This window comes from Bacillus sp. JJ1566 (assembly GCF_036962685.1).
Lineage (GTDB): Bacteria > Bacillota > Bacilli > Bacillales > Bacillaceae_L > Ferdinandcohnia.
Window position 1 is genome coordinate 1 of sequence record NZ_JBALOP010000063.1, and the last position, 57671, is coordinate 57671.

At 37.9% G+C, this 57671-nt stretch carries 56 protein-coding genes (1 of these 56 running past the window's edge); 42 read left to right on the forward strand and 14 right to left on the reverse strand.

The annotated features are described in order from the left end of the window. Window positions 1-194 precede the first annotated feature (194 nt). Complete coding sequence (locus V7112_RS21390) at window positions 195-386, reverse strand: hypothetical protein (RefSeq protein ID WP_335423573.1); 192 nt, start codon at window positions 384-386, stop codon at window positions 195-197. Between the two features lie 126 nt (window positions 387-512). On the opposite strand from V7112_RS21390, the gene V7112_RS21395 reads away from it, so the two are divergent. Beyond that, a complete protein-coding gene (locus V7112_RS21395; RefSeq protein WP_335423574.1) occupies window positions 513-1232 on the forward strand; it encodes a pseudouridine synthase in 720 nt (239 codons plus the stop codon). A gap of 125 nt (window positions 1233-1357) precedes the next feature. On the opposite strand, the gene V7112_RS21400 is transcribed toward V7112_RS21395, so the two are convergent. After that, window positions 1358-1576 (reverse strand): DeoR family transcriptional regulator, encoded by a 219-nt coding sequence (locus V7112_RS21400; protein WP_335423575.1) that lies wholly within the window; start codon window positions 1574-1576, stop codon window positions 1358-1360. 355 nt (window positions 1577-1931) lie between these two features. Here V7112_RS21400 and V7112_RS21405 point away from each other — a divergent pair, with 355 nt between their 5' ends. From V7112_RS21405 to V7112_RS21445, 9 genes are all read left to right on the forward strand, one after another. Continuing rightward, the gene (locus V7112_RS21405; protein WP_335423576.1) at window positions 1932-2654 is read left to right on the forward strand and encodes an ABC transporter ATP-binding protein; all 723 of its coding nucleotides are present in this window, start codon (window positions 1932-1934) and stop codon (window positions 2652-2654) included. Next, window positions 2647-3795: an ABC transporter permease gene (locus tag V7112_RS21410; RefSeq protein ID WP_335423577.1), complete on the forward strand. Its 1149-nt coding sequence runs from the start codon at window positions 2647-2649 to the stop codon at window positions 3793-3795. The genes V7112_RS21405 and V7112_RS21410 overlap by 8 nt, the downstream gene beginning before the upstream one ends. 11 nt (window positions 3796-3806) lie before the next feature. After that, entirely contained in the window at window positions 3807-5216 is a 1410-nt protein-coding gene (gene pepV, locus V7112_RS21415) for a dipeptidase PepV (protein WP_335423579.1), read from the forward strand. 134 nt (window positions 5217-5350) lie between these two features. Next, entirely contained in the window at window positions 5351-5920 is a 570-nt protein-coding gene (gene thpR / locus V7112_RS21420; protein WP_335423582.1) for an RNA 2',3'-cyclic phosphodiesterase, read from the forward strand. 15 nt (window positions 5921-5935) lie between these two features. Then, a complete protein-coding gene (locus V7112_RS21425; protein ID WP_335423584.1) occupies window positions 5936-6325 on the forward strand; it encodes a CidA/LrgA family holin-like protein in 390 nt (129 codons plus the stop codon). Beyond that, window positions 6322-7008, forward strand: coding sequence for an LrgB family protein (locus tag V7112_RS21430; protein WP_335423586.1), 687 nt, complete (start codon window positions 6322-6324; stop codon window positions 7006-7008). The genes V7112_RS21425 and V7112_RS21430 overlap by 4 nt, the downstream gene beginning before the upstream one ends. Before the next feature lie 143 nt (window positions 7009-7151). Beyond that, the gene (locus V7112_RS21435) at window positions 7152-7901 is read left to right on the forward strand and encodes an NERD domain-containing protein (RefSeq protein WP_335423588.1); all 750 of its coding nucleotides are present in this window, start codon (window positions 7152-7154) and stop codon (window positions 7899-7901) included. A gap of 118 nt (window positions 7902-8019) precedes the next feature. Next, window positions 8020-8955, forward strand: coding sequence for a diacylglycerol/lipid kinase family protein (locus V7112_RS21440; RefSeq protein WP_335423590.1), 936 nt, complete (start codon window positions 8020-8022; stop codon window positions 8953-8955). 298 nt (window positions 8956-9253) lie between these two features. Then, complete coding sequence (locus V7112_RS21445) at window positions 9254-10042, forward strand: phosphotransferase family protein (protein ID WP_335423700.1); 789 nt, start codon at window positions 9254-9256, stop codon at window positions 10040-10042. On the opposite strand, the gene V7112_RS21450 is transcribed toward V7112_RS21445, so the two are convergent. Further along, a complete protein-coding gene (locus V7112_RS21450; RefSeq protein WP_229140937.1) occupies window positions 10037-10315 on the reverse strand; it encodes a YtzH-like family protein in 279 nt (92 codons plus the stop codon). The genes V7112_RS21445 and V7112_RS21450 overlap by 6 nt on opposite strands. Window positions 10316-10507: 192 nt before the next feature. Between V7112_RS21450 and trmB the strand changes: the two genes are divergently transcribed. Beyond that, window positions 10508-11152, forward strand: a complete 645-nt coding sequence (trmB, locus tag V7112_RS21455) for a tRNA (guanosine(46)-N7)-methyltransferase TrmB (protein WP_335423592.1) — start codon at window positions 10508-10510, stop codon at window positions 11150-11152. Between the two features lie 114 nt (window positions 11153-11266). Next, window positions 11267-12112 (forward strand): YtnP family quorum-quenching lactonase, encoded by an 846-nt coding sequence (locus tag V7112_RS21460; protein WP_335423594.1) that lies wholly within the window; start codon window positions 11267-11269, stop codon window positions 12110-12112. Between the two features lie 31 nt (window positions 12113-12143). On the opposite strand, the gene V7112_RS21465 is transcribed toward V7112_RS21460, so the two are convergent. Further along, entirely contained in the window at window positions 12144-12452 is a 309-nt protein-coding gene (locus V7112_RS21465) for a PepSY domain-containing protein (protein WP_335423596.1), read from the reverse strand. A gap of 156 nt (window positions 12453-12608) precedes the next feature. Here V7112_RS21465 and V7112_RS21470 point away from each other — a divergent pair, with 156 nt between their 5' ends. From V7112_RS21470 to murC, 7 genes are all read left to right on the forward strand, one after another. Next, window positions 12609-13688: a M42 family metallopeptidase gene (locus tag V7112_RS21470; RefSeq protein WP_438823933.1), complete on the forward strand. Its 1080-nt coding sequence runs from the start codon at window positions 12609-12611 to the stop codon at window positions 13686-13688. 66 nt (window positions 13689-13754) lie between these two features. After that, window positions 13755-14270, forward strand: coding sequence for a DUF84 family protein (locus V7112_RS21475; protein ID WP_335423599.1), 516 nt, complete (start codon window positions 13755-13757; stop codon window positions 14268-14270). A 137-nt stretch (window positions 14271-14407) separates the two neighbouring features. Beyond that, the gene (locus V7112_RS21480; protein WP_335423601.1) at window positions 14408-14905 is read left to right on the forward strand and encodes a hypothetical protein; all 498 of its coding nucleotides are present in this window, start codon (window positions 14408-14410) and stop codon (window positions 14903-14905) included. Between the two features lie 98 nt (window positions 14906-15003). Then, window positions 15004-15318: a thioredoxin family protein gene (locus V7112_RS21485; protein WP_335423603.1), complete on the forward strand. Its 315-nt coding sequence runs from the start codon at window positions 15004-15006 to the stop codon at window positions 15316-15318. A gap of 53 nt (window positions 15319-15371) precedes the next feature. Then, entirely contained in the window at window positions 15372-16169 is a 798-nt protein-coding gene (locus tag V7112_RS21490; protein ID WP_335423703.1) for a DUF1444 domain-containing protein, read from the forward strand. Between the two features lie 364 nt (window positions 16170-16533). Next, window positions 16534-18945, forward strand: coding sequence for a DNA translocase FtsK (locus tag V7112_RS21495; RefSeq protein ID WP_438823934.1), 2412 nt, complete (start codon window positions 16534-16536; stop codon window positions 18943-18945). Between the two features lie 359 nt (window positions 18946-19304). Further along, complete coding sequence (gene murC, locus V7112_RS21500) at window positions 19305-20603, forward strand: UDP-N-acetylmuramate--L-alanine ligase (RefSeq protein ID WP_335423606.1); 1299 nt, start codon at window positions 19305-19307, stop codon at window positions 20601-20603. A 47-nt stretch (window positions 20604-20650) separates the two neighbouring features. On the opposite strand, the gene V7112_RS21505 is transcribed toward murC, so the two are convergent. Next, on the reverse strand, window positions 20651-21766 hold the full coding sequence (locus V7112_RS21505) for an aminopeptidase (protein WP_335423607.1): 1116 nt from the start codon (window positions 21764-21766) through the stop codon (window positions 20651-20653). A 185-nt stretch (window positions 21767-21951) separates the two neighbouring features. Between V7112_RS21505 and V7112_RS21510 the strand changes: the two genes are divergently transcribed. Genes V7112_RS21510 through ytxJ form a run of 3 tightly spaced genes read left to right on the forward strand, consistent with a single transcriptional unit; the run spans window position 21952 to window position 23138 of the window. Next, window positions 21952-22389, forward strand: a complete 438-nt coding sequence (locus tag V7112_RS21510; protein WP_335423609.1) for a DUF948 domain-containing protein — start codon at window positions 21952-21954, stop codon at window positions 22387-22389. A 19-nt stretch (window positions 22390-22408) separates the two neighbouring features. Then, complete coding sequence (locus tag V7112_RS21515; RefSeq protein ID WP_335423611.1) at window positions 22409-22798, forward strand: YtxH domain-containing protein; 390 nt, start codon at window positions 22409-22411, stop codon at window positions 22796-22798. Window positions 22799-22811: 13 nt separating this feature from the next. Then, entirely contained in the window at window positions 22812-23138 is a 327-nt protein-coding gene (gene ytxJ / locus V7112_RS21520) for a bacillithiol system redox-active protein YtxJ (protein ID WP_335423613.1), read from the forward strand. Window positions 23139-23284: 146 nt separating this feature from the next. On the opposite strand, the gene V7112_RS21525 is transcribed toward ytxJ, so the two are convergent. Next, the gene (locus V7112_RS21525) at window positions 23285-25444 is read right to left on the reverse strand and encodes a cell division FtsA domain-containing protein (protein ID WP_335423614.1); all 2160 of its coding nucleotides are present in this window, start codon (window positions 25442-25444) and stop codon (window positions 23285-23287) included. Window positions 25445-25778: 334 nt separating this feature from the next. Between V7112_RS21525 and V7112_RS21530 the strand changes: the two genes are divergently transcribed. Then, entirely contained in the window at window positions 25779-26858 is a 1080-nt protein-coding gene (locus V7112_RS21530; protein ID WP_335423616.1) for a bifunctional 3-deoxy-7-phosphoheptulonate synthase/chorismate mutase, read from the forward strand. Between the two features lie 204 nt (window positions 26859-27062). After that, window positions 27063-28061: a catabolite control protein A gene (gene ccpA, locus V7112_RS21535; RefSeq protein ID WP_335423619.1), complete on the forward strand. Its 999-nt coding sequence runs from the start codon at window positions 27063-27065 to the stop codon at window positions 28059-28061. Window positions 28062-28228: 167 nt separating this feature from the next. Here the strand turns inward: ccpA and V7112_RS21540 are convergent, their stop codons facing one another. The 3 genes from V7112_RS21540 to V7112_RS21550 form a co-directional block, all read right to left on the reverse strand. After that, window positions 28229-29383: an acetoin utilization protein AcuC gene (locus V7112_RS21540; RefSeq protein WP_335423621.1), complete on the reverse strand. Its 1155-nt coding sequence runs from the start codon at window positions 29381-29383 to the stop codon at window positions 28229-28231. Window positions 29384-29385: 2 nt separating this feature from the next. Further along, entirely contained in the window at window positions 29386-30024 is a 639-nt protein-coding gene (locus V7112_RS21545) for an acetoin utilization AcuB family protein (RefSeq protein WP_335423623.1), read from the reverse strand. Window positions 30025-30196: 172 nt separating this feature from the next. Then, window positions 30197-30829 (reverse strand): GNAT family N-acetyltransferase, encoded by a 633-nt coding sequence (locus V7112_RS21550; protein WP_335423625.1) that lies wholly within the window; start codon window positions 30827-30829, stop codon window positions 30197-30199. Between the two features lie 195 nt (window positions 30830-31024). Between V7112_RS21550 and acsA the strand changes: the two genes are divergently transcribed. Beyond that, the gene (gene acsA, locus V7112_RS21555; protein WP_335423627.1) at window positions 31025-32743 is read left to right on the forward strand and encodes an acetate--CoA ligase; all 1719 of its coding nucleotides are present in this window, start codon (window positions 31025-31027) and stop codon (window positions 32741-32743) included. A 48-nt stretch (window positions 32744-32791) separates the two neighbouring features. Here the strand turns inward: acsA and V7112_RS21560 are convergent, their stop codons facing one another. Beyond that, window positions 32792-35710, reverse strand: a complete 2919-nt coding sequence (locus tag V7112_RS21560; RefSeq protein WP_335423628.1) for a transglycosylase domain-containing protein — start codon at window positions 35708-35710, stop codon at window positions 32792-32794. 150 nt (window positions 35711-35860) lie between these two features. Here V7112_RS21560 and tyrS point away from each other — a divergent pair, with 150 nt between their 5' ends. Further along, window positions 35861-37120, forward strand: coding sequence for a tyrosine--tRNA ligase (gene tyrS, locus V7112_RS21565; RefSeq protein ID WP_335423630.1), 1260 nt, complete (start codon window positions 35861-35863; stop codon window positions 37118-37120). Window positions 37121-37206: 86 nt separating this feature from the next. Here the strand turns inward: tyrS and rpsD are convergent, their stop codons facing one another. After that, window positions 37207-37809, reverse strand: coding sequence for a 30S ribosomal protein S4 (gene rpsD, locus V7112_RS21570; RefSeq protein WP_335423632.1), 603 nt, complete (start codon window positions 37807-37809; stop codon window positions 37207-37209). Window positions 37810-38215: 406 nt separating this feature from the next. On the opposite strand from rpsD, the gene V7112_RS21575 reads away from it, so the two are divergent. Further along, window positions 38216-39637, forward strand: coding sequence for a sensor domain-containing diguanylate cyclase (locus tag V7112_RS21575; RefSeq protein WP_335423634.1), 1422 nt, complete (start codon window positions 38216-38218; stop codon window positions 39635-39637). 162 nt (window positions 39638-39799) lie between these two features. Then, window positions 39800-40978, forward strand: coding sequence for a methionine gamma-lyase (gene megL / locus V7112_RS21580; RefSeq protein WP_335423636.1), 1179 nt, complete (start codon window positions 39800-39802; stop codon window positions 40976-40978). A 37-nt stretch (window positions 40979-41015) separates the two neighbouring features. Here the strand turns inward: megL and V7112_RS21585 are convergent, their stop codons facing one another. Beyond that, window positions 41016-41495: a GAF domain-containing protein gene (locus tag V7112_RS21585; protein ID WP_335423638.1), complete on the reverse strand. Its 480-nt coding sequence runs from the start codon at window positions 41493-41495 to the stop codon at window positions 41016-41018. A 143-nt stretch (window positions 41496-41638) separates the two neighbouring features. Here V7112_RS21585 and refZ point away from each other — a divergent pair, with 143 nt between their 5' ends. Beyond that, window positions 41639-42292, forward strand: coding sequence for a forespore capture DNA-binding protein RefZ (gene refZ, locus V7112_RS21590; protein WP_335423640.1), 654 nt, complete (start codon window positions 41639-41641; stop codon window positions 42290-42292). On the opposite strand, the gene hisJ is transcribed toward refZ, so the two are convergent. Then, entirely contained in the window at window positions 42282-43103 is an 822-nt protein-coding gene (gene hisJ, locus V7112_RS21595) for a histidinol-phosphatase HisJ (protein ID WP_335423643.1), read from the reverse strand. The genes refZ and hisJ overlap by 11 nt on opposite strands. Before the next feature lie 171 nt (window positions 43104-43274). On the opposite strand from hisJ, the gene ezrA reads away from it, so the two are divergent. From ezrA to V7112_RS21625, 6 genes are all read left to right on the forward strand, one after another. Next, the gene (ezrA, locus tag V7112_RS21600) at window positions 43275-44969 is read left to right on the forward strand and encodes a septation ring formation regulator EzrA (RefSeq protein WP_335423645.1); all 1695 of its coding nucleotides are present in this window, start codon (window positions 43275-43277) and stop codon (window positions 44967-44969) included. Window positions 44970-45066: 97 nt separating this feature from the next. Then, window positions 45067-46224, forward strand: a complete 1158-nt coding sequence (locus V7112_RS21605) for a cysteine desulfurase family protein (protein WP_335423647.1) — start codon at window positions 45067-45069, stop codon at window positions 46222-46224. Next, complete coding sequence (thiI, locus tag V7112_RS21610) at window positions 46214-47413, forward strand: tRNA uracil 4-sulfurtransferase ThiI (protein ID WP_335423649.1); 1200 nt, start codon at window positions 46214-46216, stop codon at window positions 47411-47413. Before V7112_RS21605 ends, thiI begins: the two co-directional genes overlap by 11 nt. 99 nt (window positions 47414-47512) lie before the next feature. Beyond that, window positions 47513-47713 (forward strand): alpha/beta-type small acid-soluble spore protein, encoded by a 201-nt coding sequence (locus V7112_RS21615; RefSeq protein WP_335423651.1) that lies wholly within the window; start codon window positions 47513-47515, stop codon window positions 47711-47713. A 170-nt stretch (window positions 47714-47883) separates the two neighbouring features. Then, entirely contained in the window at window positions 47884-49464 is a 1581-nt protein-coding gene (mbcS, locus tag V7112_RS21620) for an acyl-CoA synthetase MbcS (protein ID WP_335423654.1), read from the forward strand. An 86-nt stretch (window positions 49465-49550) separates the two neighbouring features. After that, entirely contained in the window at window positions 49551-51140 is a 1590-nt protein-coding gene (locus tag V7112_RS21625) for an amidohydrolase (protein WP_335423656.1), read from the forward strand. A 37-nt stretch (window positions 51141-51177) separates the two neighbouring features. Here the strand turns inward: V7112_RS21625 and V7112_RS21630 are convergent, their stop codons facing one another. Beyond that, window positions 51178-51975, reverse strand: a complete 798-nt coding sequence (locus V7112_RS21630) for an NAD kinase (protein ID WP_438823935.1) — start codon at window positions 51973-51975, stop codon at window positions 51178-51180. Between the two features lie 170 nt (window positions 51976-52145). Between V7112_RS21630 and sppA the strand changes: the two genes are divergently transcribed. From sppA to V7112_RS21665, 7 genes are all read left to right on the forward strand, one after another. Beyond that, a complete protein-coding gene (gene sppA, locus V7112_RS21635; protein WP_335423658.1) occupies window positions 52146-53159 on the forward strand; it encodes a signal peptide peptidase SppA in 1014 nt (337 codons plus the stop codon). Between the two features lie 11 nt (window positions 53160-53170). Next, the gene (locus tag V7112_RS21640; RefSeq protein ID WP_335423660.1) at window positions 53171-53668 is read left to right on the forward strand and encodes an RDD family protein; all 498 of its coding nucleotides are present in this window, start codon (window positions 53171-53173) and stop codon (window positions 53666-53668) included. Between the two features lie 113 nt (window positions 53669-53781). Next, the gene (locus tag V7112_RS21645) at window positions 53782-54480 is read left to right on the forward strand and encodes a DUF2953 domain-containing protein (protein WP_335423663.1); all 699 of its coding nucleotides are present in this window, start codon (window positions 53782-53784) and stop codon (window positions 54478-54480) included. 21 nt (window positions 54481-54501) lie between these two features. Continuing rightward, window positions 54502-54963, forward strand: coding sequence for a GerW family sporulation protein (gene ytfJ, locus V7112_RS21650; RefSeq protein ID WP_335423665.1), 462 nt, complete (start codon window positions 54502-54504; stop codon window positions 54961-54963). 320 nt (window positions 54964-55283) lie between these two features. Beyond that, window positions 55284-55784 (forward strand): thiol peroxidase, encoded by a 501-nt coding sequence (gene tpx / locus V7112_RS21655; RefSeq protein ID WP_335423667.1) that lies wholly within the window; start codon window positions 55284-55286, stop codon window positions 55782-55784. 296 nt (window positions 55785-56080) lie between these two features. Further along, window positions 56081-57085, forward strand: a complete 1005-nt coding sequence (locus tag V7112_RS21660; protein ID WP_335423669.1) for a class I SAM-dependent methyltransferase — start codon at window positions 56081-56083, stop codon at window positions 57083-57085. Between the two features lie 480 nt (window positions 57086-57565). Then, on the forward strand, window positions 57566-57671 hold the start of the coding sequence (locus V7112_RS21665) for an acetate kinase (RefSeq protein ID WP_335423671.1). It continues 1082 nt past the right edge of the window; only the first 106 of its 1188 coding nucleotides appear in the window; it begins with the start codon at window positions 57566-57568; its stop codon lies off the right edge, out of view.

The window sequence follows — 57671 nt, forward strand, 5'->3', positions numbered from 1 at the left end:
GTGTAGGTGTCGGTGCTGTTACATACCTATATTTAGCATATCGTTCACGCCTATTGGAGGTCCTAATTGGTAATCGATTTGCATTTTTATCAAGGGATAGGAAAAAGGCTGTGCAGTAAGCGACAGCCTTTTTTTCGAATTCTTAATTTGTGTGTGTGGTGCGAGTTATCCCGGGTTAGAAGGTTCTTAAGGTGTTAGTCTTGGTATTCACGAAATCCTAAGCGGCGTTCAATTCGATCAACACGACGATCTAAACGCTCAATTTGGTTATCTAGTCTTTGGATTTGACGTTCTAGTTGATCGAGACGACGGTTAATGTTTGCACCGCCACCTCCAGGGAATCCTGGGAAGAATGGCTGCTGTTGTCGATAATCATAATAATACATAGTAGTATCGCTCCTTATCTTTATGAAATTACAGTAATAGTGTATGTTTATAGGGCGTTTGTGCAATGAATAAAACGCCTATTCTTATAAAGATAGGTATTCGCACAGGTAAAGGAGGAAATTGCATTGCGAATTGATAAATTACTTGCCAATCGAGGTTTTGGAAGTCGAAAAGAGGTTAAAGGTTTATTAAAATCAGGAGCTGTTCAAATAAATGGAGTTTCAATCAAAGATTCTAGTAAGCAAGTAAAGGTGGAATCTGACACGGTTACTGTTCATGGTGAAGTGATTGAATATAAGGAATTCATCTATTTAATGTTGAATAAACCTAAAGGAGTCATTTCCGCAACTGAGGATCATCTACATGATACAGTATTAGACCTGTTAGAAATGGAGGATACGGTCTACAAGCCATTTCCAGTGGGGCGTTTGGACAAGGATACGGAAGGACTGTTACTTTTAACGAATGATGGGCAGCTTGCTCATCAATTGCTTTCTCCAAAAAAGCATGTTCCAAAAACGTATTTAGCCATCATTGAAGGTGAGGTAACTATGGAGGATGTGGTGGCTTTTCGAAACGGAGTTACCCTTGATGATGGATATGAGACTATGCCGGCTACTCTTACAATCATAAGCAGTGGCTTACGTTCTGAGATTGAAATTATCATCGAGGAAGGAAAATTCCATCAAGTAAAACGAATGTTTGAGGCAGTAGGGAAACGTGTCGTCTATTTGAAAAGAATTAAAATGGGGCCATTGCCACTAGATGATACGCTTGAGCTTGGTGAATATCGTGAGCTCATGGATGAAGAGGTTATGCTTTTAAAAGGTTATACAAAAAATTAACAAGGGCTGTCTTAGTTTGACAGCCCTTTTCTCATCAGATTCTATTTTCTCCATATGTATCTGTATGAAAAGGCCTTCTAGTGTTAAGTTATTTGCTACCTTCTTCATGCGCCCCTAGTGTAGTGTTACGATATTTTGACTTTCTTCTTTGTGATGGTCCATTTTCCTCGGCTAGGGCTGCGAACCAAATCATTATATGCTAAAACATTCAAATCACGCTGAATAGTTCTTGATGTAGTTCCAAATTCATCCACAAGCTCCTGTGTTGTTACAGTCCCTTTTTCGTTAATAAACATGTAGACTGATTTGATACGAGTTAACATACGGTTTGTTGAAGGCTTCAAAAAACCACTCCTTATCATTGTTGTACATGATAAACATGCCTCAGTCTTACCTTATTGATATCCAAAAATAGCGTTTTGCAACAGGTATCACATTATCAAGCGAACAAACGTATATATATGTCCTTTTTCACCTCATTTCTTTACAGGTGCGTTTGCTATATATATATAGTTGTATCTGAATAGTATGACTATTTCTACATAAATTGTCAAATATCTTCTTTTCTCTCTCTATTATTATCATAAATTATTTCTACTATTCTGTTTTTTACATTTTTATTACATTTTGGTAAACCTTGGTCAAAATAAGGAAACTTTTTTGCGGGAAATAACGTATGAAGGAGTGGAGGGATTTTTTGTGGAACAGACATTATTGAAAGTCTCGATTCAGAATTCTGGCTATGAAGAAAATAATAAGATTATTGAAGACCTTACTTTTTCAATCTACCCAGGTGAAATCGTTGGGCTAATCGGACCGAATGGTGCTGGGAAAAGCACAACAATAAAAACAATCCTTGGATTATTAGAAAATGCCAATGGAAAAATTGATTTTATCAATAACCATACATATGCGTATATCCCTGAAAGACCGGTATTTTACGACGAATTGACTTTATGGGAGCATCTCGACTTGGCTGCAGGTGTAATGGAGATTGAAGATGTGGACTTTAATGAAAGGGCAATGAAACTAGTTAAGCTTTTCCATATGGAAAAAGTGATTCATAAGCTTCCAAGTACATTTTCTAAAGGAATGCAGCAAAAGGTAATGCTCATTACCGCGTTTCTGATAAAACCTGATATTTATATAATTGATGAACCATTTGTTGGTTTAGATCCGATGGCGATGCAGGACTTTTTAACGCTTATCGAATTGGAGAAACAGCGTGGTGCGGGAATCTTGATGAGTACTCATGTGCTAGATACTGCCGAAAAAGTATGCGATCGATTCCTATTGGTAGCAGGAGGAAGACTAAAAGCTCAAGGGAATCTTGATTGCATCCGCAGAAAAGCTAATCTACATAAAGGCTCGCTCCTCCATTGCTTTAACCAAATCGTGCAAGGTGAGTCAACCCATGAATAAAAAACTTTTTATTACTCGATTTCGTAAGGAAATAGCGTATCAGTGGGGAATATTTAGAAGTGTTGTAGACTGGACGATTTTTCTATATATATTCGTTCCTATCATTGCAGTTGGAGGTTACCATTATTATACATGGTGGTCTGAAATTCCAAATTGGGTCAATCATATCCCACTTCCATTTATATTAAGCTTGCTTTATCTGTTTTGCTGGCAGGGCCGCATTCGGACATTTTTGGAGGAAGCGGATCAATTATTTTTATTACAAAAGCGTTCCCTCATTTTAGCTTTGAAAAAATGGACAAGAAATCTATATGTGACTGGTTATAGTGTTGGGATCCTATTTTTAATTACAATTTTGGTACCCATTTTAATACATCATTACAATCTAACCTTGAATGAAATTCTTGGATTAGCGATTTATTTTATCAGCTTAAAGGCACTCATTCTTGGGTGGAAACAGTCCCTAGATGGTATTGCTTCAATATGGAAAAAAAGCTTTTACACGATTTTGGTTTTTGTAATAATTTGGGCGTTCTCCATAACACTAGTACAATGGGCCTTCAATACGTCTGTTTTATTTCTATGGTTCACCAGTCTTATTCAATGGCTTTTATTTTTGGTGAACTCTTCTAAAAGGATAAGGAGACTTACAACATTTTCGACCGATGTTGATATAGAGAAGCAAGCAAAGCTTACGTATGTAAAAAGTATTTTTGCTTTTTCCGAATACGTGGAAAAAGTACCGAGTCAAAAGAAACGGAGTCCATTTTTTTATCGAAACTCAAAACGGATCTACAAAAATCGCAATCGCAGAAGAAGCTTGCAAGAAATATGTATCAAAGTATTTTTCCGGAACAAGTCCTATTTATTTCAATGCTTGCAAATTACAAGCATTACAACGGCAGCATTGCTTATCATCCCCCCAATCTGGATCAAATGTATAATCTTTATTGGCTTTATTATCGTTCTAAGAATGTGGGTAAAGATTATAGGTAATCGGATTATGTCCAATCATTTTATTGTTAACGTAAGAAAAGATGATATTATTCGAATCCAGGCGGAACACTATATTGTGAATTTCATTTCGCTTCCTGTAATATCGATAATGGGACTATTATTAATCATGATCATCATACTGTAAGGAGAATTCAGATGGAACAAATCAACTGGCTTGAAGAAGTGGAAAAACGTAAAGATCAACTTATAAAAGATACTCAGGATTTCTTGAGAATAAAAAGTGTCCTTGATGAGGAAAATGGAACCCCAACTGCACCATTTGGGGCTGGAATTGATGAGGCACTTCATTATTTATTGGATAAAGGCAGTGAGGATGGCTTTACCTCTAAAAACCTTGATGGGTATGCGGGGCATCTTGAAATGGGTTCAGGAGAAGAATTAATCGGGATTTTATGCCATATTGATGTTGTGCCAGAAGGAGATGGCTGGTCCAGTGATCCATACGGTGCAGAAATTCATGATGGGAAAATCATTGCAAGAGGCTCATTGGACGATAAAGGACCAACAATGGCTGCGTATTATGCGATGAAAATAATCAAGGAATTAAACCTTTCGTTATCAAAGCGTGTTCGAATGATTATTGGAACAGATGAAGAAAGTGATTGGCGCTGTGTTGACCATTATTTCAAACAGGAGGAAATGCCGACAATGGGCTTTGCGCCTGATGCAGACTTTCCAATCATTTACGCAGAAAAAGGAATTGCAGATTTTGACCTTGTTCAAAAATCTGAAGCTTCTTCAGATTCTGGGCTTCATTTAGAGTCATTCAGTTCTGGCCGTCGCTATAACATGGTCCCGGATTTTGCGGAGGCAAAGCTTGAGGGTAAAGGCGCTTTACTTGAAATGGTCAATGAATTTCAGGAGTTTTTAGACAAGAACTTATTAATGGGTCGAGGCATTTGTGATGAGGATACCATTATTTTTCAGTTGGAGGGGGTATCCGCACACGGTATGGAGCCAGACCATGGGAAAAATGCCGGTCTTTATTTAGCATCCTTTTTACAAGGATATTCATTAGATGAAAGAGCAAGGGATTATTTAAGCTTTGTGAATGAGTACTTTGTTGGTGATTCAAGGGGAAGAGGCTTAGGGGTTGCTTATAGTGACGACATCACGGGAGATTTAACCATAAATGTTGGAAAACTTTCATATTCATCAGCAGAAGGTGGACGACTTGGTTTAAACCTACGTTACCCTGTAACAAATGATATGGATGGTACGAAAAAGAAACTTGAAGAAGTATGTGAGAAAATGGGCTTTGAGTTGGTGAATTACAGCAATTCTGCACCGCACCATGTGGATAAGAATCATCCATTAATTCAAACCCTTCAAAAAGTATATGAAGAACAGACGGGTGAAGAAGCGACTTTGGTTTCAATTGGTGGAGGTACATATGCCAGGTCCTTAGAAGCGGGTGTTGCGTTTGGACCTTTGTTCCCAGGACGACCTGATGTTGCTCACCAAAAGGACGAATTTATTTTAGTGAATGACTTGTTAAAAGCCACCGCCATCTACGCTCAGGCGATATATGAATTGGCAAAATAGGAGTAAATGGTTGCCCGCCCGATGGCGGGTTTTTGTTTTGACTTTTGCCATCGCTAGCTCCATGCTGAGTTTCCCTTTCCCACAAAGTTTGCTAAAATAATTGAATACTAAATGACAATAAAAGGGGCTTTCAAATGGAGCAGCAAACCCATTATTTTCTTGCAATGGCACTTCCAGCCGAAACAAAAGAATTATTATACAAATGGCGAGAAATGCTTGAACCGCGACTATCGTTTAAGTCTTGGGTTCATCCAGAGGATTTACATATTACGCTTGCCTTTTTAGGAGGGCAGGCATCATTTAGGCAGCTCACTGCAATCAAAAAGCAAATGCCTGAAATCGCGAAGCAACATAAAAGCTTTACTCTTCAATTAAATGGGTTAGGAACCTTTGGAAAATCAGATTCCCCACGAATCCTGTGGGCGGGAGTAGAGGAAAGCGAGTCATTAGGTGCTTTGCAAAAAGATGTTTATGAAGCGTGCACAGACTTGGGCTTTTCCCTTGATAAGCGACCATTTACTCCGCATATTACTATGGCGAGAAGATGGAATTCGGGAAGTCCATTTTTGCCGACACACCTAAAAGAAATCGTACAGCCAAAGGAAGATAAATCAATCTTTAAAGCGGAGCATTTTGTGTTATACCAAACTCACCTGAATCGCTCACCGAAGTATCAACCACTATCTATTTTTTCATTGAGTTAAAAAGGGGAATTTTCAATGAGATATGTTAAGATTTGTATTCAAATCGCCCTTTTGTATTTGATTTATTGGGTTGGAACCTTGATCCAAGGGCTTTTACACACATCCATACCTGGAAGTATTATTGGGATGATTTTGTTATTTTTATTGTTACAGACAAAAATAATCAAAGAAAAATGGTTAGGGGATGGGGCACAATTTCTACTCAACATTTTAGCACTTCTCTTTGTACCGGCAACCGTTGGGATTATGGATTATTTATCATTTTTTAACGGTAAGGGCATTATTACGGTAGCCATTGTGTTAGTGAGTACATTTCTTGTCATGCTAATTTCAGGTGTAACAGGTGAAAAAATGGCGACCAGAAAAAAGCAAAACAAGAATGTCGAGGAGGGCTTCGGGGCGTGAACATCGTTTTTACTACTGCTTCAATCGTTTGTACGATTATTATTTTCCTTTTGATGACAAGGCTGTATAAACGAATTACTCACCCGTTGCTTGTCCCAATTGCAACAACTACATTTATAATCCTTATTTTCTTACTCATCTTCTCCATACCATATGAAACATATATGTTGGGTGGTAAATGGATTGATGAACTACTTGGCCCGGCTGTTGTAGCATTGGCTTATCCTTTATATCAAAATCGCAAATCTTTAAAAGAGTTTTTCTTGCCAATTATTATAGGTATTTTTGTAGGTTCAACGACTGGAATAGCAACTGGTCTTTATTTTTCAAAAGTATTAGCAATAGATCCTGAAATCATGCTATCAATTGCTCCAAAATCCGTTACAACACCGGTTGCGATGGATATTGCAAGTGTAACAGGTGGAGTTCCTGCGCTTGCGGCTGTGTACGTTATGATTGCTGGAATTTCAGGAGCGATGTTTGGTCCATACCTTTTAAGAATGGTGAAGGTCGATCACTTTGTGGGAGTTGGTTTGGGGTTCGGAACCGCATCACATGGAATTGGTACATCAAGGGCGCTGGAAATAGGAACAAACGAAGGAGCAATAAGCTCGATTGCGATGATCCTGAGCGCTGTTTATACGTCGATTATATTGCCGATATTGGTTTCTCTTTTACTATAGGATTATGTCTAGCTCCAGGAGCCATCGGCTCGAGGTCACAAGCCAATCGCTTCTGAAGGAAAGAAGCGCCTTCTGTCAGCGCTTGTTTTGTGCTTGTCGCCGATATGCAGGCTCCTTGCGCTTTTCTTAAGGGGTGTAATTAATTGGGACAATTAATAAAAATGATGGATTATGTTTCACGGTATGAGGTGGATATGTTTCGGTATCCCGGACAGTTCATCCGCCTGAAAAAGCAACAATGGGGTAAGACGAAAGCAAAAGAAACAGAAGCTGTTGATATTGATAAACTTAAACAACAATTTCTTGATCATATTTTCGATTTTCAGATGAAGTGGGCAAGTTCAACGGTCCGCGAAAAATCGTATGTCGACATGGAATTATACAAGGATCCGAATTTAAAATATTTCCTCCAGCGATTTCCGGATACCTATCTTGTTCTATATAGGCCAATCTTTAAATTGAAAAAAGCACCAGTTGAAGTGGAAATCATTATCATTAGCCCTACAACAACTTGGCTTATCACGATCCTTGAAGGTGATGAAAACAGTGTGTTTTTAGGTTCAAATGAACGTTTTTGGACAGAAAAAAGCGGGCGCAATGATAAAAAAGTGTTATCACCGATGATTGAACTTGATCGGATGGATGGGATTGTCCGCACAATTTATTCTCTATATGGAATCGATCTGCCCATTCGAAAAGTGATTCTGAATCGAACAGGTTACTTTGATTTTCCGCTTGTACCTTATGATGTAGAATTAGTGGAAAAAAGAAATTATGAAGAGTGGTTTACTTCTTTAAGGAAAATGAGTTCTCCATTAAAACATATGCAATTAAAAGCAGGCAATGCTCTACTGCAATACTGTCAGACAGTTTGTGTGCGTAGAATGGATTAGGATGCATAAGCATCCTCGTGTCTAGTTCCAGGAGCATGCCACTTTTCTTTGTATTGCCTTCTTTTCAATTATAAAATACTATTAAAGCATGAATGTCGTATCGTCTAGAGGAAAAACTATGAAACTATTAATTTTTATTGTGAATCAAAAGGCTGGAAATGGAAAGGGATTAAAGGTTTGGAACAAGCTCAAGCGAGAGCTTGAACGGAAAAAAGTCTATTACCGTTCATTCTTTACAAAATACCCAAATCATGCGCAGGAATTGGCACGGCAAATAGGCTCTATGTTTGAAGACAAGGTCGAGGCCGTTATCGCTGTTGGCGGGGATGGAACGATTAATGAGGTAGTGGGTGGCATGGTGTATTACCCCGAGATAAAAGTGGGCTTTATCCCTGCTGGGTCTGGAAATGATTTTTCAAGAGGATTTAATGTTCCCAAGTCACCACTAGCCGCACTTACCTTTATACTTCGTAACAAGGCAAGTAAGGGAAAATGGTTTGATATCGGAAAATGCAAGATTCGAGGAAAATCAACTAGTTCTTATTTTGTGAGTAGCTTAGGTACTGGCTTTGATGCAGCAGTTTCGAAGTTAACAAATGAATCGAAAATGAAAAAGTATTTAAATAAAATTCATTTGGGGTCTTTAGCCTATGTTGGAGCCCTTATTCGCCTTCTTTTTTCCTACCGGCTTACGGATGTTTCGTTACATGTAGATGGAAAAGATTTTAAATATGAGAATGTTTGGTTTGTAACAGTATCAAATCAGCCATTTTATGGTGGGGGTATGAAAATTGCCCCAAAAGCTAAACCAATGGATGGTTTCTTTGATGTTATTGTCGTTCATAATCTTTCAAGAATAAAGCTCTTATTGGTTTTTGTCACTGTGTTCTTTGGGGCTCATACAAGGTTTAAAGAAATAGCTCAACATCGAGGAATAAATATCAAGGTAGAATCGGATGAGAAAATGCTAGTGCATGCAGATGGTGAATTAATTGGACAACTCCCTGTACAGGTGGAAGTCCAACATCGAAAACTTCCTTTTTTAGTCAAATAAGACTAATCGGTATCATTTACCAGTGTTGTTTTTCCTATTTATCCTAGCTAAATTGTTACTTTTTCTTGACTTTAATTGTATTTGAACGCTAAAATTTAGTAAGATAGCTATTGTTATATAGATCATCAATAGCTGTCTTTTTTAATGTCTAGCTTCAGGCGCCATCGGTTCTCTGGTCTAAGTCAATCGCTTCGGAAGGTAAGTGCTCCTTCTGTCAGCGCTCGTCTTATGCTTGTCACCTAAGGCTGCGCGCCTTGCGCTTTTCTATTTATAATTATTAGGAAATGTTGTGTTGAAATTGGAGATAAACTGGCTTACATACGTATTAGGCAACGAGTGGGAATTCTCCCCAGCGGGTGGTGCAACGGGAGACGCGTATTTTGCCCAATTAAAAGATAAAAAAATATTTCTAAAAAGAAATTCATCCCCTTTCCTGGCCGTTCTATCTGCAGAGGGTATTGTCCCAAAGTTAATATGGACAAAACGCTTGGAAAATGGTGATGTTGTGACTGCACAACAGTGGCTAAGTGGTAGAGAACTAAAGCCAGTTGACATGATTGGTGGAAATGTAGCAGGCTTACTAAAAAAAATTCACAAGTCGGATGAACTTTTAGAAATGCTAAGACGTATAGGAAAGAAGCCTATCGAAGCTAAGGATGTGCTACAAGATGTTGTAAGCAAATTACATCCTGATTTACTTGAAATTGATATTGTGAACAAAGCTATCCATTTCTTAGAGCAAGAACAAGATAATGTTAAAACGAACCAAAACGTCGTTTGCCATTCAGATGTCAATCATAATAATTGGTTATTATCAGATGATAATGAACTCTACTTAATTGATTGGGATGGAGCGATGATTGCGGATCCTGCCGTAGATATTGGTATGCTTTTACATTGGTATATAAAAAAAGAAGACTGGCCAAATTGGATCAGTCTTTACGGAATGGAATTAACGGATCATTTACTTCTCCGTATGAAATGGTATGTGGTTGCCCAATCACTAAATCTCTTAGGATGGTATCAGCTTAAAAAGAAGGATAAAGAAGTTCTTCATTGGCTGCAATATTTAGAAAAGTTACTATGAGTATTGGTCAATATCGGATATCCACTGACTGATTTGATTTTGATGAGATTCAATATGGTTATCAAGATGCTGGGTATATTGACCTTGCTGACTATACGAATAGACGTCAGTTAAAACTTGTTTTACACTCTGGTCAATATTCGGATTTGCAATTAGTGATTGAATTAATCTTCCTAATTGTTCACATTCAGAAACTGTACCACAGCAATCCATTTGATGATTGGATAATATATCTTTTAAAATATCCATTTGGTGTGTATGATCTAGAGGCATTACAAACACTTCCTTTTTGATGTTGTCTATATACTACATTTCCATGAAACGCTTCTTTTTATACGGTGTAAAACTGGAAACTCACCCATCGGTGGGTTTCTTTTTTGGAGGCAAAAATTATAAAAGAGCCTTGCACGAATGGTAGGGACATGTTATTCTTTTGTGCGATATAACTTAAATGAGGTGGCAATCATGCGTTTACGCAATAAACCGTGGGCAAAGGAAAAATTAGCGTCATACCCACATTACGTAATCGAAAATCCAGTTGAACATAAAGGGAACTGGAATCAAATTTTTGGAAATGATAATCCGATTCATATAGAAGTAGGTACTGGAAAAGGCAGATTTGTTACGGAAATGGCAAAAGCACATCCTGATATCAACTATATCGGGATAGAAGTATATGAAAGTGTGATTGTCTCGGCTTTAGACCTTGTCATTGAGGCAGACATTCCGAATATCAAATTATTAAATCAAAATGCAGTTAACCTTAGGGACTTTTTTGAAAAAGATGAAATAGACCGCGTTTATCTTAATTTTAGTGATCCTTGGCCAAAGTCACGTCATGATAAACGTCGCTTAACCTACAAAACATTTCTAAAAATGTATGAGGATATTCTAGTTGATGAGGGGGAAATCCATTTTAAAACAGATAATCGAGGGTTATTTGAATTTTCGCTTAAAAGTTTTTCGGAATATGGTCTCCTTTTAACTTTTGTAAGTCTTGATTTGCATAAATCTGATTTTGAAGGAAATATCATGACAGAGTACGAAGAAAAGTTTTCAGAGATGGGACATCCCATTTATCGCTCTGAAGTTCGATATCAAAATAAATAGCCTTCACTTATCCCATGAACCATTCGGTTTATGGGTTTTTTTATTAAAAGGCGAGCCGAAATTCGCAGAATAATGATAAAATGAAGGCATCATGCCTAGAGGGGTGGGGAAAGAATGGAGCAGCTGGTAATTGGTGATATTACACTTACTTGGCTTAATGGCGGAGTCACAAATTTAGATGGAGGGGCTATGTTTGGCGTTGTCCCTAAACCATTATGGTCAAGAAAGTATCCACATAATGAAAAAAATCAAATTGAGCTTCGAACAGATCCAATTCTTGTTAAAGCAGGTACAAAGAATATTTTAATCGAATCTGGAATTGGCAATGGAAAACTAACAGATAAACTGAAACGAAATTTTGGCGTTTTTGAGGAATCTTCAATTGATCGATCATTAGCAGAACTAGGACTTACAACGCGCGATATTGATATCGTCTTAATGACCCATCTTCATTTTGATCATGCTTGTGGTCTTACAAAATGGGAACACGATAAATTGGTTCCTACATTTGAGAACGCTGTCATTTATGCTTCTAGCGTAGAATGGGAAGAAATGCGAAATCCAAATATCCGTTCAAAAGCGACATATTGGAAGGAGAATTGGGAAGCAATTGAACATCAAGTGAAAATATTTACTGAGAAGCTTGAAGTTATCGAAGGAATTACAATGGTACATACAGGTGGTCATAGTGATGGTCATTCCATCATCTTATTTGAAAGCCAAAAGAAAAAAGCGATTCATATGGCTGATATTATGCCAACTCATGCACATCAAAATGTGTTATGGGTAATGGCATATGATGATTATCCAATGAAATCAATTGAGCAAAAACAAAAATGGATGGGTGAGGGGCTCGAACAAGAAGCATGGTATGTTTTTTATCATGATGCTTATTATCGGGCAATAAAATGGAATCAAGCAGGAGAAGTGATTGATTCCTTGAAAAAAGTTCGGAAATAAAAAAAGGCTTATAGGATTGTCGTCCTATAAGCTACAAAGGATTCACCTCTAAAATGGAACCTGTTTTGGCATCCATAACGAATTCATATTGGTGGCTTTCTTGATCAATTTTACGGGAAATGCCACCTTTGTACACTTGATACCGAATGCCTGACTTCGAGTAATCTTCGGGATTCATTTGAATCCAGGACCCTTCAATGGGGCCATTTTGTTTGAAGGCTTCTTTTGCTAATTTTAAGGCCCTATCACCGGGGATCGTGGAGTCACTTAGTGCTTCCTTCAAAAGGAGAGCACTTGCAAAACCGACGCCAAAGCCAAGTAAAAATTTATTCCAGCTCATCATGTCCCTCCTAACCGACTTAATCCATACTACAAGTATACCTGATTTTTTAAAATTCGCTATGTTAGCTATGGTAACAAAAAAACAATTTCGATATACTAAATAATGTACATATATAGTATTAAAAAAACGGCACGTTTATAACTTGGAAGGAGAATGAAATTGAAACAAGATACACTAGAGCTTTTTAAAACGTTAACCGAGCTTCCTGGAGCTTCAGGAAACGAACACCAGGTAAGAAAGTTTATGCGCTCCCAGCTAGAAAAATACTCAGATGAGGTTGTACAAGATCGATTAGGTAGTATTTTTGGAGTACGTCGCGGTGAAGCGAATGGTCCAACAGTCATGGTCGCAGGCCATATGGACGAAGTTGGATTCATGATCACTTCAATCACAGAAAATGGCATGCTTCGTTTCCAAACACTAGGCGGCTGGTGGAGCCAGGTGCTATTAGCACAACGAGTTCAAATTATTACAGATAATGGCCCTGTTATCGGGGTAATTGGATCAATTCCGCCACATCTCTTGGAAGAGAGTCAACGAAATAAACCAATGGATATTAAGAATATGTTAATTGATATTGGTGCTGATGATCGTGAAGATGCGATTCGGATTGGCATTAAGCCTGGTCAACAAGTTGTTCCGATTTGTCCATTTACACCAATGGCCAATGAAAAGAAAATTTTAGCAAAAGCATGGGATAACCGGTATGGCTGTGGTTTATCCATTGAATTGTTAAAGGAACTTCAAGGAGTCGAGCTACCGAATACCCTTTATTCTGGAGCAACTGTACAAGAAGAGGTTGGTTTAAGAGGAGCAAGAACTTCTGCAGCCATGATAAAACCGGATATTTTCTATGCGCTTGATGCAAGTCCGGCAAATGATATGTCAGGAGATAAAAATGCATTTGGTAAACTTGGAAACGGCGCTTTACTTCGTATTTTTGACCGTTCGATGATTACGCATCGTGGCATGCGTGAATTTATTTTGGATACAGCAGAATCAAATAACATTAAGTATCAATACTTTATTTCTCAAGGTGGAACAGATGCGGGTCAAGTTCATCTTTCAAATGAAGGTGTGCCATCAGCAGTTATTGGTATTTGTTCACGTTATATCCATACACATGCTTCAATTATTCATGTGGACGACTATGCAGCTGCAAAAGAATTACTTGTTACTCTAGTTAAGTCATCTGACCGTACAACTGTGGATACCATTCGTCAAAATGGATAAAATTAAGTAAACAATTAATGTGCTCGGCATCTGCCGAGCATTCATTTTGGTAATGAGGTGGTTTACATGTTACAAGTTGCAATTGGAACGAAAAATCCTGCGAAAGTAGATGCAATTAAGAATGGATTTGATGGTATTGAAGCAAACTTTTTGTCTTCATCCGTATCTTCAGGCGTAGCTGCCCAGCCATTTTCAGATGAGGAGACCATTCAAGGTGCAATTAATCGCGCTAAATCAGCTCTCGAGCATGTTGGTGCTGACCTTGGAATTGGACTAGAGGGTGGCGTTGTTGAAACTGAATTTGGGATGTTTCTATGTAATTGGGGCGCTATTATTGACAAAAATAATGAACCGATCATTGCAGGTGGAGCGAGAATCCTCCTCCCAGATGAGATAGCCAGGGAATTAAGAAAGGGTATCGAGCTCGGGGATGTTATGGAGGATTTCACAAAACAAAAAGACATTCGAAAGGCTGAAGGTGCAATTGGCATCTTCACGAATCATTATGTTAATCGAAATGACATGTTTACCCATGTTGTAAAACTCCTAGTGGGTCAATATACATACAAGAAAAATGCGTAAGTATTCCTAGAATTAAAATGGTACTTATTTCTTATTGATAAAAATTTAAAAATTAGTCTTGCAACCTAGAATTTAATAGGTTTATTATAGAAAATAGAGAAATAAGGTAAGTCTACCTATTTAAGGGGTGAGAGAAAATGAAACTGGGGAAGGTCCTTTTTCTAACCTTACTAATGATAGTAGGACTTTTGTCAGGTTGTTCATCAGTAGAAGATGAATCTAAGGAAACGGTTACATCTGTCGAAACTGCTTTTAACGCCCAACCTGAAAAAGCAAATAGTGAAAATGGAGAAGTATCCTTTTATCTACCATCAACTATGAAGATAGAAAAGAAGGATAAAAATAACGTAATCCTTCAAAAAGATAATCAAACCTTTATTTTATTTATCAATCCAATTGAAGAACGGACCAGTGATGTCCTATATAAGGAAATCGTTGCCAAGGAATTTGCAGTCGACAAAACTTATACAGGCAATGAGCGATATGGATATGTTAAAGCATTTGAAACTAAGGACAAGCTTTACCTTGTAACTGTAGGAATTGGCGGTATAAAAATGACAACAGAGGTGAAGCTTGGCGATATGTCGGAGAATGCTTCGGAAATGATGAAAATCGTTTCATCCGTTCAATACTAAATCTAAGGTTAAAGCCCCGCGACTCGTTAGGGGCTTTTATTTGTTTTTAGTAAAAGAATATATGATAATAAGTGCATACAGATTTGGAGGTTATGAACATGAAGAAACTTGAACATATAGATCAATATCAAGAGATTATCCAAAACGGAAAGAACATTCTAATGTTTTCAGCAGATTGGTGTCCAGACTGCCGTTTTATCGACCCATTTTTACCTGAAATTGAAAGTACCTTTTCTGACTATACATTTTACTATGTAGATCGTGATGAATTTATCGATTTATGTGCGACTTTAAATGTGTTTGGTATCCCTAGCTTTGTAGCATATGAGGATGGAAAAGAAACTGGTCGATTTGTGAGTAAAGACCGTAAAACGAAGGAAGAAATTGAACAATTCATTAATGAGCTCTCTTAAGAACATTGAAAAGAGAGGAGAGTGATACAATGGACTCGAAAAATTATAGGAAAATGGACTCAAAAAAATTAAAGAAAATCATTCAAGATAAACTTGCAGATCATAACTGGCATTTTGCCTTTGATCCTAAAAAGGATACGTTGCGGATTGAGGACAAGGAAACGAAAAAAGGAATGACGGTGACGCTGCCTGGAATTGTAGCGAAATATCAAGAAGAAGGCCCAGCAAGTGTTGATGAAGTCATTTATTATATTGAAGAATCGTTAATGGTAATGAATAGTGAGCTTGTGCTTGAAGGAAAAGAAAAAAATATTTTTCCGGTTATTCGTTCAACCTCGTTCCCAACTCAATCTAATGATGGGGAAGATTTAGTGTACGATGAGCATACTGCAGAAACAAGAATTTATTATGCACTTGATCTTGGAAAAACATACCGTTTGATTGATCAGAGGTTGCTAAAAAAGGAAAATTGGAAGTTTGAACGGATTCGTGAAATTGCAAGGTTCAATCTTCGTTCATTAGATGTTTCGTACAAAACGGATGAGGTTGCAGGAAATACCTTTTATTTTATTAATAAAAATGATGGGTATGATGCCAGCCGTATTTTGAATGATGCATTTTTACAAAAAATGAGCCAGCAAATAAAAGGAACGATGGCAGTCGCTGTGCCACATCAGGATGTTTTGATAATAGTTGATGTACAAAATGAAACGGGGTATGACATTCTTGCACAGATGACTATGAGCTTTTTTGCAAGTGGACGTGTTCCGATTACGGCGCTCTCATTTCTATATGATGATGGTGAGCTTGAGCCGATTTTTATCCTTGGGAAAAATCGACCAAGAAGATAATGTGAAACTTCAAACAGTGGGGCACTGCATTTCCCACTGTTTGTTAGTTGAACCAATCGGGCTTTTACGGGCAGTTATCCCCACCTAAGGGGGGATTATACTGCCTGTTAATGCGGGATAAAATGTACTCTACCAAAAGTCGCTAGGAAAACTAGCGGCTTTTTTGTTACAATAAAGTGAAACTACAATCAGTAGGGGATTTTTTTATCCCCTACTGATTGTTAGTCGAACCAATCGGGCTTTTACGGGCAGTTATTATTCACCTAAATACATCTTTGTCTATATTAAAATTGTATTTAGATGGGAATCCTACTGCCCGTTAATGCGGGATAAGGAATAGAATCAAAATGGAAGAGTGATAGTTGTGAATTGGATAAAAAGATTACTACATTTTTTAAAGGCGGACGTTGATGATCCAATTGATAGTAAAACGACTCAAATCCGACAAAACAAACATATTGAAGCGAGAGTTACATATGAGTACCCAAAAGGGAAATTTCGATTTCCAATCATTCCAGACCAAGAAATCAGAAAGCCAGAAAAGGCAGAAACTAGGCGAACTCAGCAAACAAGAAGTTCACAACCAAAAAGGAATTCTAATCCAAAACAGGTTGTTAAGTTACAGGAGAAACAACCCTTTCGCCCAACTGAAACGCCTTCCCCAGTATATGGTCTAAGTAAGCCGAAGCCTCATGAAATAGTAGAATTTGAACTGCCTTCAAAACCTATCACGGATACGGAATCAATTGCTAGGGCATGGAAGGAAGCTCAAGAAGAGGTTGCTTCTACTATTCTACGAACTGAGCAACTTGAACTGGAACCACAGGTTGTGTCTGATGAAGCAAAACTGCAACAGGTTGCTAGCTTTGCTAATGAGTTAATCAGGGAAGAAGAATTAATCAAGGAAGAACCAGTTTATACTGACGTGATAGAAGAGATAGAAGAGATAGAAGAGATAGAGGAGATAGAGGAGATAGAGGAGATAGAGGAGATAGAGGAGATAGAAGAGATAGAAGAATCACTACAACCTATAGAAGAAATACCTGTGGAGCCTGGAGTGGAAAAAAATGAGGAAACTGTGGAGAATATCGACCCGCCAGTTGAACAGACGGAGAACCCTGAACGAGCAAATACGGAGCCAAGAAGGTCCAATATTCCTTTTAATGTTTTAATGTTTAAAAAGGATAAACAAAAATTGCCGCAAAAGGATACAAGCCAAGTAAGTCAACCAGCTCCAAAAGAGCTTATCGAATCTGAAAGAAAACAAGATCGACCAATCATACAGGAAACCTCTAAACAACAGGAACAACCAATGAAGCGGGAATTAGAATTGCATCCAGAAGACGAAGAGCAACTCCATGGATATTCGTTTCCAGGTCTCTCATTTTTAAATTCACCACCTGCCCAACAGCAGGACGATAGTCAGTGGCTATTGGAACAGCGGAATATATTGGACCAAACTCTTCGGAATTTCAAAGTCCGTGCAAAGGTCGTGAATGTAACCCAGGGCCCTGCTGTTACTAGATTTGAAGTACATCCAGAGCCTGGGGTAAAAGTAAATAAAATTACAAATCTATCAGATGATATTAAATTAAGCTTGGCTGCTAAGGATATTCGAATTGAAGCACCAATACCAGGGAAAAATACAATTGGAATTGAAGTGCCAAATAAAAAAAGTAAAGCTGTGCTTTTAAAGGAAATTATCCAAAGCTCAGAATTTACATCAAATAAATCACCATTAACGGTGGCAATGGGTCTTGATATTTCTGGTAAGCCGATTGTGACGGATTTACAAAAGATGCCACACGGATTAATTGCAGGTGCAACGGGATCTGGTAAAAGTGTATGTATCAATGCAATGCTTGTTAGTTTACTTTATAAGGCTTCACCAGATGAAGTAAAGCTTCTTTTGATTGATCCAAAAATGGTGGAGCTTGCGCCATATAATCATATTCCTCACCTTGTGAGCCCTGTCATTACAGATGCAAAGGCCGCAACGGCAGCCCTTAAGTGGTCAGTTGAGGAAATGGAAAGAAGATATGAATTATTTGCCCATTCCGGTGTTCGTGACATTAGCAGATACAATGAAATGGTGAAAAAGCATGATGAAAAAAGTGGAAAGCTTCCATATCTCGTCATTATCATCGATGAGCTTGCCGATTTAATGATGGTGGCACCAGGAGAAGTGGAAGATTCAATCTGCCGGATTGCACAGAAAGCAAGAGCGTGTGGAATCCATTTAATTCTTGCAACGCAAAGACCATCAGTTGATGTAATCACAGGTTTAATAAAAGCAAATGTCCCAACACGTATTGCATTTTCAGTGTCATCACAGGTCGATTCTAGAACAATCATTGATTCAAGTGGGGCAGAAAAGCTGCTTGGTAGGGGAGATATGCTATTCCTTGAGAATGGCTCATCAAAGCCTTTCCGTGTCCAAGGAAATTTTGTTTCTGATGATGAAATCGAAGCAGTTGTTGATTATGTAAAAGCTGAAATGAAACCGAGTTATATGTTTGAGCAAGGCGACCTTTTAAAGAAGGCTTCCATTTCAAATGATGAGGATGAATTATATTTAGAAGCATGTGAGTTTGTTTTAGAACATGGAGGGGCATCCACCTCAAGTGTACAAAGACGTTTCAGAATCGGCTATAATCGGGCAGCTCGTTTAATTGATATGATGGAGGAACAAGGAATTATCTCTGAATCTCGTGGTAGTAAACCACGTGAAGTTTTAATTACTGAAGAAGACTTAGCGGATCTCCATGAAGGCTGATAACTTTTGTTATCGGCTTTTATGTTTTAGTCAAAAAGTCCTAAATAAACACTAAACGATATAAAAATCAGCGTAGCTAAAGGTTAATTCTATTGTCCTCCGTTCATAATAAGGATAACCCATCCCACTCCTATACTTGTTTTGTGGGACATCCTACATATTTTCGACGAAATTCTAGGCATTTTTTCGTAATGGTCTTCACCATTGATTAGTGCTATAATGAAAAAATGTGAGATGATTGTATGTACATAAAATTCGATTTTCTAATAGCACCTATCTCAAAATAATGGGTACAATTATCAAAACTAGATGAATTTCATATACTGTCTTACAGATAGACATTGTTGGAGGTTCTTTATATGACAGTTTACCACTTCGTTGGAATCAAAGGTACTGGCATGAGTTCATTGGCACAGATACTTCATGATATGAATTTTGAAGTTCAAGGGTCTGACCATGAAAAATTTTATTTCACACAAAAGCCTTTAGAGGAACGAGGAATAAAGATTTTGCCCTTTGATAAGGACAATATTCATGAAGGTCTGACAGTTATTGCCGGGAATGCCTTTCCTGATACTCATGAAGAAATAGTAAAAGCGAATGAAATGGGGCTACCTGTTATTCGATATCACCGTTTCTTAGGTGAATTTATGAAAAAATATACGAGCGTTGCTGTAACCGGCTCCCATGGAAAAACTTCGACGACGGGCTTACTTGCACATGTCTTGCAAGGAGCAGAGCCCACTTCCTATTTAATCGGTGATGGAACAGGGATGGGATCTGAAAATAATAAAAACTTTGTATTTGAAGCATGTGAATACAGACGACATTTCTTAAGCTATCACCCTGACTATTGCGTTATGACAAATATTGATTTCGATCATCCGGATTATTTTGCGAATGTTGAAGATGTATTTAATGCTTTTCAAGAAATGGCGCTTCAGGTGAAAAAGGGAATTATTGCATGTGGCGACGATGAGTATCTTCAAAGCATTCAGGCAAAAGTTCCTGTTGTTTTCTATGGATTTGGTGAAGAAAATGATTTCCAGGCGCGTAATATTAAAAAAAGCACGGAAGGAACGACCTTCGACGTGTTTGTACGTAATACCTTTTTCGCATCTTTTTCAATTCTTGGATACGGAAACCATAATGTGTTAAATGCTCTAGGAGTTATTGCACTCTGCCATTATGAAAATATTGATGTATCGATTGTTCAAAACCGTTTATTAAGCTTCCAGGGTGTGAAGAGGAGATTCTCTGAGAAGCGGGTTGGAAATCAAATCTTAATTGATGACTATGCACATCATCCAACCGAAATCAATGCGACCATTGAGGCTGCACGTCAAAAATACCCTGACCGTGAAATAGTGGCGGTTTTCCAACCACATACTTTTACAAGAACACAAACATTTTTAGATGACTTTGCGGCAAGCTTAGAAAAGGCAGATCAAGTATATCTTTGTGATATTTTCGGCTCGGCACGTGAGAACAAAGGAGAACTTTCGATCGTTGACCTACAGGGTAAAATACCTGGAGCGGAGTTAATAAAAGAGGACAATACATCTATCCTTAAAAAGCATGAGAACAGTGTGCTTATTTTCATGGGCGCAGGAGATATTCAAAAATTTCAAGACGCATATGAAAAAGTGTCAGTTTAAACGAAAAAAGGGACCTTGCGATTCAAATCGCAAAGGTCCTTTTTCGATTATTTAAGATTTTCTGGATTTAATGGTTTAAGTTCAGGGACGACGAAACGGCCATCTTTACGAATTAGCACATCATCAAAATACATTTCCCCTCCACCATATTCAGGTCGTTGGATATTGACCATATCCCAGTGGATATTTGAGTTGTTTCCGTTGTAGGCATCCTCATATGCTTGTCCTGGTGTGAAGTGGAAGCTTCCATCGATTTTTTCATCAAATAGAATGTCTTGCATTGGATGTTGAATATATGGGTTTACCCCAATTGCAAACTCACCAACATAACGTGCCCCTTCATCCGTATCAAGTATCTTATTAATACGCTCTGTATCGTTGGAAGTTGCCTCAATAATTTTCCCATCCTTGAAAGTTAGTGAAACATTTTCAAACGTAAAGCCTTGATATGGTGATGGTGTATTATAGGTTAAAGTACCATTGATTGAATCACGAACAGGCGCAGTATATACCTCACCATCCGGGATGTTCATTTCACCAGCACATTTGATTGATTTGATTCCTTTAATGGAGAAAGTAAGGTCAGTACCTGGACCGGTAATGCGAACCTTATCTGTCTTATCCATAAGCTCAACAAGCGCATCCATTGCATTGCTCATTTTCCCGTAATCTAAATTACAAACATTATAATAAAAGTCTTCAAACGCTTCCGTGCTCATTTTTGCAAGCTGAGCCATTGAAGAATTCGGGTAACGAAGAACGACCCATTTTGTCTTTGGAACACGGATTTCACGATGCACTTTTTTTCCGACTGTATTTCCTTCAATTTTCATTTTATCATCTGGAACATCTGCAAATTCATTAATGTTATCTCCAGAACGTAAGCCGATATAAGCATCCATCTTACTCATGACTTTTGCTTCAAAATCCGCTTTCATCTCAAATTGCTTTTCCTGTGCTCCAAGTAATAATGCACGGTCAACCTGATGGTCCTTTAATGATACAAATGGATATCCACCTGCTTTATATGCTTCATTAATTAATGCAATCACGAGTTCACGCTGCAAACCAAAGTTTTCAATTAGTACTTTTTCACCTTCCTTGAGGCGTACAGAATAATTAATTAAATTGCGAGCGAGTGTTTCAATACGTGGATCTTTCATGATTATTGCCTCCATATCCTATTTGCTTATGTACATACTTATTGTAACCTAATAAAAGAAATTTGTTTATTAAATAAAATGAAGTGAAGGAATTCAAAGGAATAATGTCGAAAGTTAAACAATAGGGGTATATGATTAATTATGGTAAAAATCGGGTAAGAAAGATATAAGGAGGTGCACCACGAATGATTCTTATCGTATACATAAGCGTCGCGGTAGTAGCAGTGGCATTTTTAATTTTAGTTATTTATCTCTCAAGAACACTACGTTCTCTTCAAATAACACTGGATAATGTGGCGGGAACCTTATCTGGGTTAGAAAAACAGATGGAGGGTGTAACAAGTGAAACGACAGAGCTATTGCATAAAACAAATAAGCTTGCAGAAGATATTCAACAGAAGTCCGAAAGTTTAAACACTGTCGTTAATGCTGTTAAGGATGTCGGAACTTCGTTGCAACGTTTCAATAAATCAGTAGGAAATGTGACAGAAGAGGTTGCCGTGCAATTAGAGAAAAACAAGACCAAAATCTCACAGGTAGTCCAAGTAGGGAATGCTGTAATAGAGATTTGGGATAAATGGAAAGATAAGAAACAAAAGCATGACAAAGATTTTTCAAATTAAGGAAAGGGGATAGGATACAATGGGAAAAAATAATGGCTCAAACTTTATTCTTGGAACAATCGTTGGTGCAGCAGTTGGAGCTGCGACTGCATTATTTCTAGCACCAAAAACAGGTCAGGATTTGCGCAGACAACTTAATGACCAAGCCTCTGTTGTAAAGGAAAAAACAAATTCTTTAACTAAAACGTTTTCTGAACAGTCTAATCAAATTTTAACGAAAGTAAAAGACTTTAAAGCTCCTACTGGGGAAAGCAGCCAGGAAACAGAAACGGTTGTACCTGTGGATACAACTATAGAAGATACAGTTGAGGAACATGTTGAAAATAAAGAGTTGTTCCAGGAAAAGCTAGCTGAAGCACAGCAAGCTTTAACAGAAGCAGAAAAAAATACACAAACAACGAATTATTAGGAGAGATGGAAACATGGGGAAAATAAAGGTCGAAACAATCGAAGAATTTAATAATGTACTTGAAAAAGAAAATAACTTTATTTTCATTAAGCACAGTCTAACATGCCCAATTAGTAAAGCTGCATTTGATGAGTATGAGCAATTTGTAGCCGAACATGAGGATGTACCGACTTATTATCTTAATGTACAAGAAGCAAGAGATCTTTCTAACCACATTGCGGAACACTTTGAAATTAAACATGAATCACCACAGGCACTGCTATTTGAGGATGGCAAGGTTAAATGGAATGCCTCCCATAGAAATATTACAAAAGAATCATTAGGAACAGCTGGCAAATAAGAAAAGTGCAAGGCGTCGCTAATCGGCGACAAATATAAGACGAGCCTAACCTTCCGAAGTGATTGGCTTATTACCAAAGAGCTGATGGCGCCTGGAATTAGACATCGGAAAAAAAGTCCATGGTCATCAACCATGGACTTTTTGCTTTATAGTGAAGATCTGTCTGGCCAAATAATGTCTAATTGATCCCCAGGTGAGAGGACATCATAAAATGTGCATTCCTCTCCGTTTTTTAGAAGCATAAACCTTCCTGCTGATCCTGTGGGTAATTGAATATCGACAAAACGGAATAAATCCTGAAATATAAAAGGTTCCACTTCTTTCGTTGTCATTTGAAGTTGATCCCCGTGTTTAAGAAGATCATCCTCGTGAAGAAGCTCCCCATTACGAAAAAATTCATGTAATGGCTTATTGAGAGATATCATTTTCTCCCGAAAGAATACTTGAATTGAATAGTCCAATTGAATTTTTTGTGATTCTGCAAATTGATTTAAGGTCGGGGCTGTCCCCTGTTTGATTTCAAAAGAATCTAGATTATTAAATGGTGCATGTATGGAAACTTTAGCTCCATTTCTCATTAGTTTTCCAGAAAACGGTTCTAGCTGAATGTTTTGATCGTTTAAAGAAATGGTAAATCTATTTACCAATTCATCACGTAATGGATAAGTGCTTGTCCGGAAGATTTCTTCGATTGTTTCCGGAAAATAAAATGAAATATCATCATGATCATGAACAAAGCTTTCTGGACTGGCTATTTGATGGTTTTGCTTGATAGTCGCTGTTATCACCATTTCTTCGCCATTCAGGTAAATCCTTTTTTGAGGAATATCGTCGATAAGGTCTTTTATCATCACGGTAGCTTTTGTACCATCTTTTCCTTTACTCACTATGATTTCGTCACCATTTATAATTTCATCCTCAAGTGAACACGGATTCCCATTTTTTAGAAGAATAGGTGATTCGCCATATCCTCCAGGAATTGTCACAGACTGGTGGTTTACCCTTACGATCATTGCCATTCCAGGTTTTCCGTAAAGCTTATGTAGTTTAATTCCAGCTGCAAGTATGCTATCTCCAACAGTAAGGCGTTTCATTTCAAAAAGCCTCACTGCCTTTTGATTGACTGTTACATTGACATAGTGGACAGGTGATTGACTTGAAGCAACTGCAATCCCAATTGGTGTTACGAGTTCAGGGCCTTTTTGAATATGATCAGTCATTTCAACCTGGTTTATTGCATCAATACCGCGAATTGCAACACGGTTTTCAGGTAAACCTAGTGAATGCGCAAGCCGTTTTGGAAGTTCGGGAGTTAAGCTGCCTCCACCAACGAGCATGACAGCTTTGGGAGATTTACTTTTATTTAAATGAAGTATTTCGTCCCGAATCGATTCTGCTAATTTATCAATTGAGGCAGAAATATTGTCAATTACTTCATCCTTTCTGATTTCCGTTTCAAAGCCAAGAATGTCAACAACTTGAATGGTATCATTCGTTAATAAATCACGTTTGGCTTGTTCGGCTAGTGGGAAGTCGAGGAGAAGCTGGTCGCTAATTGCTTCCGTAATTTCATCCCCTGCAATTGGTACCATACCATAAGCAATAACAGTTCCTTCATCTGTAATGGCAATATCAGAGGTCCCTGCACCAATATCAACTAGTGCGACATTTAATCTCCTCATTGATTGTGGGATGAGTACATTAATGGCGGCAATTGGCTCAAGGGTTAGTGCCTGCATTTCAAGGTCTGCCCGATGCAAAGCAGATATTAAGGATTCGACAACTACCTTAGGAAGGAAAGTCGAGATGATCTCAACACTGGCTTCATCCCCTTGCTGGTCGATTAGACTACCTATTTCTTGATTGTCTAAGAAGTAGTGGATTACGGAGTAGCCAACACAGTAGTAGTCATAGCTTTTTTCTGATTGATTTTTTTCGGCTAATGCATATTGAGCTTTTTGAACAGCGCTTAACTCTAAATGCAAAATATCTTCTTTTTGAATCAAGGGTTTTGAGGAAATCTGAATTTTTTCAGTAGAGCGTTCCGTTTTTAAGGCTCTTCCAGCAGCGGCAACGGCTGCATTTGTTAATTTACCATGCTTTTCCTCTAGTATTTCTTTGATTTCACGTATTACATTAGAGACAGCAATAACATCATGAATTTGCCCATCGACCATGGCTCTTTCTTTATGTTCACGAATTACAATATCAATCATTTTATATATAGAACCCGTTTTTTTAACAATAAGTCCGACGACAGAACGTGTCCCAATATCAAGTGCAAAAATTGTTGGATTTTTTTCCATTGTGTATTCACCCATGTTTACAAGAATCATAAAACGCTTTATTGCTTAAAAGCGTTTAAGTAATAAAAAATTTAGTGACAGATTGAATGATTTCGTTTATAATGAATTCTAATTACTTGAAATGTATCATATTTTCGGTTAAATTGCGACATTATAAAGCTTTATTCAACAGAACTGAATAAAGCTAAGCCTTCGGCGGATGTCACAGATTTTTCAAGGAAAGTTTTTGAGCAGTAAGAACAAAGACTAAAAACGCCACATCCTGTGGGCCTAAAAAATCTGGACACAAATATGCCAAGGCACATTTGATTTTATTTGAGAAAGGAAGAGTGAGATGAGTAAAGCAGTAGAATTAGATAACCTTCGCGACAGAGTGGAAGAAATTAATCTTGAAATTCTTAAATTGATTAGTGAACGCGGCAAATTGGTTCAAGAGATTGGAAAAGTAAAAGAAACACAAGGTGTAAATCGCTATGATCCTGTACGCGAGAGAACAATGTTAAATAATATTTTGGAACATAATGAAGGACCATTTGAAACATCTACCATTCAACATATCTTCAAAGAAATCTTTAAAGCAGGTCTTGAGATACAAGAAGATGATCATCGTAAAGCTCTCCTTGTTTCACGGAAGAAAAAGCCTGAGGACACAATTGTAGATGTGAAAGGTGTAAAAATTGGTAATGGTGCACAACAGTTCATCGTTGGTCCATGCGCTGTTGAAAGCTATGAGCAAACAGCTGCAGTTGCACAAGAAGCGAAAAAATATGGATTACGCTTACTTCGCGGTGGAGCCTTCAAACCAAGAACATCTCCTTATGACTTCCAAGGATTAGGACTTGAAGGTTTACAAATTTTAAAACGTGTTGCTGATGAGTTTGACATGGCTGTTATCAGTGAAATTGTCAACCCAGCGGACATTGAAGTTGCTTGTGATTACATTGATGTCATTCAAATTGGTGCACGAAACATGCAGAACTTTGAATTATTAAAAGCTGCTGGTTCAGTTAAAAAGCCTGTATTATTGAAACGTGGATTGGCTGCAACGCTTGATGAGTTCGTAAATGCTGCTGAATATATCATATCTCAAGGAAATGACCAAATCATTCTTTGCGAAAGAGGTATCCGTACTTACGAAAAAGCTACTCGTAATACATTAGATATTTCTGCGGTTCCAATCTTAAAACAAGAAACACACTTACCAGTATTTGTTGACGTAACACACTCAACTGGACGTCGTGATTTATTATTGCCATGTGCAAAAGCGGCTCTTGCAATTGGAGCAGATGGTGTCATGGCGGAGGTACATCCAGATCCTGCAGTTGCTTTATCAGATTCAGCACAGCAAATGGATTTTGATCAATTCGAAAAATGGATTACAGAACTAAAGGCATCTCAAGCGGTTCGTGTATAGTTTTCATTTAAACCTCCTACTACTATAGTGGGAGGTTTTTTGGTCTTTTTTTAACGAATTTGTTAAAAAGTGCACAAAGTAATTGCCCTAATAAACTAAGTAGCGTATGATAATTTACATAAAGTAAGCAAATATGACATTTGTTTGTATAAAAAAGTTCATACTACATATAAGTGAATGAACTTGAAATAAGGAGTGCTGTCAATGAATGTGACAATCTATGATGTAGCAAGGGAAGCCAATGTGTCAATGGCAACAGTATCACGAGTTGTAAATGGTAACCCAAACGTAAAACCAACTACACGAAAAAAAGTACAAGAGGCAATTGACCGTTTAGGCTATCGTCCAAATGCTGTGGCCCGTGGACTAGCAAGTAAAAAAACGACAACAGTCGGGGTTATCATTCCAGATATCTCAAATATTTTCTACTCAGAGCTGGCTCGTGGAATTGAAGATATTGCGACAATGTATAAATACAATATTATCCTTAGCAACTCGGACCAAAACAAGGATAAAGAATTTCATCTTTTAAATACAATGCTTGGTAAGCAGGTTGACGGTATTGTCTTTATGAGCGGAAATATTACTGAGGAACATGTAGCGGAATTTGAAAAATCTCCTGTACCAATCGTATTAGCAGCCTCAGCGGAAAGCTCAAACTCAGTCCCAGCCGTTACCATTGATGTCGAACAGGCATCTTATGATGCGGTTATGGAATTAACAAAAAGAGGCCATCAAAAAATTGCCTTTATTAGTGGGCTATTAACTGAACCGATCAATGATGAAAAGAAATTAGCTGGTTATAAACGTGCAATCGAGGATGCCGGACTTTCTTTCAAGGAAGAATTTGTAATCGAAGGTGATTATACTTACGATTCAGGTATTGAAGGCTTCGAGAAAATACATGAATTAGCTGATAAACCTACAGCTGTATTTGTTGGCTCAGATGAAATGGCATTAGGTGTTATCCATAGTGCGCAAGATTTAGGCTATTCGATTCCGGATGATATAGAAGTGATTGGCTTTGATAATACACGTTTAGCTCTGATGGTGCGTCCACAGCTAACATCAGTTGTTCAACCAATGTATGACATTGGTGCAGTGGCAATGAGATTATTAACGAAGTTGATGAATAAAGAAAATGTTGATGATCAAATTGTAGTATTACCACACCGAATTGAATTTAGAAAATCAACGAAATAATAAGACAAAAAAAGACACGGCAGATGTGCCGTGTCTTCTAATTTCGATGTCTAGCTCCAGGCGCCATCGGCCCTCTGGTCTAAGCCAATCGCTTCGGAAGGTAAAGTGCACCTTCTGTCAGCGATCGTCATATGCTGGTCGCCGATAAGCGGAAGCATTAAGCTTTTCTATTTATTGCGGATCGGATATAGAGCTTTTGTAACGGTCAGTGCATTTTTCTCCTCAATTTCTGATTTTCTTGGAATGGGTGGATAAATTGTAGGTTCATCATCCCAGAATGTAGGCAGGGATAATTTTGCCTGTGGCTGCCATTTATGGATCCAATCGATTGGAAGGGGGCCACTTATCTCCGATTTTTCAATCATTTCAAGCCAAATCAAAGACCATGCCCTTGGCACGACTCTCCAAATATCATAACCACCGCCACCAACTGCAATCCAGCGGCCATCACAATATTGATGAGCAAGCTTGTGGGCAAGCTTGGGAATTTCACGATAAATTTTCATCGTGGTCGACAAATGGGTTAACGGATCATAATAATGGGAATCCACGCCATTTTGTGTAAAAATCACATCTGGTTTGAAAAACTCGGTTACCTCTGTAAAAGCTGTGGTGTAGGCGTGTAACCATGATTCATCCTCAGTGAACGCATCTAACGGGACATTGAAAGAATAGCCATAGCCTTTGCCTGAGCCTCTTTCAGTCACGTTTCCTGTACCGGGAAATAGATATCTTCCTGTCTCATGAACGGAAAGAGTACATACATCAGGATCATCATAAAATGTCCATTGAACTCCATCCCCATGATGTGCATCTGTATCAACATAAAGTACTCTTACATTATATTTTTTTTGCATGTAGCGAATGGCAACAGAACTGTCATTGTACACACAGAATCCGGAGGCCTTCCCACGGAATCCATGATGTAGTCCACCACCAAGATTAAGAGCGTGTTTGGATTTGCCAGACATGACATGGTCAACCGCAGAAAGAGTAGCACCAACCAATAAGGCGCTTGCTTCGTGCATCCCTGGAAAAATAGGCGTATCCTCAGTGCCGATTCCATAGCTATGTCCTATTTCTTCGGAGAGTTTTCCTTCTCCAGCTAACTTAACCGCTTCGATAAACCTAGGATCATGGACAAGCTGCAATTCTTCATCTGTTGCAATTCTAGGTGGTATGATATCTGAGTCATCTAACAAGCCCAGACTTTTGAGTAAATCATATGTAAGCTTAACCCTCGTTTGGTTAAAAGGATGGTCATGGCTAAAGCGATATTTTAACAATTGATCGGAATAGACAAAAACTGATTCCTTCGTCATGATTAAAGCCCTGGGAGTGTTGGCCACATCAAAGTATAGCCTTCATTTTTCAGATTTGTAATGATGTTATTCGGATTCATTGTTTGGACGCGTAACACAAGTACTTTATAATTGGCATCCTTGTCAGGATACACAAGGACACTGTGAATATTAACATTATGATTTTTAATGATATTAACAACCTCTGCTAACGTACCTGCCCGATTTGGAACCTTAATTTCTAGCTGAGAGCCTGGTTGATTTGCACCAGTTAATTGTGCAAAGGTATGAAGTAAATCTGTTTCTGTAATAATTCCAACTAATTTTCCTTTAGATTCGATGGGAAGACAGCCAATACGATACTGGGAAAAGACAGCTGTGATTTCTTCAACAAAATCGAGAGGATGACCGGTTATCACGTCTTTTATCATTATCTCTTTAAGCGGTGTATCAAGGTTTTTTTCTTCGTTGGTAAAATCTAGGATGGAGGGCTTTGCATCACGAAGATCACGGTCGCTTATAAGCCCTATTATATGTTGATTAGTATCTACGATTGGAATATGACGAATTTTTTTTTCGTCCATCATTTTTATCGCAGTTGAAATGGAATCATTAGCTGATAAAGTTGTTACATTTTTTTTCATAATTTCTTCAACAATCATGTATATCCCCCTTACTGTTAATGAAGTTCAAAAGGAGGATGAAAAGGACCAAGAAGTTCGAGGCGGCGCTGCTTGGAGTACCGGAGCGTATGTATTAAATACGTGAGGAACGGAAAAGCAAGCCAACGAAGAAATTCGATGTGTCATTTTCATCGGACTTTTGAACATCCACTTAATACATGAATCGATTCATAAAGCGTAATCTGTCAAACCTTTCTACTGTATCTTGATTAACTCGTTTTCCAATTCGAGCCATTAAGCAATTGGCAGGATGTGAACTAATTTCAGGGTCATCTGTAGCAAACCATTCAAGTCCACCGGCACTCATCATTTTCTCCATTACCTTTCGATACTCCCAAACATTAAGTCCTGTACCTTTTAAGTCCCAGTGCCAATAATATTCAGTAGTTATGATCAGATAGTCCTCCATCCAATCGTCCATCATTGAAACGATCAATAGATTTTTTCCAACCCGACTACCGCGAAATTTTGGAATAACTTCAATTGCTCCTAATTCTATTAAATTTTCTATTTTTCCCTCAGACCAACGTTCAAGCGGATCTGGATAAAGATATGTAACATACCCAACAATGGTATTATGTTCTCTTGCAATAATAATTCTTCCTTCAGGTAGATCAGCAATTTCGATCAAAGCCTTATGTTGTTGGTTTGGAGTACGAAAAGCTACAAGGTCTTCGTGAAATTCGTAGCTTGCAAGGGTCTCACCAGTTATGGGTCCTTCTATAATTAGCGTACCACTAGGGGTTTTTAGTTCCTTAGCATTATACGTTTTCTTATGCTCCACAATGTCACCACCATTCCTAAAGTCATATTCATTATACAATCAATCTAGTAAAAGTGAAGCGTTTTCAGACTCTATTACAGTTATTATACAATTTTACAGAAAAATAATATATAAACAAAATTTTAAAAATTGAGAAAAGGTGAATTTTATTTTATAATAGAATAGTAAATAACTTACATAAAGGGGAAATGTACAGTGAAAGTGGAAGCGTTACCAGCAACTAAGGGGAATTATAATTTAAAAGATTATGATGAAGCATATGCGAATTTTGATTGGGCGGAGGTAGAATCGAACTTTTCTTGGTCTGAAACAGGTAGAGTTAATATTGCCTATGAAGCTATTGACCGCCATGCTGAGGGTGTAAGGAAAAATAAGATTGCCCTTTATTATCGTGATTCTGCTCGTGATGAGAAGTATACATTTAAAGAAATGAAAGAATATACAAACCGTGCAGCTAACGTCTTAAAACAAGCTGCCGATGTTGAAAAAGGTGACCGCGTATTTGTGTTTATGCCCCGCTCTCCTGAATTGTATTTTGCAGTATTAGGGGCGATTAAATTAGGAGCAATCGTTGGTCCGCTTTTTGAAGCATTCATGGAAGGTGCTGTACGTGATCGTTTAGATGATAGTGATGCAAAAGTGATCGTCACTACTCCAGATTTAGTAGACCGGGTTCCTTTTAATGAATTACCTGCATTAAAGCATATTGTTTTAGTAGGAGAAAATGTAACAGAGGATGGCCCTTTTATTGATTTTCTTGGTCGGTTAAAAACAGCAAGTAAAGAGCTAGAAATCGAATGGGTCGAGAGAACGGATGGCATGCTCTTACACTATACTTCAGGTTCCACAGGTAAGCCAAAGGGAGTCCTGCATGTTCATAATGCGATGATTCAGCAATACCAAACAGCAAAATGGATTCTTGATTTAAAGGAGGATGACATTTACTGGTGTACAGCTGACCCTGGGTGGGTAACAGGAACCTCATATGGCATTTTTGGTCCTTGGCTAAATGGAGCATCCAACGTAATCGTAGGAGGACGCTTTAGCCCGGAAAACTGGTACCAAACAATTGAGGATTACGGCATTACCGTTTGGTATAGTGCTCCAACCGCATTTAGAATGTTAATGGGCGCTGGGGACGAACTTGTAAAGCAATTTGATTTACGCTCGTTGCGCCATGTATTAAGTGTTGGGGAGCCGTTAAACCCTGAAGTTGTCCGTTGGGGAGTAAAGGTCTTCAATTTACGCATTCACGATAACTGGTGGATGACAGAAACAGGCGCCCAGTTGATTAGTAATTACCCTTGTATGGAAATTAAGCCAGGCTCTATGGGTAAACCATTCCCAGGAATAAACGCAGCCATTGTCGATGACCAAGGCAATGAATTACCTCCAAATCGTATGGGTAATTTGGCGATTAAAAAGGGTTGGCCGTCCATGATGTATCAAATTTGGAACAATCCAGCCAAATATGAATCGTATTTTATGCCAGGTGATTGGTATGTATCAGGGGACTCGGCATATATGGATGAAGACGGTTATTTCTGGTTCCAAGGTCGTGTGGATGATGTAATTATGACCTCTGGTGAGCGAGTTGGGCCTTTTGAAGTTGAAAGCAAGCTCGTGGAACATCCTGCAATCGCAGAAGCAGGTGTAATCGGAAAGCCAGATCCTGTACGAGGAGAAATTATTAAGGCATTCGTCGCATTAATTGATGGCTATGAAGCGACAGACGAATTAAAAGAAGAAATTAGGGATTTTGTGAAAAAAGGATTAGCTGCCCATGCAGCACCTCGTGAAATTGAGTTCAAGGACAAACTTCCAAAAACTCGTAGCGGTAAAATCATGAGACGTGTTCTTAAAGCATGGGAGCTTGATTTGCCAACTGGCGACCTATCAACAATGGAAAATTAAATCCAAAAAGAAAGAGGTGATCCAATTGATCACCTCTTTTTCTATCCTTTAATTTTCTCCGTTATCTTTGCCCTTACCATTGCCCTTACCATTTCCGTTATTGCCATTGTTACCATTATTTTCTCCCTCTGCTGGAGGAGTTGGTGGCGGAGCAATAACTTCTGGTTCTGGTTGATAATCGCCACTCTTAAGTAAAACTGAATTTGCAAGTGGTGTCTCTTTACCGGTGACATCAACGGCAGTGACATAATAAGCTCCAACGGCATTACCAACATTAAATTGTAAATCTTTCGTAGCAGGTATACTTCCAATCTTCTTGAAATCTGCTGTGAAATTAGCAGCGCCATAAATTCGATAACCAATCACATCATTGTGTTCATGTTTTGCCCATCTTAATATGCCAGAAGAAATCGATGCACCTTGTACTTGTGAAGGAACTGAGCCATTGTCTTGAAGTTCTTCTGTTTCTGTTACGACAAGATTGCTCCAACGGCTATTTTTAGGGAGTAACTGCGCAATTGCTTTAGAATCCTTCAAGTCGTGTTCCTCTAGAAATTCCTTCTTGATCATAATACCTTCTTGGACAAATTCCTGTGGAGCACTCGCTGGAACACGATATGCTTTCCCATCTACTTCAATGTACTTACCTTTAACAAGATTGTCATCAACCTTTGTTGGAACAAATTTCGCATTAAAAATGTCAGATTGAACGAGACCAGCTTCCCGACATAAATCAGATGGAAGTAAGCCTGAAATTCCACAGTAAGAACGTGATACGATTCCCCCAGGCATTTTAAAGTTTTCTTTTGGTTGAACAAGTTCAGGCTTTATATCATATACAGCGTTCATTTGTTGCGCCCAAAGAAGAATACTTCTTCTTGAATAGGATAGTCCCTTGTAGTTTGAAGGTATTGATTTTGGTGTATCATATCCCATCCATATTCCCATCGTTACATTTGGATTTGTTGCAACAAACCATACGTCTTGAACGAAGTTTGTTGTACCTGTTTTACCTGCCCAATCCGCATTAAACTTTAAATAACCATTTAGGGATGCAGCAGTACCGCCATTAATAACATCACGCATCATATCGATTGTTAAATACGCAGTCTGTGGAGAAAATACATCAACAGGATTCGTCTCATGCTGATACACGACGTCACCATCTTTTGTAACAATCTTTTCGATCATATAAGCATCTATAAACTTACCATCATTAGCAAATGTAGCAAACGCATTTGTATTCTCTTCAACAGAAACACCATATGTCATCCCGCCAATGGCTAGTGATGGTGCATGATAATCATTTTTATCTAAGGAAGTGAATCCCATTTTCTCTAAAAACGTAATTGGACGTTGATCAAAGGCTTTTAAATAAGTCTTGATCGCCGGTATATTCTTTGAGATTTGTAATGCGTGCCTTACGGACATTAAACCATCAAAGTCGTTTGGACCCCCAACGTTTTGAGGTGAGTACTTACCATAAGTAAATTTCACATCTGCAATGACACTTCCCGGTTGAGCTAATCCTAATTCCATAGCTGGTGCATAGGCCAAGAGTGGTTTCATAGTCGAACCATTTGGACGAGGACTAAAAGTATGGTTTGTTTGTTCACGTTCGAAATCACGTCCGCCCACGAAACTAATAATTTTTCCTGTCTTATTTTCAATTAGCACAGAACCCGTTTCTTCCGGTTCATAAACTTTTCCTTTTTCACCGGTTTCCTTATCAATAACCTTTGTTTCCGGTTGATCTGGACCAAAATATTGATAGTTTTTTACGACCTCTTGCATTGTGTCAAAAATTTCCTTGTCAATAGTGGTATGGACTTTATATCCATTTTGACGAAGGTTTCTATCAGCTATATAGTAGTAGTGACTTCGAAGATCCTTGTTTTCTTCAAGATCTTTTTCCTCGTACCCATCATCTTTAGCCAATTTTTTCATTAAAATATCAGTGGCGCGTTTTTCTACTTCAGCCGTTAACCAAGGATATTTTTCTGCAGGTTCTGATTTTGGTGGAACAAGGTTTCCACGAATATCATATGCGAGCGCTTCCTCATATTGCTGCTGGGTGATGAACCCGCCTGTAAGCATACGCTCCAAGACTGTTTTCATTCGGTTAAGACCAGGTTCTAAGTTTTCTTTTACCTTACCTCCTTGATTTGAGAAAGGAGTATATACATATGGGTTTTGAGGTAGACCGGAAATAAAAGCGGCTTGTGGCAGGTTTAAATCCTTTGCATCTACTCCAAAAATCCCTTGAGCGGCTGTTTGAACCCCGGCAATATTTCGACCTGATGAATTTCGTCCATAAGGAATAATGTTTAAATAAGCTTCTAGTATTTCATCTTTATCAAAAAACTTCTCAAGTCGTAATGCAATTAAGATTTCCTTTGCTTTCCGATCAAACGATACTTCATTTGATAAAATTTGGTTCTTAATCAATTGCTGTGTTAGTGTACTTCCCCCAGTTTGGATGGGTGAACCTGTTACATCCTGGACGATGGCACGTAAAATTGACTTTGGAACTACTCCATCATGCTTATAGAAGTACTGATCTTCGGTTGCAATAACAGCATCCTTGACATATTGAGAAATATCATTAAGCGACACTTCTTCACGGTGGAGGTCTGCTCGCAATTGGCCAAGATAGACTTCGTTTGCAAAGTACACCTCTGTATTTTCTTCGTAATTATAGATATCTTTCTGTAGAGCATCATAGCTTCGAACAGGTTCGTCCTTTACTAGAGATGCAAAGTATCCAGCACCTGCTCCTCCGGCAAACCCGAGACCAAGAAGACCGATTATAAAGAAGAGTAAAAATAAATTCCATACAACGCCGTATGTAACTCTTATACCTTTACGGGTCTTTTTACCACCTATAGTTCTAACTACTTTATTTGATGTGACTCTCTGCCAAAAAGAGTTCATTTTTTCAAATTTCTGTGATTTATTGAAATTCATAATCATCCCCCTAAAAATCCAAGTTTATTATAGCATATACAATAGTAACTTTAGTATTTTTTTATGAATTTCCAGTTTTTAATTTGACAATATTAGACGGAATGTGATAGAAAAACCTTATTATATGGTGAAAAGGAGATTCGAAATTTAATGAATGTTATTCAGGATTTGACCTATAGGGGCCTTATCAATCAAATAACGGATGAAGAAGGCTTACAGAATATATTAGCCAATGAAAAGATTAAATTGTATTGTGGATTTGATCCAACCGCAGATAGCTTACATATTGGCCATTTAGTAGGAATTTTAACATTGAGACGATTCCAATTGGCTGGACATCAGCCGATTGCTTTAGTTGGTGGCGCTACTGGTCTAATTGGTGATCCAAGTGGTAAAAAAGCGGAAAGAACGTTAAATCCGAAAGAGGTTGTTGTACAATATAGTAATAGCATCAAGGAGCAGCTTTCTCGCTTTTTAGATTTCGAAGCAGAAGGAAATCCTGCCGAAATTGCGAATAACTATGATTGGATCGGAAGCTTAGACTTAATCACTTTCTTGCGTGATATCGGAAAGAGTTTTGGACTAAATTATATGCTTGCAAAAGACTCAGTCCAGTCTCGTTTAGATGCCGGTATATCGTTTACTGAGTTTAGTTATATGATTTTACAATCCTACGACTTTCTAAAGCTGTATGAAAATGAAGGTTGCCGACTTCAAATCGGTGGAAGTGACCAATGGGGAAATATCACAGCTGGACTAGAATTAATCCGTAAGACAGTAGAGGATGCAAAAGCTTATGGTCTAACCATTCCACTTGTAACGAAGTCTGACGGAACTAAGTTTGGTAAAACAGAAGGTGGAACAATTTGGTTAGATAAAGAAAAAACGTCACCATATGAGTTTTATCAATTCTGGGTCAATACGGATGACCGTGATGTTGTTCGTTATTTAAAATATTTTACATTCCTTTCAAAAGAGGAAATTGAAAACCTTGAAACGGAAATCCAAAATGCACCAGAAAAGCGCTTAGCACAAATGACTTTGGCAGAAGAGGTAACAAAATTAGTTCATGGAGAGGCTGCACTTGAGCAAGCGGTGAAGATTTCTTCAGCATTGTTCAGTGGATCAATAAGTGAATTAAGTGCCGAGGAAATTAAGCAAGGCTTTAAGGATGTCCCTTCTTATGAATTTGACGGAGAAGCAGAGGTTAGCTTAGTTGATTTGTTAGTCATGAGTAAAATATCACCATCGAAGCGTCAGGCGCGTGAGGATATTGGAAATGGAGCCATTTATGTAAATGGTGAGAGAATCCAAGAAGTAGATGCGGTACTTTCGGGGCAACATCGAATCGAAGGACAATTCACTGTAATCCGTAGAGGTAAGAAAAAGTATTTCTTAATCAAATACTAGAAAACTAAGGTGTTCCTATTCGGAGCACCTTAATTTGTTTTTGAAATAAAAAGAGGAAAGGGATGTCCCTTTCCTCTTTAAGAAGATTAACGTGAGTAGAACTCAACGATGAATGCTTCGTTAATTTCAGCTGGTAATTCAGAACGCTCAGGTAAACGAGTGAAAGTTCCTTCTAATTTCTCAGCATCAAAAGTTAAATATTCTGGTACAAAAGTAGTACCTTCGATTGCTTCTTTGATTGTTACAAGGTTACGTGATTTTTCACGAACTGCAATAGTTTGACCAGGTTTTACACGGTAAGATGGAATATCAACACGTTTTCCATCGACAAGAATATGACCATGGTTAACTAATTGACGAGCTGCACGACGAGTACGTGCAAGACCAAGACGGTAAGCTAGGTTATCTAAACGTGATTCAAGAAGAATCATGAAGTTTTCACCAAGAACGCCTTGCATTTTGCTTGCATTGACGAATGTATTGTAGAATTGACGCTCATTCATTCCGTACATATGACGAAGCTTTTGCTTTTCTTGTAATTGTAAACCATATTCAGAAAGCTTCTTGCGTTGGTTTGGACCATGTTGTCCAGGAGCGTAAGGACGCTTTTCTAATTCTTTACCAGTACCACTTAATGAGATTCCAAGACGACGGGATAATTTCCAGCTTGGACCAGTATAACGAGCCATGAATGACTCCTCCTTCAATGTTTTTATTTTGTTGTAAAATAAAAACAGATGTGCTAGATGTTCTCGAATATTTTGTTTTCATGTACCTTCGCCCTAGCAGCCAAGGGTTACGTGATACACCATCTATGGACCAAAACCCATCAGAGGAACAAAATAGAACAAAAACCTACTCACATTTGCTGCGATATTTTACACAACGATCATTATATGATTTTTAGAAAAGGAAGTCAAGTTTTCATGAAAATATACATAAGTCGGCAATAATCACTTTATTTTTTGCTAAAATTCAATTTTTAACAAGATTATTGTAATAAATTTGTATTTTTTAAGATATAATGAAACATTTTTCGTACTTTATCGATTATAATGGATGTATAAAGTACTAATATCAGATGGGTGATTAATTGTGAAGTTTCCAAATGAAGAATTAAGATATGAGCAGCTATTTAGAGTAACCTCGAAGTTTCATTCAACGATGGATATTGATGCTGTGCTTGAAGAGGTTATAAATACATTAAAAGATGTATACCCATCATTTACATATACCTTATTTCTTGCACATGATAACACGAGGCATAAAGTTATTCCAATTAAAGATATAAAAGAATATGAACATGGAGAAAATTTGCCCGTTATGCAAGCGTTTGTAACGGGAAACTTGCAGTTTGAAAATTTGGTTGCTGATAAAATGTCCATTATTAATGCCCCGCTAAAAGGACGCCAAGGAGTGTATGGAGTACTTCAAATCAATGCTCATGATGTGTTAGAATTTCCTAAATCAGAAATTCAGTTTATTGAATTATTGGCAAACACAGCTGGACATGCATTCGAAAATGCACAGCTATACCAACAATCAAAACAATTAATTGCAGATCTTCAATTAATTAACGAAACTTCACATAAATTAAATTCGAATTTGCGATTAACAGATACATTGACATTCATGTCATCCCAAATCAAAAATTCTTTTGGTGCCAATGAGGTAGGTTTCTTTTTACAATCGAATGAGCAAATAGAGGTACTTCCTGGAAGTACTGCTTTTTTTGAAGAAGGGTACGGGGAGTCCTATGTTTTATATAGCCTTGATCGGATCTTAACAGAAAAAGAGCCTCTTTTCATTGGAGATTTACAGGCTGCCCCAGCCTTAAGTAGGTCCCCTTATCGTTCTATGATGTCCGTTCCAATGGTACAGCGGAATGAAATCTTGGGGGTTGCAATTGTCTTACATGAAAAACCATATTACTTTTCTTTCGATAAATTTAAGCTACTCCAATCATTAATTCACCATTCATCCTTAGCTTTTACAAATTCAATTCTTCGAGAGGAACTTGAAAAGTTAGTGATTACTGATTATTTAACAAAGCTATATTCACGCAATCACTTAGAGGATTGTGTTCAGGAATCATTGGAATCAGACGCGTTTGGTACGTTTATATTAATTGATATTGATGATTTCAAAGGAATCAATGACACATACGGTCACCAAGTAGGGGATGAAGCGCTCGTTCAAATTGCCAATCTCATTAAGGAAAACATTCGCGATAATGATATTGGTGCAAGATGGGGCGGGGAAGAATTGGCAATTTACTTGCCTAGAGTAGGTTTATCTTCAGGGATTGCCGTTGCCGAGCGACTTGGAAAAAGGGTCGAGCAGCAATCAAATCCAAAAGTAACGATTTCATGTGGTGTGGCAACGTGGTCCAAGGAAAGCAAAGAAACTTTCCAAAGACTTTTCCACCGCGCAGATAATGCCTTATATGTAGCCAAACAATCAGGGAAAAATAAAGTTATTGCAAGTGAGAATAAAGTGATCGAGGGACATTCTTAGTAGGATGTCTCTCTTTTGTTCGTTCATTGGAGAACGAATCTGTCCAAATAGCACTGTAAAAAAACCTAGTAAACCCCTACGAAATAAGAAAACGCTTTCAAAACAAGCATACTTGTCATATGCTAATTATATAATTAGAAGTTTTAAGGGGGATAAGGGAGCATGTGCAATGAAGGTAAAGGTTTTGATACACTAGCGATTCACGGTGGTGGTACGAATTCGCCGAATGGGAGCTTAACACCACCACTTTACCAGACGTCAACCTTCACTTTTGAAACAGCAGAACAAGGAGAAGCACGTTTTGCTGGTAATGAGGAAGGGTATATATATTCACGTTTGGGCAATCCGACGGTAAAGCTTTTAGAAGAAAGGATTTCCATACTGGAAGGTGGGGAGGCTGGACTTTCATTTGGTTCAGGAATGGCTGCAGTATCCGCTGTGTTACTTGTCTTAACAAAATCGGGTGATCATATCCTTTGTTCACAAGGACTATATGGATGTACTTTTGGGCTTCTTCAAATGATGAAGGAGAAGTACAATATCGAACATGATTTAAGTGATATGGACGAAGAAGAAGAGATTCTTTCAAAAATAACTCCGACTACAAAATTAATCTACATCGAGACTCCAATTAATCCAACCATGAAACTCATTGACTTACAAAAAGTTGTTAAAATTGCTAAACAGCAGCATATCCCAGTTGTCGTTGACAATACCTTCTGTTCACCATATTTGCAGCAACCAATAAAATTAGGATGCGATATTGTCGTTCATAGTGCAACAAAGTATATCGGAGGTCATGGTGATGTTATCGCCGGACTTGTTGTCGGAAAAAAGGAATTTATTCATCAAGTCGCAATGACAACGAAAAAGGATATAGGTGGGATTATGTCCCCATTCGATGCCTGGCTTTTACTTCGCGGGTTAAAAACACTTCCAGTAAGGATGGATCGTCATTGTGACAATACGGAGAAAATTGCCACTTTATTAAAAGAGCATGAAAATGTAGAGCAAATTTTTTATCCGGGAGATACAGACAGTTCTAACTACGAGATTATGAAAAAACAAATGCGTAAGCCTGGCGGATTAATTTCCTTTACAATCAAAGGCTCAAAAAAGGATGCGCAAAATATATTAAATCGGCTGAAATTAATTAAAATTGCAGTGAGTCTTGGTGATACAGAAACCCTTATCCAGCATCCAGCAACCATGACACACGCAGTTGTTCCGGAAGAAGCAAGATTGAGGATGGGAATAACCGATGATTTAATTCGACTATCAGTTGGATTAGAAGCATGGGAGGATATTTGGGAAGATTTAAATCAAGCATTAAACGGATAATCAAAAGGCCAGTGGGAAATGTCCACTGGCAAATTTTTTATATATGATTTTCTAAAACTTTCACAAATTCTTCTAGGCATTGTTGGTCGACTTCATCAAAGCGTTCTTTGATTGGACTGTCGATGTCTAACACACCAAATACTTCACCATTCTTCATAATTGGAACAACAATTTCTGATTGGGAAGCACTGTCACATGCAATATGTCCTGGGAAAAGATGAACGTCTGCAACTCTTTCAGTCTTTTGGTTTTGTGCTGAAGTGCCACAAACTCCGCGTCCCATCGGAATTCGTACACATGCAGGCAAGCCGTTGAAAGGTCCAAGGACAAGTTCATTGCCTTTCTTAATATAAAAACCGACCCAATTAATATTATCTAAAAACTGGTTAAGCAATGCAGAGGCATTTGCTAAGTTTGCGATTTGGTCTTCTTCACCTTCTAGTAAAGCTTGGAGTTGTTTTGTTAAAAGCTGATAGTTTTCTGCCTTATTGCCTTTATAATGTTCGACATGAAACATGATTGTTCCCCTCCATTTGAGTTATTCCAACATAAATTATACTAAATAATAGCTTATCGTGCGTGACTTGTCGATAAAATCTTAAAGGAATCTGCCTATCCTTAGCGAAATTTATACAGTATTAAGGGTAAGGTGGGTTGGTTATGAAAAGTAAAAACATGAAACAAAAAATTATAGATTCATCTGTTTTTTTATTTAATACAAAGGGCTTTGATGGTACAACAGTTCGTGAAATTGCGAAAAAAGCGAATTGTAATGTTGCCAATATCTCTTATTATTTTGGGAATAAAGAAGGTTTACTTGAGTATCTTGTTTCCACGTACTTAGAGGGATATTTGACACTTGTCGAGCATGCCTACATTGAATTGGATAATCGAACTGCCAGAGAATGTTTATTACTAGCGATCAGAGGCATTATGGAATACCAAAAGGAAAATCGACAGTTATCACGATTTGTCCAAAGGGAGATTACCTTTGATACCACATTGATTCGTGAAATCATGACCACCTATATGGCGAAGGAAAAATACTATTTTCAAACCATTTTTGAAACTGGGATGAAACAACAGGAATTTGCCCTTATTCCAATACCTTATGCCATTATGCAATTAAAGGGTATGCTATCGATGCCATATTTACATCCTCAATATATGGCAGAGGTTCTACATTTAATGCCTTATGAACTGTATGTTAGTGAACAATATTGCCATGAAATTGAGAAATGGGTCAACACGACTATCTGTAGACAACCACAAGCCGTGAAAAATAAAGTAACGCCAATGCCTGTTAATATGTAGTCGGCGAAACTAGAACCGCTTCTTTATATAAATCATCAAACCCTTGATTGAGATCCTTCCTGCTGTGGGCATCGGAACCATAGACAAGAGGGATTTTTCGTTTTATGGCCTCTTTAATGATTTGTTCAGGAGGATATACCTCCCGGCAAAGAGGCTTATTCATACCAGCCCCATTGTAGTCCAATGAAAGCCCTTGTTCAGCAATCCTGTCTAATATCTTGTTTATTTTCTCGTTGAAGCTTTTAGGTGTAGGAAATTTTTTTTGAAACTTATGCACAAGCGTCATATGACCAATTCTTTTTGGTTTAAACTGTCCAAGATCAGTTGTGATTGAACGTAGTAATGTATCATAATATGCTTCATATACGGCCTCTACTGATGAATAATCTTGTATCATAGTTGCGAACGTATCAGGACTATAATCGAGACAATAGTACTGATCCCTTTTTCTAAGGAAATGAACAGATAGAATACTATCATTCAAATATCGACCATACTCGGTTAAAAAGTCTTTTGTATCTTCTTCATACCCCTCAATATAGTCTACCTCCAAACCGATATTAATTTTAATGTCGGATGCAAACTTATTTTGAAGCTCTAATAAAGTCGTAAAATAGTGATCTAATTCATTTGCGTCCATTCCACTATCCTTATCGGGTGTCGGATCGATAAATCGTGCTGGAAGTGGAGCATGCTCTGTGAATGAAATTTCATCAAAACCTAATTGAAGAGCACGTGCAATATAATCCTCAAATGCATCCTTCGTACCGTGTGGACAGAAGGGCGTGTGGACATGGCCATCTGCTTTCATCGACAAATCCCTCATTTTCTATAAAATTTGTAAAAAATTTTAAAAGTTTTAGTCAAAAATTGTCGTTTACATGGTATCATAAATACATTATAAAAACATTTAATTCAATTTATATATAAATAATACATAAATGTTTAGAACGAGATTGATTGGGAGCAAGGAGGCCAAATTATGGAAATCATAATCGGCATAATCGTAGTAGTAGGTATAGTTGCCATTTTTGGTTTTTATTCGAGAAAAAAGATATATAAAGAAGTTGATAGGCTAGAAGCCTGGAAGATAGATATGATGAACCGGCCAGTTACCGATGAAATAGCAAAGGTAAAAGATCTGAACATGACAGGTCAAACTGAGGAATTATTTGAACGCTGGCGAAAACAGTGGGATGAGATTGTCACTGGTGCACTTCCCGATGTCGAGGAATTATTATTTGATGCTGAAGATTTAGCAGATAAATATCGTTTTGGAAAAGCGAAACGAGTACTCGCTCAAATTGATGCCATTTTGAATGATGCCGAAAGCAATATTGCGGTCATCTTAGATGAACTTAAAGATTTAGTAGGCAGTGAAGAAAAAAATCGTGTAGAAGTGGATGAATTAAATCAATTATATCGTGAGTTGAAAAAGAATTTACTTGCACACCGACATACTTTTGGTCATGCAGAAAAACAGCTTGAAACGAAGCTAGAAGGTATTTATGGGAAATTTAAGGAATTTGAAGAAGCTACCACTAATGGTAATTATTTTGAAGCAAGAGAAATCGTACTTATCATAAAGGATGTTCTTGCCGTAACGAAGCAACAGATGGACGAAATCCCTCATTTGCTACATGAATGTCAGAGCGTGATTCCGAACCAATTAAATGAAGTTTCAGAAGGATACAGCCAAATGGAACAGGAAGGCTATTCTCTTGAACATCATCAAATTGAAAAAGAAATTGAAAGAATGAAAAAACAATTAACTACGTATATTACTTTGGTTGAAGAACTTAAGCTTGAAGATGTAAAAAAAGGGTTGGATGAAACTCGAGAATCACTCGATACAATCTATGATTTACTTGAAGCGGAAGTAAAGGCGAATCAGTTTGTTAAAAACGAGGTTGAAAAAATAGAACAGGATCTTGAAGATTTAATTGAAGGCAGTAAGAGTACAGAGGAAGAAACATCATTTGTGCAGCAAAGCTATCATGTAAATGACCATGATCTTGACCGACATCGTAATATCGTGAAACAAATCAAGCAACTAGTAAAACAATATGTTACGATCCAAGCGAAGCTTGAGGAAGACCAAATTGCCTATTCTTTAATTCGAACTGAACTTGAAGAAGTTTATGGTAAGATTCAAGATGTAAAGGAAGAGCATTTACAATACTCAGAAATGCTAAAAACCCTTCGCAAGGATGAACTCCATGCAAGAGAACAAATTTTAGAAATGAAGAAACAGCTTGCTGATGCAAAACGCCTTATTTCAAAAAGTAATATCCCAGGGCTGCCGGTTAAATATTCTGAGCTTATGTCCGAAGCGAAATTATCTCTAACGCAAGTTATGTCAACACTTGAGGAAAAACCACTAAACATGAATACAGTAAATCAAGCCTTACAAAATGCACTTGATTTAATTTCACAAACACATAAAAACACTGAAGAAATGATAGAGCAAGTATATCTTGCAGAAAAAGTCATTCAATATGGAAATCGATATCGTAGCCGAAATCCAAAAATAGCGGTAAGTTTACTTGAAGCTGAAAGCTCCTTTAGGAATTTTGAATACGCACTTGCACTAGAGCAAGCAGCAACTGCAATTGAGGACATGGACCCGGGAGCACTAAAGAAGATTGAAGTATTGCTTGAAGACGATAGTGAATAAACAAAGGACCTCAAATTATTGGGGTCCTTACCTTTTTTATTTAGATGAATTTATGGTATGATTTTGATTGCAAATAATGCTTAGTAGGGGAAATTAGATGATTTATTTAGATAATAGTGCAACAACGAAACCATTTGATGATGTAATTGATTCGTATATTAAAGTGGCAGCTAATTATTTTGGTAATCCCTCATCCTTGCATGGAATTGGCGGACAAGCCGAAAAGCTTTTAAGTCAGTCACGTTCACAAATTGCCTCACTTTTACATGTAAAACCGCAGGAGATTATTTTTACATCCGGAGGTTCAGAGGGGAATAATTTTGCAATTAAGGGGATTGCTTTACAATATCAAAATCGAGGCAAACATATTGTTACAACATCAATTGAGCATCCTTCTATAAGTGAAGCCTGCAAACAATTAACTGACCTTGGATTTGAAATAACCTATCTTCCAGTTGATGAGAATGGTGTCGTATCGATTGAAGATTTAAAAGATGCACTCCGTGAAGATACGATTTTAGTTTCGATTATTCATGTGAATAATGAAGTTGGCTCAATCCAACCCATTGAAGATATCGGCAAGCTTTTAGAAAAGTATCCGAAGATTATTTATCATGTTGACCATGTCCAAGGAATCGGTAAAACGTATCTAGATTTTAATAAGGCGAAACTTGATTTATGTACGATTTCAGGGCATAAGTTTAATGGACTTAAAGGAACTGGAGTGCTTTTCGTCCGCCAAGGAATGCGAATTAAATCCTTAATCGCTGGTGGGGACCAAGAAATGCAAAATAGGGCGGGTACAGAAAATGTAGCCGGATTTGTTGCCCTTGCAAAAGCATTAAGGTTGACGATAGAGAAAAGGGATGAAAATATCAAACATCTAACAAATCTTAAAAAAGCGATTATCGAAAAATTAATGGAAATGAATGGAGTCAAGATTCACACACCTGTTGAATGTAGCGCTCCACATATTATTAATTTTTCAATCGATGGGTTAAAGCCCGAGGTATTTGTCCATTTATTGGAGGAAAAAGAAATTTATGTTTCAACTACTTCCGCCTGTTCATCGAAAAAAAATGAACCGAGCAAAACGTTGCTTGCAATGGGAGTGCCTGAAGTTCAAGCGAATAGCTCGATTCGAATTAGCCTATCCCACCAAAATCAATTAGATGAAGTTCCAATTTTATGTAGTGCTATTGAAAAGTCAATCCAGAAATTACAAAATGTTATGGGGGAAAGAAATGGAATATGATCACATTATAATACGATTTGGCGAAATCACAACAAAAGGCCGAAATCGTAATTTGTTCATTAATAAGCTTTTAAATCAGATAGTAAAAAAGCTTTCAAAATACAGCGGGCTCAAGTTTGAAAAAACAAGAGACAGAATTTATATCAAGCTTAACGGAGAACCCCATGAGGATATTGTCGAAGTTCTCAAAAATATCATTGGGATTCAGTCCTTTAGTTTAGCTTTAAAGGTTGTAAGTGAAATTGACCATATTAAACAAGGCGTTCTAGCAGCCTTCAAACAAATGGATCATGAAGGAAAGTCATTCAAAATATCAGCTAGACGATCTGACAAAAAATTTCCACTTGATTCGAATCAGTTAAATGATGAATTAGGGTCACATATTTTAAAGAATGTTAAGGGAATCTATGTAAATGTGCATACTCCTGATATCAATATGCGTGTTGAGGTTCGTAAGGAAGCAACGTACATTACCTTTAAGGATGAGGTAGGTTTAGGAGGACTTCCGGTCGGATCAAGCGGGAAAGCCATGCTTATGCTTTCAGGGGGCTTTGATAGTCCTGTTGCAGGCTATTTAGCAATGAAACGTGGATTAACGGTTGAAGCTGTGCATTTTCATAGCCCTCCATACACAAGTGAACGTGCACGCCAAAAGGTGATAGACCTTGCACAGCAGCTTACTGATTTTTCCGGAACAATTAAGCTGCATATCGTGCCATTTACTGAGATTCAGACAACGATACAAAGCCAAATTCCGGAAAACTATTCATTGATTTCAACAAGACGGATGATGCTTCGAATCACCGATGAGATTAGAAGAAGACGCAATGCGCTAGCGATTGTAACTGGAGAAAGCCTTGGACAAGTGGCCAGTCAGACGTTGGAAAGTATGCATGTCATTAACAATGTTACAAATACACCAATTATTCGACCACTTGTCACTGTAGATAAGTTTCATATTATTGATATCGCAAAGCAGATCAATACACATGATATTTCAATTCGACCATTTGAGGACTGCTGTACCATTTTCACACCTGCGTCCCCAAAAACTAGACCAAGACTTGAAAAAGTAACACATTATGAAAGTTACACCGATTTTGAAAGCTTAATCGAAACAGCAGTTAATGAAACCGAAGTCCTTACACTAGATGGCTCAAAAAAAGAAGAAATTGAGAACCTATTCTAAATAGAAAATCATTCTTTTGTTGTGAACATTTACCAGTGACTTAAATGAATTATGCTTGTGGGTTTTACACATTCTATACTCACAAGGAGGTGAAGTCACATGGCAAACAACAATAGCAATCAACTTCTAGTAGCTGGTGCTCAACAAGCTATCGATCAAATGAAATATGAAATCGCTTCTGAGTTTGGTGTAAACCTTGGTGCTGACACAACTTCTCGCGCTAACGGATCTGTTGGTGGAGAAATCACGAAGCGTTTAGTATCTTACGCTCAATCACATATGGGCGGAGGAAACTTCTAAAAAATAAAATATATGGCTACAAGGACGGGCTCATACCCGTCCTTTTTTTCGTTTTTTTATTAACTTGGAATCAGATATTATAACCTGGTCATAATAATTTCACAAAATCTCTTCCAAATTGATTATAATATTTTATATAATTAGACTATAAAAGCGGAGGAGGAATTATCGTGAAAAGAGAAGATTTAATTGCGCCTGCAAAGTATAACCTGGTTCAGGAAATTGAAAAATATGCAAATGATCCAAAAAAGGTTGCCTTAAAATGGGAAGATGAGCAGGGCTCTAAAAAGGAAATTACATACGTAGACCTCTTCAAAAATGTTAATCGAATTGGTAATACCTTAATTAACAATGGCCTTAAGAAAGGTGATAAAGTATTAGTCATCGTTCCTCGTCTAGTAGAAGCATATATGGTTTATTTAGGTGCATTAAAAGCCGGCTTAGTCGTCATCCCTAGCTCTGAAATGCTCCGTGCAAAAGAACTTCAATATCGAATCGTACATGGAGACGTTAAAGCGATTATTAGCTATCACCCATATTGCGATCAGTTTTTATCCATCGAAAATATCGAACACATTCATAAGTTTGCAGTTGGCGAAAAAGTGGACGGTTGGATTTCCTTAGAAGAGGAAATGAAAAAGCAATCTGACCAACTACCTGTAGTAAAAACAAGTAAGGATGACATGGCCTTTTTATCCTATACATCTGGGACAACAGGGAATCCAAAGGGTGTTGTTCATACGCATGCATGGGCATATGCACATCTAAAAACAGCAGCACCATACTGGCTAAGTATCAGTGAATCAGATACTGTTTGGGCTACCGCGGGTCCAGGCTGGCAAAAATGGATTTGGAGCCCATTCCTTTCTGTACTAGGAAGTGGTGCAACTGGATTTGTGTATTTCGGCAAATTTAATCCAAATAAATACTTGGAATTGCTAAGCTCATATAAAATAAATGTCTTATGTTGTACACCAACCGAATATCGTATCATGGCAAAGGTAGAAAATCTGTCTGATTACTCACTTCCAGATTTGCATAGTGCTGTTTCAGCGGGAGAGCCTTTAAATCGGGAAGTAATTGACACATTCAAAAGAGAATTTAACGTAGAAGTTCGTGATGGATATGGTCAGACCGAAAATACATTATTAGTAGGGGTTTTAAAAGGAATGGCAATTAAACCTGGATCAATGGGGAAACCAACACCAGGCAATCATGTTGAAATTGTCGACGAGTTCGGAAATCCTTGTGCGGTAGGTGAAGTAGGTGAGATTGGTGTCCACGTTGATACACCGGCTCTATTTAAGGAATATTACAAGGATCCTGAAAGAACAGCCATGCAATATCGAGGAGATTACTATATTACAGGTGACAAGGCGAAGAAGGACGAAGATGGCTATTTCTGGTTTGAAGGACGTTCGGACGATATTATTATAAGTTCAGGCTACACCATTGGGCCATTTGAGGTTGAAGATGCCCTTGTTAAGCATCCATCTGTAAAAGAGTGTGCGGTTGTAGCAAGCCCTGATGAGATTCGTGGAAATATCGTAAAAGCATTCGTCGTACTTCGTGAAGGTATAGCTTCCAATGAGGAACTTGTTAAAGAACTACAGGAACATGTAAAACAAATGACAGCACCTTATAAATACCCAAGAAAAATAGAATTTGTAAGTGATCTACCAAAGACAACTTCAGGAAAAATTAGAAGAATTGAGTTACGGCAGGCAGAAACAGCTAAGGCAAAAGCATAATAAGTAGAAAAAGCAGATAGTATTTTTACTACCTGCTTTTTCGTGTTAAAGTAATCTTAATTAACTTTTGAACAGTAGGTGTAATGATGGGGACTTTATGGACGGGTGGACAAATTTACACGATGAATCGGGAAAATGAGACTGTCGAAGCAGTCTTCGTAGAAAATGGTACCATTAAGGCTACAGGAATGAAGCGAGAGCTTGAAAAAAAATATTATAATAAAATCTCTAGGGTTGTTGATTTAAAAGGAAATACAATGTTTCCGGGGTTTATTGATAGTCATATGCATCTTATCGGTCACGGAGAAAAATTGATGAAACTAGATTTTTCAGAAATGACATCGTCTAACAGCATAAGTGAAGCGATTCAAGAATATGTAAAAGACAAGCCTGAAGGTGACTGGATTATAGGAGAAGGCTGGAATGAAAATCAGCTTCCTGACCGAAAAATTTTCCACCGAAATGAACTAGATGAACTCTCACCCGATAATCCGCTCATGTTAAAAAGAATTTGTCGACATGCTGTTGTTGCAAATACAAAGGCGCTTGAATTAGCCGGAATAACGGATGATACACCAAATCCTGAAGGTGGGGTTATTGTAAGGGATACAAATGGAGTTGCTACAGGGTATTTACTAGACCAAGCTCAGGAGCTTGTAAAAGCTGTAATTCCTGCGGTAACGGAAGATTATATTCAAAATGCACTTCGTTTATCCATTAGGGATTGCCATCGTGTAGGTCTTGTGGGCGGACATACAGAGGATTTGAATTATTATGGAGGTTTTTTACGTACCTATAAAGGATTTCAAAAGGTAATAAATGAAGATGAGCTTAAATTTCGCACAAATCTATTAATTCACCATGAAGCCGTTGATGACATGCATCGTTTAGGCTACCAATTTGGTGACAGAGAAGAATTCTTAGAATTTGGTGCGATGAAAATTTTTGCGGATGGCTCTCTTGGTGGGAGGACCGCATTGTTAAGTCATCCGTATAATGATTCACCGGACACGTTTGGTGTTGCAATCCACACGTTAGATGAACTTAAAAAACTTGTTCAAAAGGCTAGACGGTATAAGATGCCGGTTGCCGTGCATGCAATAGGTGACCTTGCCTTTGAATATGTGTTAGATGCGATTGAAGAATTTCCACCATTAAAAAATCAACGTGATCGTCTAATTCATGCTCAAATTTTACGGGAAGAGTTAATCGAACGAGCAAAACAATTACCAGTTATTCTCGATATTCAGCCTAGATTTGTCGTTTCAGATTTTCCATGGGTGGTTGAAAGAATTGGTGAAATGAACATGGAATATTGTTATGCATGGAAGACATTATTGGGTGCTGGCCTTCATTGTGCAGGAGGATCTGATGCTCCGATTGAACCGATTGATCCTCTTTTAGGAATTCATGCAGCAGTTACCAGAAAGAAACCATGGAAAGACGAGATTTATATGCTTGAACAAAGAATCTCTGTTTACGAGGCTGTACAGTTATTTACAACAGGAAGTGCCTATGCGATTGGAAAAGAGGATTGTATGGGGAAAATTATTCAAGGCTTTAAAGCGGATTTTACCATTCTTGATAAAGATCTTATTCATATCCAGGAAGATGAAATTCTAAGTACAAATGTTATGATGACAGTCGTTGCTGATACAGTAATGTATGAACGATAAAGTAAAAGACCAAGCAGCAGCTTGGTCTTAAAACGTATTACAAAAATGTTCGTTTAACCTTTTCCCAGAAAGAATTATCTTTTAATTTCACCGTTTTAATTCTTTTTTCACTTAACTGTATTTCAATTTGCTTTACATTTCGAATGCTGAGAGCTTCGTTGTCCATCCCAATCGTTGGGAAGTCGTTTCCATCCTCTACATCTCGCAATGTTAATTTTCGTGTACCACTTAAGATAAACGGAGAATCTAAAGTACGATATTGATTGGTATTTAATGACGCTAGTTCAGTGACTTGCATACAAGGAAGCAATGGATCTACAACTGCGCCTCTAACCGATTTATTATAAGCAGTACTTCCAGTTGGGGTCGATATGATCATGCCATCGCCACGGAATGTTTCAAAATGTAAATCATCAATATAGACGTCTAAAACCAAGGTTTTTATGATTGCTGAACGAATGGAGCATTCATTTAAACAATAAAATGATGGGTTATTATCTACTTTCACCTCAATGATTGGGTATCTGCGAACTTCAATTTTTTCGTTTAACATTGCTTCAACCATTTTGTCCGTTTCATCAGCATGGAAATCACAATAAAGGTTTAATGCACCAGTTGTTGAAATCCCAACATATAGACAGTCCTGGCGAAAATTTGTTTGACGAACCGCCTGTAGGAAAGCCCCGTCTCCCCCTATACTTACGATGATATTTGCTTTTTTAGAATCATCCACAATGGTAAATTGATGCTCTTTAGCTAACTGATTAAGTTTTTCAACATATTCAATTAGTTTATCTTCTTTTCTATAAAAGAAATAGAGATTCCGACGTTCCATATAAATACCCTCCTCTGATTTTAAAATGAATATAAATGGGTTATACAATTAAAGCTAGTATGAACCCTTACAATTAGTTTAACAATTAAATGAAACTATTTTGGATTTGAATCGTATTTATTTTTGAACAATTTTTGAATAGTATCCATCAATGTAGGAGGAAAAAAGAAATGAATGGGAAACGGTGGGCAGCATTAGGAATTGCTGCAGTCATATTTATATTTTCGATCTTTTTTAATTTCGCGACCAATTTAGCCTCGAAAAACTTCAGTAGTTTATCAGATGAATTTCTAGCGGCTTCAAATGAAGAATTTCTCGAAAATGTTGTAATCGAAGGAAAAGGTATGAATAAGATACTCGTGTTATCTGTTAATGGAGTGATTCAGGATACAGGTGAGGATGTGACTTCCTTCTTCCAAACAGCTGGCTATCAACATCAAGCATTCTTAAAAATGATTGAAAAGGCTGAAAAGGATAAAACGGTGAAGGGAATTATTCTTAAGGTTAATTCACCGGGAGGCGGAGTTGTCGAAAGTGCGGAAATACATAAAAAATTAACCGATTTTAAAGAAGCAACAAAAAAACCAATTTATGTGTCAATGGGAGCGATGGCAGCTTCAGGCGGTTACTATATTTCTGCTCCAGCAGACAAAATATTTGCTACACCTGACACGATGACTGGTTCACTAGGGGTGATTATGCAAGGGATAAATTATAGTGGCCTAGCGGAAAAATATGGCGTGAAATTTGAAACGATCAAAAGTGGTCCATATAAGGATATCATGTCCCCGAGTAGGGAAATGACTGAAGAAGAAAGAAACATTATGCAAACGATGGTCAATAATGCATATCAGGGATTTGTCGATGTGATTGCGGAGGGTCGTAATATGTCTGATGCGGATGTTCGCCGTATTGCTGATGGGCGAATCTATGATGGGAGACAAGCTAAGGATATTCATCTAATTGACGAATTAGGGTACTTTGAGGATACGGTTGAAGCCATGAAACAGGATTTCGATCTTGGAAATATCCGAGTTGTGGAGTATGAGGCTAACTTTGGATTTGGATCCCTTTTTTCAATGAGTGCGAAAAAATTATTTAGTGATGACATCGAAATGGCTACGGTAGTTCATCTTTTATCACAGCCAAATTCACCTAGAATGATGTACTTGTACGCAGAATAGGGGGGACTAACTTGAATTTAGATCTTACACATGAAGGGGTACAAGGAAGTAATCATGTTCACGATCATACAGCTCGACCAGTCGTTCAAGACATGCCACGCTATGCAGGCTTTTGGATGCGGTTTTGGGCATATTTATTAGACTTAGTTGTGATCGGGAGTTTAAATCGTATCTTGGTTTATCCAGTATTTAGGGCGCTAGACATTCCTTTATCTGAAAGTAATATGTTTGGCGCTGCATCGATTGCTACCGCTGTAGTGTTTTATTTGTATTTTGTGTTGATGACAAAGTTTTTTAACCAAACATTAGGGAAGATGGTGTTTGGAGTAAAGGTTGTATCTCTTGACGGGCGATCACTAACCTGGATGACAGTTTTATTTAGGGAGTTCATTGGTCGGTATATCTCTAAGCTCTTTTTCATCGGCTATATTATCGTTGCTTTTCTTCCAAAAAAACAAGGAATTCACGACCTTTTGTCAGAAACAACTGTTATACATGCTAAAAAATAAAGAGTGTCCATGGACACTCTTTTTTTTTGGATTCACTTTACCAAACTCTGCCTTTTCACGTATTTTTTACAATCTGGTAGGTGATAATGAAACATTGAAGGGATGTGAGTGTCGTGAAGTGGCTATTATTCATTTTATTATTTCTGGTCCTTTTTATCTTTTTATTTGTAATAACAAGGCTAACAATTTTTATAGAAGCAAATCACTCACAGGACGATGACCATATTAAGATCAGATTCAGCATTTGGTTTGGATTGATAAAATATACCATCAATGTGCCGATGGTTGCAATTGACAAGGAAACGCCTAGCATTGTGTTCAAAAAGGAAAAGAAAGCAAACATCGCTTCAGAGGGGAAAAAGAAAAAAGGGAAATTCTCTTTTCAAAATTTAATGGAGAATCTCCACGATACAAAATTAATCCTTAATCGAGTGATTGATTTGGTACCAATACTTAAACATTTTTTTAAGAAAATTTCAGTTTCAAAATTCGAATGGCATTCCCATATTGGGGTTGGAGATGCCGCTCATACAGGGATTATCACAGGACTTGGTTGGTCCATCAAAGGGACTATTATTGGAGTGATCAGCCATTATTTGAACCTAAAAACACATCCTGATTATTCTATTACTCCCTCATTCCAGGTGGCTGTATCCGAAACAAGGCTAAGATGCATGATTCATTTTCGAATCGGGTATGCTATAGTGGCAGGAATTAAAGCACTTAAAAGGTGGCGAGGGGGTTTGCCAAAATTTCAATCTCGGACCCTTTCAAAGCTTAATGATGCCGATTCGGATAAAAAATCAGTTTAGAAAAGTCAGGAGGAATGTATGATGTCTGATCATCCAATACAGGGTTTAATGAAAACCGCAATGGAAAATTTAAAACAAATGATAGATGTGAATACAATCATTGGGGACCCTGTTGAAACACCTGATGGGAGCGTAATTTTAACGGTCTCAAAAGTTGGCTTTGGATTTGCAGCAGGGGGTAGTGAGTTCAAGGGACAAGGTGAGGGTGGAAAAGATAACGGTGGTGGAGGTGGAGATCAACAGCAACAAGGCTCCAAACTACCATTCGGTGGAGGAAGTGGTGGAGGTGTATCAATTACACCAATCGCATTTTTAATTGTTAGTGCCAACGGAGTGAAGATGCTTCATCTGGATGAAAGCACTCATTTATTTGAAAAATTGCTGGAGCTTGCACCACAGGCTGTCGATAAAATCCAACAAATGTTAAAAAAGAATAATCAAGATCAACAAAATCAGCAAAAACAACCGGATTTCGATATATAGAAACGATAGAGTTAGCTGTCTAACAGTTGACTCTTTTTAATTTTAATCAGCCCGGGTTAAAACCCCGGTTGATTAAAATTAAAGCCTCCGGCGGAGACATGCGATTTTCAAAGGTAATTTTTCGAGTAGTAAGATCAAAGACTAAAAACGCCTCATCCTGTGGCAACGTCTTTATGACCCACTTCCTGTGGGCCTAAAATCTGGGCGCAAATACGCCAAGGCGCATTTGATACCCTTTTCCATTCGAATTTATTGCAATCCTATGGAATTAAAGATATCATTTACACTGTACATATAAATTAAAGGAGGATTTTGGAAAAATGGCAAATATCACATTTAAAAACAATCCAGTTACTTTATTGGGGAATGAAGTAAAGGTTGGAGATAAGGCTCCTGATTTTACTGTATTAGCAAATAATTTATCACCGGTAACACTTGCAGACTCAAAGGGATCTGTTCGCTTAATTAGTGTTGTTCCTTCACTTGATACAGGTGTATGTGATGCACAAACTCGTCGTTTTAATGAAGAGGCAGCTGGTTTAGGTAATGTAAAAATTTTAACAGTAAGTGTTGATTTGCCATTTGCACAAGCGCGTTGGTGTGGTGCAAACGGTATTGAAAATGTTCAAACTCTTTCCGACCATCGTGATCTTTCTTTCGGAGAAGCATATGGAGTAGCTATTCAAGAACTTCGCTTATTGGCTCGTGCCGTATTCGTTGTAGATAGCAACGACACTGTTACATATGTGGAATATGTTAGTGAAGCAACAAACCATCCAAACTATGAAGCAGCATTAGAAGCAGCAAAGGCTGCACAATAATGTAATCTCGGGGAGCCCCAATTAAATTGGGGTTCTTTTTTACTTTGTTGAACTACAATATAATTTCTTTTAAAATAAAGGGAAATTAACTTTATTCAACAGAAGTCCCCGCTACTCCAAGTGGGTACAAAAAGAGAACCAACTACCGTCCGGGCTCAAATTCCCACTGAATAAAGTTAAAGCCTCCGGCGGATGCCACGATTTTTCAAAGGAAACTTTTCGAGCAAGCTCGAAAAAAATCGGGCGCAAATACGCCAAGCCGCATTTGATTAAGTTCGAAAAAAGGAGTTATAACAATGGCACAAATATCTGCAGTTGAAAAACTATTTACCGTAATCGACAACACTGCAACAATACTTAGAGAAGAATTATCATGTACATACCTAGAAGCGGTGGCAGAAACAGGTGAGAACCTTTTCCAAAACACCATCCTACAAGAAGAATTAAGTGAACTGTCAAAAAAGCGCATCGAAAAAGAATACAGTCATATCAATCTAAATCAATGTTCTGTTGAAGAAATTCGTAAGGCCTACCAGCTTGCTGCATTAAAAGGGATGAAGGAAGCGACTCAGGCGAACCATGAAATGACACCAGACGCCGTTTCTATCTTTATGGGATATCTCGTCTCAAAATTTACTGAAGGCTGGAAAGGATTCAGCATTTTTGATCCAGCTGTTGGGACGGCAAATCTCTTGACAACTGTTCTTAATCAAAATCAATCGAAAGAAATTAAGGGGTTTGGGATTGATGTGGACGACCTTCTAGTTAAGGTGGCATATGTGAGTGCGAACCTCCAGCAGCATTCCATTCAATTTTATAACCAAGACAGCTTGCAGCCGCTATACATAGACCCTATGGATGTTGTTGTCTGTGATTTACCTGTCGGTTATTATCCAAATGACCTTGGTGCTGCAAGCTTTGAACTTCACGCCAAAGAAGGTCATTCCTATGCCCACCATCTTTTTATTGAACAAAGCCTTAACTATACAAAAGCAGGAGGCTATTTATTTTTCCTAGTGCCAAACCACTTATTTACAAGTGAGTATGCAAAGGAACTAAATGCATTTCTTAAGGAGCAATCTTTCATCCAAGGAATGATCCAGTTACCTCTATCCTTGTTTAAAAATGAAAATGCGGCAAAAAGCATTTTTATCATCCAGAAAAAAGGACCTGAAGTGAACGCGCCAAAGCAAGCCCTGCTGGCCAACCTGCCAAAGTTTTCAAATCAAACTGCTATGGCAGGAATTATCAAACAAATTGATGATTGGTTTAGGCAAGAAAAACATGGAGTAAAACAATAATTGATGTATGGGGAGATCCAATTCGGGTCTCTTTTTTTATCTACGTCTAGTTCCAGCGCCTAGCCCCTCGAGGTCACAAGTCATTCCGTCAAGAAGGTTAAAGAACAACCTTCTAGCCGGCCCGTCTTGTGCTTATCGGACTTGCACAGGACAAGGAAAGCTTCGGCAGCATAATCATCGCACGAAGAAAATGCATTGCATTTTCGAGGAAGTGCTGACATCGACGTATGCCACAGGACGTGGCTGCAGTTAGTCGATGTTACTCTTTTAAGGCGCTGGCACTTCGGGCTTTACAGCGCTTTCTATTATCTGAATATAGGAACTTTATGGCGAAAACGGTACCAAACCGGCATTCTCCTTGAAAAGTTTTTGTACCGATGTTTAAATGAAAATGGTATCAATGAAACTGTGTCGTTTTGCATAGAATAATGTAGAACGAAAATTACATATAATAGTGGTTTAAACAAAGGAGCGGACGATATGTCAAAAATTATTGCCATAAATGCAGGAAGCTCTTCACTAAAATTTCAACTATTTGAAATGCCGAGTGAGGAAGTTATTACTAAAGGAATCTTTGAAAGAATTG

Coding starts and splice junctions, on each gene's coding strand:
- V7112_RS21475 (WP_335423599.1), top strand. CDS start 13,755: ATGTTACAAGTTGCAATTGGAACGAAAAATCCTGCGAAAGTAGATGCA.
- V7112_RS21540 (WP_335423621.1), bottom strand. CDS start 29,383: ATGACGAAGGAATCAGTTTTTGTCTATTCCGATCAATTGTTAAAATAT.
- pepV (WP_335423579.1), top strand. CDS start 3,807: ATGGAACAAATCAACTGGCTTGAAGAAGTGGAAAAACGTAAAGATCAA.
- V7112_RS21410 (WP_335423577.1), top strand. CDS start 2,647: ATGAATAAAAAACTTTTTATTACTCGATTTCGTAAGGAAATAGCGTAT.
- thiI (WP_335423649.1), top strand. CDS start 46,214: ATGGAATATGATCACATTATAATACGATTTGGCGAAATCACAACAAAA.
- V7112_RS21460 (WP_335423594.1), top strand. CDS start 11,267: ATGGAGCAGCTGGTAATTGGTGATATTACACTTACTTGGCTTAATGGC.
- V7112_RS21560 (WP_335423628.1), bottom strand. CDS start 35,710: ATGAATTTCAATAAATCACAGAAATTTGAAAAAATGAACTCTTTTTGG.
- V7112_RS21615 (WP_335423651.1), top strand. CDS start 47,513: ATGGCAAACAACAATAGCAATCAACTTCTAGTAGCTGGTGCTCAACAA.
- V7112_RS21505 (WP_335423607.1), bottom strand. CDS start 21,766: ATGAAAGATCCACGTATTGAAACACTCGCTCGCAATTTAATTAATTAT.
- V7112_RS21425 (WP_335423584.1), top strand. CDS start 5,936: ATGAGATATGTTAAGATTTGTATTCAAATCGCCCTTTTGTATTTGATT.
- V7112_RS21490 (WP_335423703.1), top strand. CDS start 15,372: ATGGACTCAAAAAAATTAAAGAAAATCATTCAAGATAAACTTGCAGAT.
- ccpA (WP_335423619.1), top strand. CDS start 27,063: ATGAATGTGACAATCTATGATGTAGCAAGGGAAGCCAATGTGTCAATG.
- ytxJ (WP_335423613.1), top strand. CDS start 22,812: ATGGGGAAAATAAAGGTCGAAACAATCGAAGAATTTAATAATGTACTT.
- thpR (WP_335423582.1), top strand. CDS start 5,351: ATGGAGCAGCAAACCCATTATTTTCTTGCAATGGCACTTCCAGCCGAA.
- refZ (WP_335423640.1), top strand. CDS start 41,639: ATGAAAAGTAAAAACATGAAACAAAAAATTATAGATTCATCTGTTTTT.
- ezrA (WP_335423645.1), top strand. CDS start 43,275: ATGGAAATCATAATCGGCATAATCGTAGTAGTAGGTATAGTTGCCATT.
- tyrS (WP_335423630.1), top strand. CDS start 35,861: ATGAATGTTATTCAGGATTTGACCTATAGGGGCCTTATCAATCAAATA.
- hisJ (WP_335423643.1), bottom strand. CDS start 43,103: ATGAAAGCAGATGGCCATGTCCACACGCCCTTCTGTCCACACGGTACG.
- V7112_RS21465 (WP_335423596.1), bottom strand. CDS start 12,452: ATGAGCTGGAATAAATTTTTACTTGGCTTTGGCGTCGGTTTTGCAAGT.
- sppA (WP_335423658.1), top strand. CDS start 52,146: ATGAATGGGAAACGGTGGGCAGCATTAGGAATTGCTGCAGTCATATTT.
- V7112_RS21440 (WP_335423590.1), top strand. CDS start 8,020: ATGAAACTATTAATTTTTATTGTGAATCAAAAGGCTGGAAATGGAAAG.
- trmB (WP_335423592.1), top strand. CDS start 10,508: ATGCGTTTACGCAATAAACCGTGGGCAAAGGAAAAATTAGCGTCATAC.
- megL (WP_335423636.1), top strand. CDS start 39,800: ATGTGCAATGAAGGTAAAGGTTTTGATACACTAGCGATTCACGGTGGT.
- tpx (WP_335423667.1), top strand. CDS start 55,284: ATGGCAAATATCACATTTAAAAACAATCCAGTTACTTTATTGGGGAAT.
- V7112_RS21515 (WP_335423611.1), top strand. CDS start 22,409: ATGGGAAAAAATAATGGCTCAAACTTTATTCTTGGAACAATCGTTGGT.
- V7112_RS21450 (WP_229140937.1), bottom strand. CDS start 10,315: ATGCCTCTAGATCATACACACCAAATGGATATTTTAAAAGATATATTA.
- murC (WP_335423606.1), top strand. CDS start 19,305: ATGACAGTTTACCACTTCGTTGGAATCAAAGGTACTGGCATGAGTTCA.
- V7112_RS21470 (WP_438823933.1), top strand. CDS start 12,609: ATGAAATTGAAACAAGATACACTAGAGCTTTTTAAAACGTTAACCGAG.
- V7112_RS21630 (WP_438823935.1), bottom strand. CDS start 51,975: ATGGAACGTCGGAATCTCTATTTCTTTTATAGAAAAGAAGATAAACTA.
- V7112_RS21625 (WP_335423656.1), top strand. CDS start 49,551: ATGGGGACTTTATGGACGGGTGGACAAATTTACACGATGAATCGGGAA.
- V7112_RS21525 (WP_335423614.1), bottom strand. CDS start 25,444: ATGGAAAAAAATCCAACAATTTTTGCACTTGATATTGGGACACGTTCT.
- V7112_RS21585 (WP_335423638.1), bottom strand. CDS start 41,495: ATGTTTCATGTCGAACATTATAAAGGCAATAAGGCAGAAAACTATCAG.
- rpsD (WP_335423632.1), bottom strand. CDS start 37,809: ATGGCTCGTTATACTGGTCCAAGCTGGAAATTATCCCGTCGTCTTGGA.
- V7112_RS21390 (WP_335423573.1), bottom strand. CDS start 386: ATGTATTATTATGATTATCGACAACAGCAGCCATTCTTCCCAGGATTC.
- V7112_RS21660 (WP_335423669.1), top strand. CDS start 56,081: ATGGCACAAATATCTGCAGTTGAAAAACTATTTACCGTAATCGACAAC.
- ytfJ (WP_335423665.1), top strand. CDS start 54,502: ATGTCTGATCATCCAATACAGGGTTTAATGAAAACCGCAATGGAAAAT.
- V7112_RS21545 (WP_335423623.1), bottom strand. CDS start 30,024: ATGATTGTTGAAGAAATTATGAAAAAAAATGTAACAACTTTATCAGCT.
- V7112_RS21485 (WP_335423603.1), top strand. CDS start 15,004: ATGAAGAAACTTGAACATATAGATCAATATCAAGAGATTATCCAAAAC.
- V7112_RS21510 (WP_335423609.1), top strand. CDS start 21,952: ATGATTCTTATCGTATACATAAGCGTCGCGGTAGTAGCAGTGGCATTT.
- V7112_RS21605 (WP_335423647.1), top strand. CDS start 45,067: ATGATTTATTTAGATAATAGTGCAACAACGAAACCATTTGATGATGTA.
- V7112_RS21530 (WP_335423616.1), top strand. CDS start 25,779: ATGAGTAAAGCAGTAGAATTAGATAACCTTCGCGACAGAGTGGAAGAA.
- V7112_RS21480 (WP_335423601.1), top strand. CDS start 14,408: ATGAAACTGGGGAAGGTCCTTTTTCTAACCTTACTAATGATAGTAGGA.